Origin of the sequence: Burkholderia sp. MSMB1078WGS, assembly GCF_001528895.1 — a bacterium.
Taxonomy (GTDB): domain Bacteria; phylum Pseudomonadota; class Gammaproteobacteria; order Burkholderiales; family Burkholderiaceae; genus Burkholderia.
The window spans coordinates 1-57671 of record NZ_LPDI01000070.1; the positions used below are offsets into that span (position 1 = coordinate 1).

48 protein-coding genes and 3 pseudogenes (1 of these 51 running past the window's edge) are annotated in these 57671 nt (G+C 69.3%); 27 read left to right on the forward strand and 24 right to left on the reverse strand.

Annotation, left to right across the window (positions count from 1 at the left end; genetic code table 11):
- The 4 genes and pseudogenes from WT24_RS16675 to WT24_RS16685 form a co-directional block, all read left to right on the forward strand.
- Positions 1-351, forward strand: a pseudogene (locus WT24_RS16675) (amidohydrolase); the annotation flags it as partial.
- Between the two features lie 98 nt (positions 352-449).
- Positions 450-581 (forward strand): hypothetical protein, encoded by a 132-nt coding sequence (locus WT24_RS35360; RefSeq protein ID WP_257127311.1) that lies wholly within the window; start codon positions 450-452, stop codon positions 579-581.
- 208 nt (positions 582-789) lie between these two features.
- Positions 790-1743: a VOC family protein gene (locus tag WT24_RS16680; protein WP_060034959.1), complete on the forward strand. Its 954-nt coding sequence runs from the start codon at positions 790-792 to the stop codon at positions 1741-1743.
- Positions 1744-1757: 14 nt separating this feature from the next.
- The gene (locus WT24_RS16685; RefSeq protein ID WP_060035075.1) at positions 1758-3224 is read left to right on the forward strand and encodes an alginate export family protein; all 1467 of its coding nucleotides are present in this window, start codon (positions 1758-1760) and stop codon (positions 3222-3224) included.
- A 26-nt stretch (positions 3225-3250) separates the two neighbouring features.
- Here the strand turns inward: WT24_RS16685 and WT24_RS35630 are convergent.
- Positions 3251-3477, reverse strand: a pseudogene (locus WT24_RS35630) (LysR family transcriptional regulator); the annotation flags it as partial.
- A 144-nt stretch (positions 3478-3621) separates the two neighbouring features.
- Between WT24_RS35630 and WT24_RS16695 the strand changes: the two are divergent.
- The gene (locus WT24_RS16695; protein WP_060034966.1) at positions 3622-4668 is read left to right on the forward strand and encodes an MBL fold metallo-hydrolase; all 1047 of its coding nucleotides are present in this window, start codon (positions 3622-3624) and stop codon (positions 4666-4668) included.
- Between the two features lie 27 nt (positions 4669-4695).
- Here WT24_RS16695 and WT24_RS16700 read toward each other — a convergent pair whose 3' ends face one another.
- A complete protein-coding gene (locus tag WT24_RS16700; RefSeq protein ID WP_060034969.1) occupies positions 4696-5616 on the reverse strand; it encodes an AraC family transcriptional regulator in 921 nt (306 codons plus the stop codon).
- 400 nt (positions 5617-6016) lie between these two features.
- On the opposite strand from WT24_RS16700, the gene WT24_RS16705 reads away from it, so the two are divergent.
- From WT24_RS16705 to WT24_RS16715, 3 genes are all read left to right on the forward strand, one after another.
- Positions 6017-8911: a winged helix-turn-helix domain-containing protein gene (locus WT24_RS16705; protein WP_060034972.1), complete on the forward strand. Its 2895-nt coding sequence runs from the start codon at positions 6017-6019 to the stop codon at positions 8909-8911.
- A 144-nt stretch (positions 8912-9055) separates the two neighbouring features.
- On the forward strand, positions 9056-10954 hold the full coding sequence (locus WT24_RS16710; RefSeq protein ID WP_060035077.1) for an amidohydrolase: 1899 nt from the start codon (positions 9056-9058) through the stop codon (positions 10952-10954).
- Between the two features lie 81 nt (positions 10955-11035).
- A complete protein-coding gene (locus WT24_RS16715; protein WP_060034975.1) occupies positions 11036-11710 on the forward strand; it encodes a hypothetical protein in 675 nt (224 codons plus the stop codon).
- A gap of 202 nt (positions 11711-11912) precedes the next feature.
- Here WT24_RS16715 and WT24_RS16720 read toward each other — a convergent pair whose 3' ends face one another.
- The 6 genes from WT24_RS16720 to WT24_RS16745 form a co-directional block, all read right to left on the reverse strand.
- Complete coding sequence (locus WT24_RS16720; protein WP_060034978.1) at positions 11913-12830, reverse strand: LysR family transcriptional regulator; 918 nt, start codon at positions 12828-12830, stop codon at positions 11913-11915.
- Between the two features lie 96 nt (positions 12831-12926).
- Positions 12927-15188, reverse strand: coding sequence for a molybdopterin cofactor-binding domain-containing protein (locus WT24_RS16725; protein ID WP_060034982.1), 2262 nt, complete (start codon positions 15186-15188; stop codon positions 12927-12929).
- Positions 15188-15688 (reverse strand): (2Fe-2S)-binding protein, encoded by a 501-nt coding sequence (locus WT24_RS16730; protein WP_034209348.1) that lies wholly within the window; start codon positions 15686-15688, stop codon positions 15188-15190. The genes WT24_RS16725 and WT24_RS16730 overlap by 1 nt, the downstream gene beginning before the upstream one ends.
- On the reverse strand, positions 15685-16965 hold the full coding sequence (locus tag WT24_RS16735; protein WP_060034984.1) for a cytochrome c: 1281 nt from the start codon (positions 16963-16965) through the stop codon (positions 15685-15687). The genes WT24_RS16730 and WT24_RS16735 overlap by 4 nt, the downstream gene beginning before the upstream one ends.
- 217 nt (positions 16966-17182) lie before the next feature.
- Positions 17183-18640, reverse strand: a complete 1458-nt coding sequence (locus WT24_RS16740; protein ID WP_060034987.1) for an efflux transporter outer membrane subunit — start codon at positions 18638-18640, stop codon at positions 17183-17185.
- The gene (locus WT24_RS16745; protein ID WP_060035079.1) at positions 18637-19647 is read right to left on the reverse strand and encodes an HlyD family secretion protein; all 1011 of its coding nucleotides are present in this window, start codon (positions 19645-19647) and stop codon (positions 18637-18639) included. The genes WT24_RS16740 and WT24_RS16745 overlap by 4 nt, the downstream gene beginning before the upstream one ends.
- Before the next feature lie 83 nt (positions 19648-19730).
- On the opposite strand from WT24_RS16745, the gene WT24_RS16750 reads away from it, so the two are divergent.
- Positions 19731-21311: an MFS transporter gene (locus WT24_RS16750; RefSeq protein ID WP_060035081.1), complete on the forward strand. Its 1581-nt coding sequence runs from the start codon at positions 19731-19733 to the stop codon at positions 21309-21311.
- A gap of 90 nt (positions 21312-21401) precedes the next feature.
- Here the strand turns inward: WT24_RS16750 and WT24_RS16755 are convergent, their stop codons facing one another.
- Entirely contained in the window at positions 21402-22382 is a 981-nt protein-coding gene (locus tag WT24_RS16755) for an alpha/beta fold hydrolase (RefSeq protein WP_034209344.1), read from the reverse strand.
- Between the two features lie 368 nt (positions 22383-22750).
- On the opposite strand from WT24_RS16755, the gene WT24_RS16760 reads away from it, so the two are divergent.
- Entirely contained in the window at positions 22751-23182 is a 432-nt protein-coding gene (locus WT24_RS16760) for a DUF3331 domain-containing protein (RefSeq protein WP_060034990.1), read from the forward strand.
- 64 nt (positions 23183-23246) lie between these two features.
- Positions 23247-24068 (forward strand): alpha/beta fold hydrolase, encoded by an 822-nt coding sequence (locus WT24_RS16765; protein ID WP_060034993.1) that lies wholly within the window; start codon positions 23247-23249, stop codon positions 24066-24068.
- Here WT24_RS16765 and WT24_RS34435 read toward each other — a convergent pair.
- Positions 24011-24490, reverse strand: a complete 480-nt coding sequence (locus tag WT24_RS34435) for a hypothetical protein (RefSeq protein WP_156441824.1) — start codon at positions 24488-24490, stop codon at positions 24011-24013. The genes WT24_RS16765 and WT24_RS34435 overlap by 58 nt on opposite strands.
- An 11-nt stretch (positions 24491-24501) precedes the next feature.
- Here WT24_RS34435 and WT24_RS16770 point away from each other — a divergent pair, with 11 nt between their 5' ends.
- From WT24_RS16770 to WT24_RS16780, 3 genes are all read left to right on the forward strand, one after another.
- Positions 24502-26301, forward strand: a complete 1800-nt coding sequence (locus WT24_RS16770; RefSeq protein WP_060034996.1) for a winged helix-turn-helix domain-containing protein — start codon at positions 24502-24504, stop codon at positions 26299-26301.
- A 230-nt stretch (positions 26302-26531) separates the two neighbouring features.
- A complete protein-coding gene (locus tag WT24_RS16775) occupies positions 26532-26957 on the forward strand; it encodes a DoxX family protein (RefSeq protein WP_059503048.1) in 426 nt (141 codons plus the stop codon).
- Between the two features lie 111 nt (positions 26958-27068).
- Complete coding sequence (locus tag WT24_RS16780; RefSeq protein WP_060034999.1) at positions 27069-28550, forward strand: mechanosensitive ion channel family protein; 1482 nt, start codon at positions 27069-27071, stop codon at positions 28548-28550.
- Between the two features lie 64 nt (positions 28551-28614).
- On the opposite strand, the gene WT24_RS16785 is transcribed toward WT24_RS16780, so the two are convergent.
- Positions 28615-29523 carry a LysR family transcriptional regulator gene (locus WT24_RS16785; protein WP_059502990.1) on the reverse strand — a complete coding sequence of 303 codons (909 nt, stop codon included), beginning with the start codon at positions 29521-29523 and terminating at the stop codon, positions 28615-28617.
- Positions 29524-29614: 91 nt separating this feature from the next.
- Complete coding sequence (locus WT24_RS16790) at positions 29615-30292, reverse strand: hypothetical protein (RefSeq protein WP_060035002.1); 678 nt, start codon at positions 30290-30292, stop codon at positions 29615-29617.
- A 106-nt stretch (positions 30293-30398) separates the two neighbouring features.
- Between WT24_RS16790 and WT24_RS16795 the strand changes: the two genes are divergently transcribed.
- Positions 30399-31562 carry an aldose epimerase family protein gene (locus WT24_RS16795; RefSeq protein WP_060035083.1) on the forward strand — a complete coding sequence of 388 codons (1164 nt, stop codon included), beginning with the start codon at positions 30399-30401 and terminating at the stop codon, positions 31560-31562.
- A gap of 30 nt (positions 31563-31592) precedes the next feature.
- Here the strand turns inward: WT24_RS16795 and WT24_RS16800 are convergent, their stop codons facing one another.
- Positions 31593-32564, reverse strand: a complete 972-nt coding sequence (locus WT24_RS16800; protein WP_060035006.1) for an AraC family transcriptional regulator — start codon at positions 32562-32564, stop codon at positions 31593-31595.
- Positions 32565-32658: 94 nt separating this feature from the next.
- Between WT24_RS16800 and WT24_RS16805 the strand changes: the two genes are divergently transcribed.
- Entirely contained in the window at positions 32659-33492 is an 834-nt protein-coding gene (locus WT24_RS16805; protein ID WP_060035009.1) for an oxidoreductase, read from the forward strand.
- Between the two features lie 137 nt (positions 33493-33629).
- Positions 33630-34466, forward strand: coding sequence for an alpha/beta fold hydrolase (locus WT24_RS16810; protein ID WP_059502980.1), 837 nt, complete (start codon positions 33630-33632; stop codon positions 34464-34466).
- Positions 34467-34693: 227 nt separating this feature from the next.
- Here WT24_RS16810 and WT24_RS16815 read toward each other — a convergent pair whose 3' ends face one another.
- The 4 genes from WT24_RS16815 to WT24_RS16830 form a co-directional block, all read right to left on the reverse strand.
- Positions 34694-35401, reverse strand: coding sequence for a DUF3142 domain-containing protein (locus WT24_RS16815; protein ID WP_060035012.1), 708 nt, complete (start codon positions 35399-35401; stop codon positions 34694-34696).
- A gap of 7 nt (positions 35402-35408) precedes the next feature.
- The gene (locus WT24_RS16820) at positions 35409-37577 is read right to left on the reverse strand and encodes a hypothetical protein (RefSeq protein WP_060035013.1); all 2169 of its coding nucleotides are present in this window, start codon (positions 37575-37577) and stop codon (positions 35409-35411) included.
- A 175-nt stretch (positions 37578-37752) separates the two neighbouring features.
- On the reverse strand, positions 37753-39165 hold the full coding sequence (locus WT24_RS16825; RefSeq protein WP_060035016.1) for a hypothetical protein: 1413 nt from the start codon (positions 39163-39165) through the stop codon (positions 37753-37755).
- Positions 39166-39196: 31 nt separating this feature from the next.
- Complete coding sequence (locus WT24_RS16830) at positions 39197-39958, reverse strand: 2-keto-4-pentenoate hydratase (RefSeq protein WP_060035019.1); 762 nt, start codon at positions 39956-39958, stop codon at positions 39197-39199.
- A gap of 295 nt (positions 39959-40253) precedes the next feature.
- Between WT24_RS16830 and WT24_RS16835 the strand changes: the two genes are divergently transcribed.
- From WT24_RS16835 to WT24_RS16855, 6 genes and pseudogenes are all read left to right on the forward strand, one after another.
- On the forward strand, positions 40254-40733 hold the full coding sequence (locus WT24_RS16835; RefSeq protein ID WP_060035022.1) for a universal stress protein: 480 nt from the start codon (positions 40254-40256) through the stop codon (positions 40731-40733).
- A 13-nt stretch (positions 40734-40746) separates the two neighbouring features.
- Entirely contained in the window at positions 40747-40938 is a 192-nt protein-coding gene (locus WT24_RS16840) for a DUF2964 family protein (protein ID WP_059503043.1), read from the forward strand.
- 84 nt (positions 40939-41022) lie between these two features.
- Positions 41023-41145, forward strand: a pseudogene (locus tag WT24_RS34440) (MFS transporter); the annotation flags it as partial.
- Positions 41146-41294: 149 nt separating this feature from the next.
- Positions 41295-43031 (forward strand): site-specific integrase, encoded by a 1737-nt coding sequence (locus tag WT24_RS16845; RefSeq protein WP_060035024.1) that lies wholly within the window; start codon positions 41295-41297, stop codon positions 43029-43031.
- Between the two features lie 164 nt (positions 43032-43195).
- A complete protein-coding gene (locus WT24_RS16850) occupies positions 43196-43519 on the forward strand; it encodes a TfoX/Sxy family protein (RefSeq protein WP_059502966.1) in 324 nt (107 codons plus the stop codon).
- Between the two features lie 86 nt (positions 43520-43605).
- Positions 43606-44526: a hypothetical protein gene (locus tag WT24_RS16855; protein WP_059503041.1), complete on the forward strand. Its 921-nt coding sequence runs from the start codon at positions 43606-43608 to the stop codon at positions 44524-44526.
- Positions 44527-44540: 14 nt separating this feature from the next.
- Here the strand turns inward: WT24_RS16855 and WT24_RS16860 are convergent, their stop codons facing one another.
- Positions 44541-46718: a DUF4132 domain-containing protein gene (locus WT24_RS16860; protein ID WP_060035027.1), complete on the reverse strand. Its 2178-nt coding sequence runs from the start codon at positions 46716-46718 to the stop codon at positions 44541-44543.
- 556 nt (positions 46719-47274) lie between these two features.
- Between WT24_RS16860 and WT24_RS16865 the strand changes: the two genes are divergently transcribed.
- Complete coding sequence (locus WT24_RS16865; RefSeq protein ID WP_060035031.1) at positions 47275-48699, forward strand: PLP-dependent aminotransferase family protein; 1425 nt, start codon at positions 47275-47277, stop codon at positions 48697-48699.
- 57 nt (positions 48700-48756) lie between these two features.
- Here the strand turns inward: WT24_RS16865 and gcvA are convergent, their stop codons facing one another.
- A complete protein-coding gene (gene gcvA / locus WT24_RS16870) occupies positions 48757-49677 on the reverse strand; it encodes a transcriptional regulator GcvA (protein WP_059502961.1) in 921 nt (306 codons plus the stop codon).
- Between the two features lie 98 nt (positions 49678-49775).
- On the opposite strand from gcvA, the gene WT24_RS16875 reads away from it, so the two are divergent.
- Positions 49776-51149, forward strand: a complete 1374-nt coding sequence (locus tag WT24_RS16875; RefSeq protein ID WP_257127502.1) for an aminotransferase class III-fold pyridoxal phosphate-dependent enzyme — start codon at positions 49776-49778, stop codon at positions 51147-51149.
- A 96-nt stretch (positions 51150-51245) separates the two neighbouring features.
- On the opposite strand, the gene moaD is transcribed toward WT24_RS16875, so the two are convergent.
- The 5 genes from moaD to fdhD form a co-directional block, all read right to left on the reverse strand.
- The gene (gene moaD, locus WT24_RS16880) at positions 51246-51503 is read right to left on the reverse strand and encodes a molybdopterin converting factor subunit 1 (protein ID WP_059502959.1); all 258 of its coding nucleotides are present in this window, start codon (positions 51501-51503) and stop codon (positions 51246-51248) included.
- A 52-nt stretch (positions 51504-51555) separates the two neighbouring features.
- On the reverse strand, positions 51556-52125 hold the full coding sequence (locus WT24_RS16885; protein ID WP_060035037.1) for a molybdenum cofactor biosynthesis protein MoaE: 570 nt from the start codon (positions 52123-52125) through the stop codon (positions 51556-51558).
- 47 nt (positions 52126-52172) lie between these two features.
- On the reverse strand, positions 52173-53297 hold the full coding sequence (gene moaA, locus WT24_RS16890) for a GTP 3',8-cyclase MoaA (protein ID WP_060035040.1): 1125 nt from the start codon (positions 53295-53297) through the stop codon (positions 52173-52175).
- Positions 53298-53514: 217 nt separating this feature from the next.
- Positions 53515-54729, reverse strand: coding sequence for a gephyrin-like molybdotransferase Glp (glp, locus tag WT24_RS16895; protein WP_082742206.1), 1215 nt, complete (start codon positions 54727-54729; stop codon positions 53515-53517).
- Between the two features lie 2 nt (positions 54730-54731).
- Positions 54732-55583 carry a formate dehydrogenase accessory sulfurtransferase FdhD gene (gene fdhD / locus WT24_RS16900; protein WP_059789337.1) on the reverse strand — a complete coding sequence of 284 codons (852 nt, stop codon included), beginning with the start codon at positions 55581-55583 and terminating at the stop codon, positions 54732-54734.
- Between the two features lie 422 nt (positions 55584-56005).
- Between fdhD and WT24_RS16905 the strand changes: the two genes are divergently transcribed.
- On the forward strand, positions 56006-57406 hold the full coding sequence (locus WT24_RS16905; RefSeq protein WP_059502953.1) for a cytochrome ubiquinol oxidase subunit I: 1401 nt from the start codon (positions 56006-56008) through the stop codon (positions 57404-57406).
- A gap of 2 nt (positions 57407-57408) precedes the next feature.
- Positions 57409-57671 carry the 5' portion of a cytochrome d ubiquinol oxidase subunit II gene (gene cydB, locus WT24_RS16910; protein ID WP_059502951.1) on the forward strand. It continues 745 nt past the right edge of the window, so the window shows 263 of its 1008 coding nt (coding positions 1-263); its start codon is at positions 57409-57411; the stop codon falls past the right edge of the window.

The following is a 57671-nucleotide window of genomic DNA, read 5'->3' on the forward strand; positions in this document are numbered from 1 at the left end:
TTCTTCGCGTGCGCGGAGGACGATATCGCCGCCACGACCGCGTTGCTGACGGTGGTCGACGGGAAGATCGTGTGGGGTGCGGGGCCGTTCGCATCGCACGACGCGCCGATTCCGCCGGCGATGCCGGACTGGTCGCCGGTGCGCGAGTTTGGCGGCTATGGCGGCTGGGGCGCGACGCAGCGCAACGGCGCGCCGTTGCAGCGCGCGGCGGCGGCTGCCGTGGCGTGTGGCTGCGCGAATGCATGCACCGTTCACCAGCATGCGCACGCGAGCGCATGGGCAAGTGCGTTGCCGACGTCGGACGCGAAGGGCTTCTGGGGCGCGTTCGGCTGTTCGTGCTGGGCGGTCTGACATGGCGATGCATACCACCACGTGCGACTCCGCGGCATGGGTCCGCACGCGGGTGTCGCCGCCGTGGGTGCTGCCGGTGGGCCGCCGAGTTCTGGAACATGACACGCATCGCGCGCTTCATGGCCCTTGACGCATTTTTCGACGATCCGGGACCGATCGGCGGGCTCGTCCTCGTCACCGTGCTCGACGATGGACGAGACCCCGCTCGCAGCGGTCCCGCCATGCGGTGATGTCGCGACGACCGTGCCGAAGCGATGCGTCTGCTCCGTCTGCCGCCGCGCGGCAAGCCGCGCGTCCGCTTGCGTCGCACGCTGCCGCGCGCGATGCGCGTGTTTCCCGCCTGTCGTCCGGGCCGCCCGGACGAGCAGCCTGCATCCCGCTGAATCCGAATCCGCGCGCGGCGCCGGGCCGCGCGCGTCACCATCAAGGAGAAAATCGATGAGTTCACTGAATCTGCGCAACCTGCTGCGCATGACCGCCGCGTCGTCGGCCGTGCTCGCCGCGCTGCTGGCCGGCGTGCCGGCGTTCGCCGACGAAACCCACCTCGACGACATCGCGTCGCCGGCCGCCGCGGCGCGCTTCCCCGCGATTGCGGTCGGCCCGCAGTACGACACGACGCACGTGTGCGTCGCACCCGAAGACTTCGACCGCTTCACCGACAGCTTCGTCGCGACCTTCGGCGGCAAGAAGTCGAAGCAGGGCGTGTTCCAGGTCACGCCGACGCCGAGCCAGACGATGTCGCAGCTCGTGCTGACGCCGGTCGGCACGATCTCGGTATTCGGTTTCAAGACGCCGATCCCGTATCCGTTCTGCGAGGAACGCACCGGCTATCTCGTGACCGACATGGACGTCGCGGTGAAATCGGCGCGCGCGCATGGTGCGGACATCGTCGTGACGACGTTCCCGGATCCGATCGGCCGCGATGCGATCGTCCGCTGGCCGGGCGGCGTGAACATGCAACTGTACTGGCACACGCAGGCGCCGAACTACGACCCGCCGCAGACGGTGCCGGAGAACCGCGTGTACGTATCGCCGGAAAGCGCGAGCAAGCTCGCACGCAACTTCGCCGCGTTCTCGCATGGCAAGATCGTGTCCGACGTGCGCCATGCGCCGGGCATCGAGATCGGCCGGCCGAACGATACCTACCGCCGCATTCGCATCGAATCGGGCTTCGGCAAGATGACCGTGCTCGCGACCGACGGCCACCTGCCGTACCCGTTCGGGCGCGAGATGACGGGCTATGAAGTCGCCGATCTCGCCGCGACGCTGAAGCAGGCCGAAGCCGCGGGCGTGACGGTGCTCGTGCCGCCGTTCAAGTCGGACGGCCGCGACGCGGCGCTCGTGCAGTTCCCGGGCGGCTACGTCGCCGAAATCCACGCGCGGTCGAAATGACGGTGCGCCGGCCGATGAAGCGATCGTGGCGCGGCGCGTTGCCGTGCGTCGTGCTGGCGGGCGGCGCCGCGTTGCACGCGGGGTCGGCCGTCGGCGCCGAGGCCGACGCCAATGGAGCGGCGGCCGGCGCGGCCGCGTCGCCGGCCGCTGCCGCGGCGTCGTGCACCGCGAAACGTCCGACGGTGTCGTTCAACCGCTGGCAGGAGGACTGGTCGGCGCTCGCGAATCCGTGCGTGCCGCGCAAGCCGTTCGACGCGCTGAAATACATACGGCTCGGCGACGACCCGTCGACCTACCTGTCGCTCGGCGCGAACCTGCGCGAGCGCTTCGAGCTGAACAATGCACCGCTGTTCGGCCTCGGCGCCGCGCACGACGACAACTACGTGATCCAGCGCGCGAACGTACATGCGGACCTGCGCTATCGCGGGCATCTGCAGGCATTCGTGCAGTTCGTCGATGCACGGCCGTTCGGCAAGGACACGGTCGGCCCGGTCGACAAGGATCAGCTCGACCTCGAGCAGGCATTCGTCGCGTACGTCGACCAACTGGGGCCCGGCACGTTCAAGACGCGGATCGGCCGGCAGGAGATGGCGTTCGACTTGCAGCGTTTCGTGTCGGTGCGCGACGGCCCGAACGTGCGGCAGGCATACGATGGACTGTGGACCGATTACGAAATCGGCAAATGGCGCTTGATCGGCTATGTGACGCGCCCGGTGCAGTATCGCAATGCGGCCGTGTTCGACGACGTGTCGAACCGGCACCTGCGATTCGACGGCGTGCGCGTCGAGCGCAACGGAACCGGGCCCGGCGATCTGTCCGCGTACTGGTCGCGCTATACGCGCGACAACGCGCGCTATCCGGATGCATCCGGCACCGAGCGGCGCGACGTGTTCGACATGCGCTACGCAGGCAAGACCGATGGGGTCGACTGGGACGTCGAGGCGATGCTGCAGACCGGCCACGTCGGGCAGGACACGGTCGGCGCATGGGCGTTCGGCGCGCTGGGCGGCTACACGTTCGCGAAGACGGCCGGCACACCACGCATCGGCATCCAGGTCGACGGCGCATCGGGCGACGCGCATCCGGGCGACCGGCGCGTCGGCACGTTCAACCCGCTGTTTCCGAACGGCTATTACTTCACGCTCGCCGGCTACACCGGATACAGCAACCTGATCCACGTGAAGCCGTCGCTGACGTTCAAGCCGGCCAGCTCGGTGACGGTGCTCACCGCGGTCGGCTTCCAGTGGCGGCAGACGACCGCCGACGCGATCTACGGGCAGGGGATGTCGGCGGTGCCGGGCACGGCCGGCAAGGGCGGCGCGTGGACCGGGATGTACGCGCAGGCGCGCGTCGACTGGCTCGTGAACGCGAACGTCGCGCTCGCGCTCGAGGCCGTGCACTTCCAGCTCGGCTCGTCGATTCGCGCGCTCGGCGCGCGCAACGCCGACTATCTCGGGATGGAAGCGAAGTTCGGCTGGTGACGCGTCACGCCGCGCGGCGCGTGTCGGGGCCGCGCGCGGGCAAGCGATGCGACGAAATCGATGAACGCGGTCACAACGCGGTCACGCGCTTCGAGCCGCGCCGGTTCGGCAGGTACAGCGCGGTGATCGCCGCGCGTGCCGAGCGCGGCGTCACGTCGTACCGTTCGGACAGCCGCTGCGGGCGGCCTGCTTCGATATCCGTACCGACCAGCCAGTCGGATAGCAGCGCGATGCCGGCGCCGTCGAGCGCGGCCGCGCTCGCGCGCCGTGTCTTCAGGACGATTCAGGCGCCGCTCAGGATTTTCGCCGCGGCGCCCGGTAAGCTGCGCGGCATCGCGTGTCGTGCGGGTCGTTCCGTTCATGGCCGGGCGCGCGCACGGTTCGTCACGGAGATCGCATGAAGACCCTGTTCCGGCACGCGTGCGTTGCGCATGCGGCCCGTTTGCTGATCGTGGCCGGGTGCGCGGGCCTGTCGATGCCCGCGGTGCTTGCGCAGGCCGGCGTGCAGCCCGAAGCCCACGCCAACGCGCAACCCGAAGCGCAATCCACGGCGCCGGCCCCCGCCGCCGGCCGGCAGCCTCCCGGCTTCTATCGGCAGAAGATCGGCGACTTCACGGTGATCGCGCTGTCCGACGGCACCCATCCGTTTCCGATCGACACGGTGTTTCGCGACGTCTCGAAGGACGAGATCCGGCGCGACCTCGACCGCGCCTTCCTGAAGCCGCCCGTGCAGGGCTCGATCAACGCGTTCCTGGTCGATACAGGATCGAAGCGGATCCTCGTCGATGCGGGCGCCGGCACGCTGTACGGCGACTGCTGCGGCAAGCTGCTCGATGGCCTGCGCGCGGCCGGCTATGCGCCCGAACAGATCGACGAAGTGCTGCTCACACATCTGCACAAGGACCATGTCGGCGGCATTGTGTCGAACGGCGCGATGACGTTTCCGAATGCCGTCGTGCGGGTGAACGCCGTCGAGGCCGCGTATTGGCTTGACCCCGCCAACAAGGCGCAGGCGCCGGCGTTCCTCGCGTCGTTCTTCGATGCGGCCGCCGCGGCGGTCGCGCCTTACGTCGCGGCCGGCCGCTTCAGGACGTTTCGCGGCGAAGCGACGCTTGCGCCCGGCATTCGCGCGGTGCCGATGCCGGGCCATACGCCGGGCCATACGGCTTATCTGATCGAGAGCGGCCACGCGGGCATGCTCGCGTGGGGCGACATCGTGCACGTCGCGGCGATCCAGTTGCGCGACGTCGACGCGACGGTGCAGTACGACAGCGATGCCGGCGCCGCGCGCCGCACGCGGCGGGCCACGCTGAAGCGCGTCGCCGATCGACGCTATCTCGTCGGTGCCGCGCATATCGCGTTTCCCGGGCTCGGGCACTTGCGCCGGGACGGCGCGCAATACGACTGGGTGCCGGTCAACTACGACGCGACGCCGGTGCGGTAACGGCCCGGCGTGCGTCCATGCCGCCGGTCAGCGCGATCGGGCGCGCCGCCACGCGCCGGGCGGATGGCCGACGATCCGCGCGAATACGCGGTTCAGATGGCTCTGGTCGGCGAAGCCGCACGCGATCGCGATATCGGCCAGCGTCATGTCGGACGTCTCGATCAGCTCGCGCGCGCGCGTCACGCGTTGCTCCAGCAGCCACTGGTGCGGCGTGCGGCCCGTGGTGCGCGAGAACGCGCGGATGAAATAGCCGCGCGACAGGTCGCATTCGTTCGCCACTTCCTCGATCGACACGCCGAGGTCCGCCTTTTCCATCAACAGCTCCTGGGCGCGCGCCACCTTCGCGGGAGACAGCACGCCCTTGCGCTCGAGCTCGCGCGTGCGGGCGTTGCCGTAGCGCCGCACGAGATGCGTGCCCATCGCGAGCCCGACCTGCTCGATGAACAGCGCGTTCAGCGGGCCGGGTGCGTCGAGGCTGTCCGCCACCGCGTGCGCGAGATGGCCGAGTACCGGGTCGCGTACGTCGGGGCGGCACGCGAGGCCGCCGATCGGCTGGCCGCCGTGCTCGGGGCCGACGCGTTCGAGATACGCATGCGGCAGCTCGACCAGCACGAAGTCGAAGTTGCCGTACAGGTCCGCGTGGAAATGACGGGAAAAATCGCGAATGTAGATCGAGTGATGCTGGAACCGGCGTTCGCTCGCGCCGGTGCGCCCATAGAGCGTGCGGCGGTGGCCGCCGCCCAGCGACACGCCCACCAGGAAGCCTCGGTCGCACGGCGGCATCTCGATGCGCTCGACGTGCGCTTCGCGCATGCATTTGCGGTGGAGCTTCAGGCCGCCGGACGTCGTTTCGACATCCTTTGCCAGCAGGCTCGACACGCAGCCGAGCGTATCTTTCGGCCGCCGCGGAGACGATGCCACCGGCGCGGCGATGACGGAGTCTGACATGGAATTCCCCAGCGAGGGACTCGGAGCGTGAAATGACGAGTCCAGTTTAGATGCGCACGCGAACGTTCAAAATGAATTTGCATAAACGTCCGCTGGCAATCGTTACAAATTGCTTTCAACGCGTGTGCGCGGTGCGTGCGCAGCCCGGCTCGACGCCTGCGCGGGCGGCCCGGCAGAGTATAGCGCCCCACTTTTACACGCAAGCGATCGCGCCGGCCGCGCCCGACCGACAACCGCGGGCAGAGCGCATTTTCTTTCAAGATTTTCAGCGGCCACCCGTCTACACTCGGTCCGGAATTCGACATTTTCCGTCCGGCGCAAGGGTGCGCCGGACGCGGACTTCCCGCCGGGTGAACTGCCGCGTTCATCCGGCGGTCATCCCGAGGGACCGGAGGCGGCCATGATTCAGATCGGAACTTTGTCGGTGGATTTCGAACAACGCGACATTCGCCGTCACGGCGCGTCGCTGCGCATCGGCGGGCGCGCGCTCGACATTCTCGAAGTCCTGCACCGCGCGAGCGGTTCGGTCGTGTCGAAGGACGACATCATGGACGCGGTCTGGCCGGGCCTGATCGTCGAGGAAAACCGGCTCCAGGTGCATGTGGCGACGCTGCGCAAGGCGCTCGGCGCGAGCCGCGATCTGATCAAGACGGTGCCCGGGCGCGGCTACCTGCTGGTTGCGAGCGCGTCGCCCGGCCCGGACCCCGCGTCGGCCGCCGAAGCGCCGGCCGTCGCCGTCCCGCCCGATGCCGCCGTGTCGTCGCCGATCGCGCCGCTCGTCGGGCGCGACGCCGAACTCGCGCAGATCGTCGACATGCTCGAATGCACGCCGGTCGTCACGCTCGTCGGCGCGGGCGGGATCGGCAAGACGAGTCTTGCCGTGCGCGTCGCGCACCGCGTGCGTAGCCGCTCGCGCGAGCGCGTGCTGTTCGTGGAGCTGGCGCGCGCGTCGACGCGCGACGACATGCTGATCGCGCTCGCCGCCGAGCTCGGCCTCGATACGCCGGGCGTGCCCGCCATCGACCGCATCGCCGACGCGTTCGCGACGTCGCGCTGCCTGCTCGTGCTCGACAACGCGGAGCACATCGTCGATCTGGTGGCGAGCCTCGTCGAAACGCTGACGTCGAGCGCCGGCTCGCTGCGCGTGCTCGTGACGAGCCGCGAGCCGCTGCACATCTCGGCCGAAGCGGTGCTGCGCATGAGCCCGCTCGCGGTGCCCGACGGCGACGCGTCCGCCGACGAAATCGTCCGCTGTTCGGCCGTCGAGCTGTTCCTGGAGCGCGTGCGCGCGGCCGCGCCGGATTGCACGGTCGACGAAGCCGGCATGCGGCTGATCGGCGACATCTGCCGGCGCCTCGACGGGCTGCCGCTTGCCATCGAACTGGCCGCGGCGCGCGTGGCGACGCTCGGGCTCGCGGTCGTCGCGTCGCGTCTCGACGACCGGCTGAACCTGCTGACGGGCGGGCTGCGCTCGGCGCTGCCGCGTCATCAGACGCTGCGCGCGACGTTCGACTGGAGCTACGTGCTGCTCGATCGGGCCGCGCGCGCGCTGTTTCGCCGGATGGGGTGCTTCATCGGGCCGTTTTCGTTCGATGCCGCGTACGCGGTCGCCGCCGAGCCCGGCACGTCGGCCGCGGACATGATCGCGGTGCTCGGCGAGCTGGTGGCGAAATCGCTGGTGACGGTCGAGTTCCATGGCGCATCTGCGCGCTACCGGCTGACCGAATCGACGCGTGCGTACGCGCTGGAAAAACTGCACGACGAAGGCGAGTTCGAGCGCATCGTCGCGCGCCACGCGGAGTATGAGCGCGAGCGCGCGCCCGTGCGGCTCGTGGCGCCCGCCGACGTGCCGCCTGCCGATGCGCCCGCGTCGGCCGCGGACGAACCGGCGGACGCCGCCGAGGCCGCGGGCGTGCCCGAGCCCGACCGGCTGGCGCGCGCGCTGCTGGAGCCGGCGCGGATGCGCGCGTGCACGGCGCGCGCACGCCAGGTGCTCGACGAACTCGACACGCGCGCCGCGGGCCCCGTCGACGCCGCGCGCGAGATGCGGCTGCGGGCGGCCTGCGCGTCGGCACTGCTGCATACCGACGGCGACGCACCGGCCGCCGCTGCGATGTGGGATCGCACGCTCGGTCTCGCCACGCACATCGGCGACGATGCGTTCGACGCACGCGCGCTGGTCGGGCTGTGGAACACGATGCTGACGCTGTCGGACATTCACGAATCGCTGCGCTATGCGACGCGCTTCGAGCGGGCGGCCGAGCGGCGCGGCGACCGGTCGCAGCGGTTGCTGGCGAACGCGATGGTCGCGACGTCGCTGCATTACTTCGGCGAGCATGCGCAGGCGCGCGAGCGGCTGGAAGCGGCGACGGCCGAGCTCGCCGACGCAGGCGAATCGCCGTGCGCGCAGGCCGCGCTGGGCGTCGACATGGCGACGCTGGGCCGCACGATGTTGATCCGTCTTCTGTGGATGCAAGGCGAGCCCGAGCACGCGATGCGCGTCGCCGCGCAAGCGGTCGAGCATGGGCGCCGCGGCCAGTCGCCGCTCGCGCTGTGCATCGTGCTCGGTGCGGCCGCCGTGCCGATCGCGCTGCGCTACGGCGATCACGACATCACCTCCGACTATCTCGCGACGCTGCGCGCGACCGCCGACGCGCACGGTTTCGACATCTGGCGCAGTCACGCGGAATGCCTGACCGGCCAGTTCGACATCCAGGCCGGCCATCCCGGCGCCGGCCTCGCCCGGCTCGAACCCGCGCTGCGGCGCATCGAGGCGAGCGGATTCCGGCGCGTGCTCGCGCCATTGACCGTCGCGTATGCGGAGGGCCTCGTGCGGACCGGCCGCGCGGACGAGGCGCGCATCCGGCTCGATGCGACGCTCGCGCGCTGCCGCGCGCACGGCGAGCACCTGTTCGTCCCCGAGCTGCTGCGCGTGCGAGGCGTCGCGATGCTCGAGCAGGCGCGTACCGTCGGTGCGAATCTCGCGGTGGCGTACGAGGCCGACGGGCATCGTCATCTGCAGATGGCGATCCAGACCGCGAACGCGCAGGGCGCCGCGATGTGGGCGCTGCGCGGCTCGCTCGATCTCGCCGATCACCTGATCGAGCGCGGGCATACCGCGCAAGCGTCGGCGCTGGTCGCCGGGGTCGCGCGGCACTTCGATCCGCATTCGCGCGCACACGACGTGCGTCGCTTGCTGCGCGTGCAGAACTTCGTCCGTCAGGATGCGCCGCCCGCGCCATGCCTGACCCGCGCGCGGCGCGATGCCGCCGACGCGGCCCAGCAGGCGGCATGACGATGCGCGAATCCGGTACGGCAGTGCGGCCGCGCAATCGCAGCATGCGTGCCGACGCGTGCGCTGCGGGGGCTTGCCGGTGCGTGGCGGGAAGCCGCGCGTATCGTGCGGCTTCGCGTGCCGGCGCGCACGGGAGGCCCGACGGTGCTTAGAGCGACGGAACCCGCGCGTTCGGCGGACCTCGTCGTCTTCAACGGCAAGATCGCGACCCAGGACGAACAGCGCTCGTTCGTCCGCGCGCTCGCCGTGAAGGACGGGGCCATCGTCGCGACCGGCGACGATCGCGACGTGCTGCGCCATGCTCACGACGGCACGACCCGGATCGATCTGCACGGCCGTACCGTGATTCCGGGCCTGATCGACGCGCACCTGCAGGCGATCCGCGGCGGCATGAACTTCAACCTCGAGGTGCGCTGGGACGGCGTGTCGTCGCTTGCCGACGCGCTCGACCTGCTGAGCCGGCAGGTACGACGCACGCCCGCGCCGCAATGGGCGCGCGTGGCGGGCGGCTGGACCGCGCTGCAGTTCGCGGAGAAGCGCGGACCGACCGCGGCCGAGCTCAATGCGATTGCGCCCGACACGCCGGTATTCATCCAGCACCTGGGCGACTGCGCGTGGCTGAATGCGGCCGCGCTGCGTGCGCTCGGCTACGGACGCGACACGCCCGATCCGCCGGGCGGCGAACTGCGGCGCGACCGTCACGGGCGGCCGACCGGGCTGCTGCTCGCGCATGCGGACCCGGCGGTGCTGTTCGAGGCGCTCGCCCGCGCACCCATGCTCGATGCGGACGACCGGGTCAACTCGACGCGGCAGTTCATGCGCGCGCTGAACCGCGTCGGCGTGACGAGCGCGATCGACGCCGGCGGCGACGGCCTCGCGTACCCGGACGACTATGCGGCGGTCGCGACGCTCGCGCGGCGCGGCGAATTGACGACGCGCATCGCCTATGCGTTGGGCGCGCGGCATGCCGGCCGGGAACTCGACGACTTCGAGAAATGGATCGCGCTGACGGCGCCCGGCGACGGCGACGCGTTTCTGCGCGCGAACGGCGCGGGCGAGCGGCTGCTGTTCTCGGCAGTCGATCTCGGGAATTTTCTCGAGCCGCGGGTCGACCTGCCCGCGTCGATCGAGATGGAACTGGCGGCCATCGTCCGGCTGCTCGTGCACCACCGCTGGCCGTTCCGGCTGCATGCGACCTACGACGAATCGATCGGCCGCTTCCTCGATGTGTTCGAAGCGGTGGATCGCGACACGCCGTTCGACGGGCTGCGCTGGTGCTTCGATCGCTGCGAGACGATTTCGGATGCCAATATCGCGCGGGTCGCGGCGCTCGGCGGCGGCATCACTGTGCAGCCGCGCATGGCGTTCCTGGGTGAAGCGTTCATCGCGCGCCACGGTGCGGCGGCGGCCACGCGCGCGCCGCCGATCCGCGCGATGCTCGCGGCCGGGCTGCCGGTCGGCGCCGGCTCGGGTGCGACGGTCGCGGCGAGCTACAACCCGTTCGTCGCGCTGTACTGGATGGTGTCGGGGCGCTCCGTCGGCGGCACCGCGCTGTATCCGGCGCGCAACCGGCTCGGCCGGATGGAGGCGCTGCGCCGCTACACGGTCGGCAGCGCGTGGTTCTCCGCGGACGAGCATCGCAAGGGCGCGCTGGTGCCCGGCCGGTACGCCGACTTCGCGGTGCTGAGCGACGACTACTTCACGGTCGACGCGCGGCGTATCCCGGTGTTGTCGTCGGTGCTGACGGTCGTCGACGGCAAGGTCGTGCACGCGGAGCAGGAATTTTCGCCGCTCGCGCCGCCGCCGCCGCCCGTCAGCCCCGCATGGTCGCCGGTCGCCGCAGGCGGCGTCGCCGATGCGGCGGGTGCCGGAGGGCGCGACGCGCCGCACGCATCGGCGGCGGGCGACGCTTGCGCGGCTTCCGGCATCGACGCGTGCCGGGCGCACGGTCACGGACGCCGCTTCGCGCGGCCGCGCTATCCGACGGCAAGTGCGGCCGCCGAACGCTGCGAAGCCTTCGGCCGCTGCTGCGTCGCGTTTTGAGCGGCGCGTGCCGGTGCGCGCCGCACGCCGCCGTGCATTGAACGATTTTCCGCCCCGGGCACGGGGCATGAAGGAGACAGGATGAATGCTGCGCACCCGCGCGCATCGGCCACCGGCGACGAAGTGGCCGGCGTTCGCATTCCGCGCACGCCCGTTACGGTCGAGGCAACCGACGCGGCCCGCGCGTCGTTGCCCGCCGCGCTCGTCGATCACGCGGCGCGCGTGTTCGTGTTCGCGTCGCTCGCCGCGCGGCGCGCCGGCGACGCGTGCGACGCCGACGCACTGTACGTCGCCGCGATGTACGCGAACATGGGGCTGAGCCCCGCGTATTGCCGTTCGACCGGACGCTACGAGCTCGACGGCGCGGACGCCGCGCACGCGCTGCTGCTGCGGCATCGCCGGTCGCGGCGCATGCGCGACGACGTGTGGCAAGCGATCGCGCTGCATACGACGCCGGGCGTGGCCGTCCGCGCGTCGCCGCTCGCGCGTGCGTTGGCGTGCGCGGTGTCGACGGACCTGATGGCGACCGACTTCGACGCCTATACGCCGGACGAGCGCACGGCGCTGCTCGCGACTTACCCGCGCGGCAGCGGCTTTCGCGAAGCGTTCCTCGACATGGTCGCGCGCGGCGTCGAGCATCGGCCGCAGTCGACGTTCGGCACGTGGAGCGCGGACGTGCTCGAACGCGCGGATCCGGATTTTCATCGGCCGAATTTCTGCGGGCGCGTGCTGGGCGCGCGGTGGAGCGACACGTGACGGCGCCGGTCCGGCGTGCGGCGGCCGGCGTGCGACCGATTGCATCGCGCCACCGCGCGCGGACGAGATGCGCTCGACGAGATCCGGGTTCGCGATATATGCGCGCGTAGCGCATGGACCTCGCGCCGATCGATAAAGCCGGAAGCGAGACGCCGCGCAATCGAGCGTTGCGCGGCACGCAAAGGTGCCGCGCCGTGCGGGTTCAGCCGCGTTTGCCCTGCAGCGTCGGAATCTGCTCGAACAGGCCCGCGAGCCAGTCGACGAACACCTTCAGCTTGACCGGGGTGTGGCGATTGGGCGGATACAGCACCGAGATCGGTTTGGGCGGCGCGTTGAAATCGGTCAGGACCTCGCGCAGCCGGCCCGACTTCAGGTAAGGCTCGACGAGGTACAGCGACGTCTTGATCAGGCCGATGCCGGCCACGCCGCACTCGATGTAGTTGTCCGCGTCGTTCACGGCCACCGTGCCGCACATCTGCACGATGCGCGGCTCGCCGTCGACGACGTAATCCCACACGCGCGGCCGCCCGGTGTCGGCCGAGATGTGGCTGACCGCCACGTGCTGCGCGAGATCGTCGACGGTCTCGGGCTCGCCGCATCGCGCGAAATACGCGGGCGATCCGCAGGTGCAGGTGGTCAGGCTGCCGATGCGCCGCGCGATCATCCCCGAATCGTCGAGCGCGCCGATGCGCACCACGCAGTCGACCCCTTCGCCGACAAGGTCGATCTGCCGGTCGGTCACGCCGAGTTCGATCATGATGCCCGGATGGGCGTCGAGAAACGCCGGCAGCGCGGGCACGACGACCTGCTTGGCCATCGCGGGCGGCAGGTTCACCTTCAGCCGGCCGCGCGGCACGTTGCGCGCCTGCGAGACCGACGCCTCCATGTCGTCGATCTCGCGCAGCACCGCGACGGAGCGTTCGTAATAAGCCTGACCGTCCTCGGTCAGCGAGATGCGGCGCGTGGTGCGGTTCAGCAGCCGGCAGCCGAGATGCTGCTCGAGTGCGCTCAGCAGCGCGGACACGCGCGGCGTGGTGAGGCCGGTCGTATCGGACGCGCGCGTGAAGCTGCCGGTTTCGACGATGCGCGTGAACACGCGCATCGAAAGCAAGGTATCCATCGTCGGAAGTTCTCCAGCCTGTCGGCATGCGGCGCCGGTGCGTGCCGGCGCCGTCCGGTCGGGTATCGGGATCGCGTAGCGGGTGCGGCCGAACCGCTATGCGTCGATGCGCTTTCTCAGGGCGTCGCCGGCGAACGGCATTTCACGCATGCGCTGACCGGTCGCGTCGAAGATCGCGTTGGCGAGCGCGCCGGCGGTCGGCCCCATCGACGCCTCGGCCGCGCCCAGAAACGGCGCGCCGGGGCGATTGATCAGATGAACCGTCACGTTCCGCGGCACGGCCGAGAAGCGCAGGATCGGGTAGCTGCTCCAGTCGAAGCTGCGGATCCGCTCGGTGTCGTACTGCAGTGCCTCGTACAGCGTCCAGCTCGCGGCCTGCACGATGCCGCCCTCGATCTGGTTGCGGATCCCGTCCGGCGACACGATCTGGCCCGCGTCGACGGCGGCTTCCGCGTGTTCGAGCGTCACCTGGCCGGTTTCCGGCACGACCGACACCTCGACCGCGATCGCGACGTAGGCCATCAGGTTCTTGTACTTGCCGAACGCGAAGCCGACGCCGCGGTTGCGCGCGCGCGGCGGCCTCGGCCAGCCGAAGTGCTTCGCGGCGAGCCGGATCACCTGGCTCGCGCGATGGTCTTCCATGTGACGCAGCCGGAATTCGACCGGATCGACGCCGGCCGCGTGCGCGAGTTCGTCCATGAAGCTTTCGATCGCCCAGATGTTCGTGTGCGCGCCGAGCGAGCGCATCGCGGACGTCTGCAGCGGCATCGTCGGCGAGAAGTGGTTGACGATGTGCTGGTTCGGCAGCGCATACAGCGGAATCGCGTTGCGGTCGGCGCCGCCCTCGGGCTGCAGCATCGGCGTGGACGGCGCGGGCACGAACGGCGGCTCCAGCATGCGCGCGGGCAGCAGCCGGCCGGCGTTGACGATCCGCTCGTTGTGCGAGCTGCTCCACAACGCGTAGTTCCAGTCGACGATGCGGCCGCTCGCGTCGAGCGATGCGCTGACCTCGGTCACCATCGCCGGCGTGAAGTGATCCCACGTGTGTTCCTGTTCGCGCATCCATTGCACGCGGATCGGCTTGCCGGGCATCGCGGCGGCGATCAGCGCGGCATGCGCGGCCGCGTCGTCCGCCCCGTTGTGTCCGTAACAGCCCGACCCTTCGGTGTGAATGCAGCGGATGCTCGCCTTCGGCATCGACAGCATCTCCGCGAGCGCGTCGCGCAGCGGGTAGACACCCTGCGAGTGGGTCCAGACCGTCATCGTCCCGTTCTCGAGATGCGCGACCGAACACGACGGCCCGATCGACCCGTGCAGCAGGTAGTTCTTCAGGAACGTCGCGTTCAGCGTCTTCACGGCCGGCGCGGTGGCCGCGTGCGTGTTCGCGATCTCGATGCGCTGCGTCGCGATCCGCTTCAGATCCGCGTGCACGGTGCCGCGCTCGGGCAGCGCGCGGCCGGGCGACCAGCGGCAGCCGGCGGCGAGCGCGCGCTGCGCGACCACCGCTTGCCATTCGCCCTGCGCGACCACCGCGAGCATGCTGCCGTTGCGCACGATCCGTACGACGCCCGGCAGCTTCAGGATCGCGGCTTCATCGAACGACAGCAGCTTCGCGTCGTATACCGGCGGCATCACGACGCGCGCGTGCAGCATGCCGGGCAACTGCATGTCCTGCACGTAGCTGACGCCGCCCGTGACCTTGTTCGGGATGTCGACGCGCGGCAGCGACGTGCCGATCACGGCGAACGTCGCCGGGTTCTTCAGCGGCGACGTGGGCGCAGCATTGCGGTGCAGGTCGACGGTGCGAATCGCGTCGCCGTAGGTCATCGTGCGGCCGTCCGGCGCCTTGATCACCGCGTCGGCGGTCGTCAGCGTGCGCGGATCGACGCCGAAGCGTTTCGCCGCGCCCTCCACCAGCAGCGCGCGCACCTGCGCGGCCGCGTTCAGCAGCGCGGAGCCGCTGTCCGCCATCGTATGGCTGCCGGCGGTCAGGCCTTCGTCGGGCGACGCGCCGGTGTCGGCGGTCAGGAACGTGATCAGCGACGGCTGCATGTCGAGTTCCTCGGCGGCCACCTGCAGCAGCGCGGTACGTACGCCGGTGCCGAGTTCGACCTTGCCGGTGAACACCGTGACCTTGCCGTCCGGCGCGATCTTGATCCACGCGTCGAGCAGCGGATTGGTCTTCAGGCTGCCGGCGAGCGTCTGAGTGGCTTTCGCCACATGCACGGCCGCGCCTTCGTCGGCGATCACCAGTTGCGCAGCCGCGCGCGAGGCAGGCGCAAGACTGAACGCGACGAACAGCGCCCCGGAGACGATGAAGTGCCGGCGGCCTTCGTCGATGTCGTCGTGGGAATTCATCACAGCCCCTTGCTGATCGTGACGGGAGCGGAGGCGGGCTCGGGAGCCGGCAGCCCCGCGACCGAGCGCACCGCCGCGAGAATCCGCATGTGCGTGCCGCAGCGGCACAGGTTCGGTTCCATGTGCGTGCGCAGTTCCTGCTCGCTCGGCTTCGGATTGCGTTCGAGCAGCGCCTGCGCGCGCATGATCATCCCGGCGATGCAGTAGCCGCACTGCGCGGCCTGGTGCTCGATGAACGCGCGTTGCAGCGGGCCGGGATGCTCGGCGGTGCCGAGGCTCTCGATGGTGCGCACGCTGCGCGCGCCGAGCGCCGCCACCGGCATCAGGCACGAGAAGGTCGGCTTGCCGTCGACGATCACGGTGCAGGCGCCGCATTGGCCGAGGCCGCAGCCGAACTTCGCGCCGTGCAGGTGCAGGTCGTTGCGCAGCGCATACAGCAGCGGCGTGGACGGATCGATGTCCAGCGTGTGCCGCACGCCGTTGACGGTGAGGGTGATCATCGTACGGTGTCCTCTTTTCTGAGCTTCGCGGCCAGCGCGTCGACGCCCGACCATGCGGGACGATCGGTATAGGTCTCGCGCACGTATGCGGCGAGATCGGCGATCTGCGCGTCGTCGTACTGGTCGATGAACGACGGCATGTAGTTCAGCGTGTCCTCGCCGTGCCAGCCGATGCCGTTGAACATCATCTGGATCGCGTTGCGCGGCGTATCGGCGTTGACCGCCGTGCTGAACGCGAGCGTCGGCCGCTCGCCGATCGACTGCATCGGCGCGGCCGGCCCGTGGCACTGCGCGCACGACGCCTGGAACAGCGTCGCGCCGCGCCGCGCGGCCGGCGTCGTCGCGGCGCGCTCGACCGGATGCGCGTCCGCCCGCGCGTCCGCCGGTTTCTGGATCGACAGGATGTACGCGGCGATCGCCTCGACGTCCTCCACCGGCACCGTCGCGAGATCGCGCGTGACCGGCAGCATCGGCCCGGCCGCCGCGCCGTGCTCGCTCGCACGGCCGGTGCGCAGGTACGCGACGAGCTGCGCCTGTGTCCACGGCCGCACGGCTTGGCCGAGCGCATTGAGCGGCGGCGCTTCCCAGCCGTCGACGATGCCGCCGTCGAACGCGCGACCGCGTTGCTCGCCGCCGATCGCGTTCAGCGGCGAATGGCACGACGCGCAGTGGCCGAGTCCGTCGACGAGCATCCTGCCGCGGTTCCATTGCGCGGACTGCGCGGGGTCCGGTCGATACGCGCCTTCGCGCAGGAACAGCACGTTCCAGAACGCGACCAGCGGCCGGAAGTTCAGCGGGAATATCAGGTCGTTGGCGGGCGCCGTCGCGTGTACCGGCTCGCGCGTCATCAGGTACGCGTACGCGGCGGCGATGTCGTCGTCCGACATCCGCGTGAAATGAATGTACGGAAACGCCGGGTAAAGCGGCTGGCCGTTGCGTCCGATGCCGGTGCGCAGTGCACGCGTGAATGCATCGCGCGACCAGCGGCCGATCCCCGTTTCGGCGTCCGGCGTGATGTTGGTCGCGTAGATCGTACCGAACGGCGTCGCGAGCGGCAGCCCGCCCGCGAACGGCTTGCCGTCCTTCGCGGTGTGGCACACGACGCAGTCGCCGAGCGCGACGACGCGCGCGCCGGCGCGCACCAGTTGCGGATCGAACGAAGCGGGGGCGGGCGGATCGATCGGCGCGATCGACGGCCGCACTATGATGCCGATCGCGACCGCGACGCCCGCGATCGCGATGCCGGCCGCGCCGAACCAGAGTCGTTTGTGCTTCATGCGCGCTCCAGGCGACGCGGTGCGCGGCAAGTCATGCGATGCGCGGCGACACCAGACGATGCGGGTCGGCCGTGCGTGGCCGTCCGATGCAGCCGCGACCGTCTTGCCGCGCGGCGGTGATTGGCGACAGGGATCATGTTGTCACTCCAGGTCGATAACGGGCGCAAGCGCCGTCCTGCGCGGCAGCTCATGAACGCAGTCTACGCAGAGGCCGCGATCATTGCCTGAAGCGGCGCTGAAATGTTCTGAAAGGTGTCCTGCCCTCGACCGGCCCGGTTCGGCCGGAAGGCGCCGGCGGCGTCCACCCGCCGCCCAGCGCACGCACGAGGCTCACCGTCGCGACGGCCAGCGCCTGCCGGCTGTGAATCAGTTGGCGCCGCGCATTCAGCGCATCGCGATCGGCGTCGATCACTTCCAGGTAGCTGACGTAACCGTGCGCGTAACGGCTCAGCGACAGCCGCGCCGCGGCGTCCGTCGCGCGCGCCGCGTGGTCGTAGCGGACGATCCGCTCCTTTTGCGCGGCGATGTCGTTGAGCGCATCCTGCACGTCGCGCAGTGCACCGATCGCGGTCGCGCGATAGTTTGCGTCGGCGATCTCGGTGCCGGCCCGTGCGGCGGCCACCGCGGCATCGCGCTTGCCGCCGTCGAACAGCGTCAGCGCGACGTTCGCGCCGAGACCCCACAGCGAACTGTTGCGGTCGAGAAACGACCGCAGGTCGCGGGTGGCGAAACCGCCGTCGGCGGTCAGCGTCAGCGTCGGCAGCCACGCGGTGCGTGCGATGCCCAGTTCGAGCGATGCGGCATCGGCGCGCCGTGCCGCCGCGAATACGTCCGGGCGTTGCGCGAGCAGCGCGGACGGCAGCCCTGCCGGCACATCCGGCACCTGCACGGGCACGACGCCTGTGTCGACGTCGAACGCGGTCGGCGACACGCCGGTCAGCACCGCGATCGCGTCGACGAGGTTCTCGCGCAGCCGGCGGCTCTCCGCGAGATCGGCATGCGCGGTATCGAGATCGGCCGACGCCCGCAGCCCGTCGAGATCGCTCGCCGCGCCGGCCCGCACGCGTGCGGCGATCACGTCGAGCGCGGTACGCCGCAGCCCGATCGCGCGCGCGAGTGTCACGAGATCGTCGTCGACGTAGCGCAGCGTCAGGTAGTCGACGGCCACTTCGGTCGCTACGCGCAGACGCACCGCGTCGCGGTCGGCCGCCGCCTGCAGCACGTTCTGTTCGCCGACGTCGGCGTCGCCGCGCAAGCGCCCCCATAAATCGACTTCATAGCTCGCGGCGACCGGAACCGACCAGTTGTGCATCGTGCGCTTCGGCAGCGCGTTGTCGACCGTGCCGGAGACGCGCGTGCGGCTGAACGACGGATCGACGCGCACGGTCGGCGCCAGCGCGGCATCGCGCACGCCGAGCAGCGCTTGCGCCTGGTCGACCCGCGCGGCCGCCGCGCGTAGATCGAGGTTGTGCGCGAGCGCGGCGTCGACGAGGCGGCCGAGCTGCGGATCGCCGAACCAGGCGGGCCATGCCGCGAGCGACGGCGCACGCGCATCGGTCGACGGATCGGCATGGCGGAAACGGTCGGATCCGACCGGGACGGGCGCGAGCGGCTGCGGCGCGATCGAGCATGCGGCCAGCAGGCTCGCGGCGAGCACGGCGAAGGCGCGCTTCATCGCGCTGCGCCGCCGGGTTGCAGCGTGACGACGACCGACAGCCCGGGCCGGATGCGCGGCTCCGTCGCGGCCGGGCCGTCGAGCAGGATCTTCACGGGGACGCGCTGCGTGACCTTCGTGAAATTGCCGGTCGCGTTGTCGGGCGGCAGCAGCGCGAACTGCGCGCCCGTCGCGGGCGACAGGCTGTCGATGCGGCCGGTGAACGCGTGCTGCGGCAGCGCATCGAACCGCAGTTGCACGACGTCGCCGGCGCGCACGTGCCGCAGTTGCGTCTCGCGGAAATTGGCGACGATCCACGGATGCGGCTCGACCAGCGTGAGCAGCGCCTGGCCGGGCGCGACATGTTCGCCGGTCTCGACGGTCTTCTTGCCGACGTAGCCGTCCGACGGCGCGACGACCGCCGTGTAGCCGAGTTGCAGCAGTGCGTCGTGCAATTCGGCATCGTTCTGGCTCGACGCGGCGTCGGCGGCCTGGGCGGCGGCGATCGCGCTGCGCCGTTGCGCGTCGGCCGCCGCGACGCGCGCGCGGGCGGACTTGCGGGCGGCATCGGCCGCATCGAATTCCTGCTTCGACAGGCCGCGCGGCGTCTCGCGGGTCAGTTCGCGTGCACGCGCGTAATCGAGTTCGGCCTTTTCGGCATCGGCGTGCGCCGACACGAGCGCTGCGTCCGCCTGTTCGATCTGCGCGCGGGCGCGGCTCGCGTCGGCATGCGCCTGCGCGACGCGTGCGCGCTGCGCCGCGACGCGCACGTCGAAGTCGCGCCGGTCGATCTGCACGAGTGCGTCGCCCGCGTGCACGAACTGGTTGTCGTCGACGAGCACGCGCTCGACCGTGCCGGCGACGCGCGGCGAGATCACGTGCAGGTGGCCGGTCACGTATGCGTCGTCGGTGCCGCGATCGCGTGCGTCGAACGCGTACACGAGCAGCGCGACGAGCAGCAGCGCGATCGCGGCGATCGCGACGATGGCCGGCTTGCGGGAAGACGGCGCGGGGGAAGGTGGGGTCATGATCGGCAAACTCCATCGTACGGGCAGGATTCGACGCACCGCGTTATGCTTGCGCCAGCTTGACAGGCGGGAGCCGCTCGACGATGAACACGACGTTCGCCACCGGCAGTGCCGTGCCGGCGCCGGCCGCAGGCCCGGCCTCCGACATCCCGACGTTTCGGTCGATCGCCGCGATCGCGGCCGTGCTGCTCGGCGCGATCGTCGCGACGCTGACGTCGCGCATCACGTCGCTCGGGCTGGCCGACGTGCGCGGCGCGCTCGGCGTCGGCGTCGACGAGGGCGCGTGGATCAACACCGCGTTTACCGCGTCGCAGATGTTCGTCGGGCCGCTCGCGATCGCGGCGGCCTTCATGTTCGGCACGCGCCGCGTGCTGGTGGCGGGCGCCGTGGTGTTTCTCGGCGCGGAAAGCGTGCTGCCGCTCTGCACGCAATTCGGCGCGTTCATCGTGTGCCAGGCGATCGCGGGGCTCGCCTCCGGCGTGTTCGTGCCGTTGACGGTCGGCTTCGTCGTGCGCACGCTGCCCCCGCGGCTGATTCCGTTCGGCATCGCCGCGTATGCGATGAATCTGGAGATGTCGCTGAACCTGTCGGCCACGCTCGAAGGCTGGTACAGCGAACACCTGAGCTGGCGCTGGCTGTTCTGGCAGAACGCGGTGCTGACCGTGCCGTTCATCGCGTGCCTGATGCTGTCGCTCGCCGACGAGCCGGTCAAGCGCTTCGCGTCCGGCATCGACGCGCGTGGGATGCTGCTCGGCGCGAGCGGGTTCGCGTGCCTGTGCATCGCGCTCGACCAGGGCGAGCGGCTGTTCTGGCTGCAATCGCCGCTGATCGTCGCGTTGCTGGCCGCCGGCATCCTGATGATCGCCGCGTTCCTGATCCACGAACTCGCGTCGCCGCGCGCGGGCCTCGATCTCGGCTACCTCGTGCGGCCCAACGTCGCGCTGCTGATCGTGCTCGTCGGCCTCGTGCGCTTCACCGTGCTCAACACGAGCTTCATCCCGTCGCTGTTTCTCGCCAGCACGTACGGCCTTCGGCCGTTGCAGATCGGCGATACGCTGCGCTGGATCGCAATGCCGCAACTGCTGTTCGCGCCGTGCGTCGCGCTGTTGCTGCAGCGTGTCGACCCGCGCCGGCTGATCGTCGCCGGCTTCGCGATGGTGGCGATCGCGTTCGCGCTCGGGGCGCGGCTCACGCCGGTCTGGGCCGAGCCCGACTTCATTCCGTCGCAGTTGCTGCAGGCGCTCGGTCAGACGATGGCGCTCACGTCGGTCATATTCTTCTTCGGCAAGCACGTGACGGCCGAGCATGCGTTGACGTTCGGCGCGGTCGTGCAGACGACGCGCCTGCTGAGCGGACAGCTCGGCACGACGTCGATCGCGGTGATTCAGCGCATCAGGGAAGCTACCCATTCGAATCTCGTCGGTCTGCATGTGTCGCTGTCGGATCCCGAGACGCTCGAGCGGCTGCGGGGCAGCGCGGCGTCGCTGGTCGCGCACGGCGCCACGTTCGCGACGGGCAACCAGGCGGCCTATGCGCTCGTCGATCGCGCGGTGCGCGTGCAGGCGACCACGCTCGCGCTGGCCGACAACTACCGCGTGGCGATGGCGTTCGCGCTCGCCGGCGCGCTGCTCGGCATCCTGCTGCGCCCGGTGCGGGCGCCGTAAGCGCCGTATCGCGCGGCTGAAATAATCTGAAAAGTCCTGAACGACGCATCTGCCGCGACGACATGTGCGCCGCCGCGGCAGACGGCACGCTTACGCCTGCAGGAACGCGAGCAGTTCGGCGTTGATGCGATCGGCGTTCACGACGCACATTCCGTGCGAGCCACCCTCGATCACCTTCAGCACCGCGTGCTTCACGATCTTCGACGACAGCCGGGCCGAATCGTCGATCGGCACGATCTGGTCGTCGTCGCCGTGCAGCACGAGCGTCGGCACGTCGATTTTCTTCAGGTCGTCGGTGTAGTCGACTTCGGAAAATTCCTTCACGCACAGGTATTGACCGTGAATGCCGCCCATCATCCCCTGCGACCAGAAGGCGTCGATCGTGCCCTGCGACGGCTTCGCGTTCGGGCGATTGAAGCCGAAGAACGGCACGGCGAGATCCTTGTAGAACTGCGAACGGTTCTCCGCGACGTTCTTGCGGATGCCGTCGAATACGTCCATCGGCAAGCCGCCCGGATTGGTCGGCGACTTCACCATCTGCGGCGGCACCGCGCCGATCAGCACCGCCTTCGACACGCGCTTCGTGCCATGGCGGCCGATGTAGCGCGCGACTTCGCCGCCGCCGGTGGAGTGGCCGACGAGGGTGGCGTCGCGCACGTCGAGCGCGTCGAGCAGCGCGGCGAGATCGTCCGCGTACGTGTTCATGTCGTTGCCGTGCGACGGCTGGCTCGAACGGCCGTGGCCGCGGCGGTCGTGCGCGATCACGCGATAGCCGTGCTGCACGAGGAACAGCATCTGCGCATCCCAGGCGTCCGCGCACAGCGGCCAGCCGTGCGAGAACACGACCGGCCGGCCGCTGCCCCAGTCCTTGAAGTAGATCTGCGTGCCGTCCTTGGTGGTGATCGTGTTCATCGTGTGCGCTCCTGGGTGGGCTGAAGAGGTGCTGCGGGAAGGCGTGCCGGCCGCGGCCGCCATCGCGGGCAGCGCGGCTGCGGCGACGGCCGTCGCGCCGGCGAGCAGCATGTCGCGGCGGCGGGCCGACGCGACGGCATCGGTCTGTTCGGAATGCATCTGGACTCCTGAGGTATGCGGCGGCGATGCCGCACGGGATGGTGGATCGGTGGCGGCCGGCCGCGGCCATCCCGCCCGGCAGCCGTTCGGCATGCGACGCCGCGCGGCGAGGGGCGCGCGCGGACGAACGAATGCCGTCGGGAGCGTATCGCGGCGCGGGGCGCGCCGTACTGAAATCCGGCTGAATTTTCTTGAACGCCGCGGCGCCGCGAGCGGATTTTGTCGCGCTGCAGAAAAATTAAGCGCGCGACCGGGACTCTTCAGCGAACGGCGACTATCGTCAGCATCGGGTCATCGGCACACGTTGCGCACCATGCGAACGGCGCCGCCCGGCCCGCGCCGCCCGTCACCTGCCTGGATATGCCGCCATGGACGCCTTCAATCGTTGGGAGCACATGATCACGTCGCTCAGGCCGTCGCCCGCCGCGAGCCTCCGGATGATGCCGCTCGAGCGGGGGGCCGACGGCTCGCGTCGCCCGCATCGGGACGACGCGCCGACGCCCTCGAGCGGCGACGTGCGTCGCCGCTGCGCGATCGTCGCGGTCGAGCGGCAGACCGATTCGTCGATGCTGGTGTCGTGGAGCGACCCGACGCGCTGCCGCTACGACGAACAACGCTGGATCAGCGCGAAGGCGCGCGGCCGCGGGCTCGGCCGTTGCGCGCTCACCGGGCAGCCGATCCGGGCCGGCGACGCGATCTACAAACCGCAGTGGCGCGGCGAGAAACGCCCCGCGAACTGCCGCGAAATGATTCTCGCGGCGGCGCTCGAGCAATTCGTCGCCCGGCAGTCCCGCGCATGACGTGCGGCGCCGCACGCTTCGGCCGCGTCCGTGTACGCGGCTTCCCTACTCGAAAGGAACCCTCATGAGCACGTTCACCACCCGCGACGGCGTATCGATTCACTACAAGGACTGGGGCAGCGGCCGCCCGGTGGTGTTCATTCACGGCTGGCCGCTGAATGCCGACATGTGGGACGTGCAGATGCATCATCTCGCGTCGCACGGCCTGCGCTGCATCGCGTACGACCGGCGTGGCTTCGGGCGATCCGGTCAACCCTGGAGCGGATACGACTACGACACGCTGGCCGACGATCTCGCGACGCTGCTCGACGCGCTCGACCTGCACGACGTGACGCTCGTCGGCTTTTCGATGGGCGGCGGCGAGGTGGCGCGCTACATCGGCCGGCACGGTACGCGCCGCATCGCGAAGGCGGTGCTGATCGGCTCGGTGACGCCGCTCGTGGCGCGGCGCGACGATCATCCCGACGGCGTGGACGTCGCGGTATTCGACGGCATTCGCGCCGGCATCGTGGCCGATCGCGCGGCGTTTTTCGACGCCTTCTGGCCGCTGTTTACCGGATCGAACCGCGACGGCTCGACGGTTTCGCGCGCGGCGCTCGACTGGACGTCGTTCATGGCGCTGCAGGGCGGGATGAAGGGCACGCTCGATTGCGTCCGCGCGTTTTCCGAGACCGATTTCCGTGCCGACCTGCAACGGTTCGACGTGCCGACGCTCGTGATTCACGGCGACGACGACCAGACGGCGCCGCTCGCGCTGACGGGCGCCGCCACGGCGAAACGCGTCCCGCATGCGACGCTGAGCGTCTACGAAGGCGGCCCGCACGCGCTCTACCTGACGCACGCGGCCGGGCTGAACGACGAGCTGCTGGCGTTCGCGCAGGCCTGATCGCGCGATGCATGCCGGCGGCGGAACGGGCGTGCGCCCGTTGCGCGCGTCGAATCGCGCCGCGAAGGCAGGCAAATAAGCCGACGGATATTCGGCCGCCGCAATAGCGGGGCCGAAAATAAACCGGCCGGTCGAATCAAAACGAAAATGCGCCGTATTGCTCCGACCGAAAAACGATTCGCCTGATATATCGGAATCGTATTCATGGACGCATGCACGATTTGCACATGAAACGTGCGCGGCCCCGCCGTATTTCGGTGCATGCGAAAGGCTGCGCCGCGCCTCGCGGCGGGGTTTTTCGTCATTTCAAAAAATTCGAGTCGTTCATTCTGATAATTTGAATCATTCGACCATGCAAATACCGTAGCATTGATGCCGAACCGGCGCGCGATTTCGGTCGAGCGTCGTTGAATGTCACTCACAAGAAATTCCCATGATCCGGATTGGAACACTTCACGTTTTTCTCGACAGACGTGAAATTCGTTCGAACGGCAAGCTGCTGCGCATCGGCAGCCGCGCATTCGAAATTCTCGAGCTGTTGATTCGGGCGAACGGTGCGCTGGTATCGAAAGACGACATCATGCAGCGCGTATGGCCGCACACCGTGGTGGAGGAAAACAACCTGCAGGTGCACATCGCTTCGCTGCGCAAGGCGCTGGCCGGCGACCGGAACCTGATCGTGACGGTGCCCGGCCGCGGCTATCGGCTGGTCGTCGGGCAGGACGACGGCGACGCGCCCGTGCGGGCCTCGACGTGGCGGCCGTCCGCGGCGCCGAGCGCGTTGTTCGGCCGCGAACAGACGGTCGCCGACGTGCTGGCCGCCCTGCAGGGCGCGCGCGTCGTGACGCTGGTCGGCGCGGGCGGCATCGGCAAGACACGGGTCGCGATCGAAGCGGCGGCGCGCGCCGCCGAGCACTTTCCGGAAGGCACCGTATTCGTTTCGCTCGCCACCGTCGCGTGTCCGCGCTTCGTGCCGGACGCGCTCGCCGGCGCGTTCGGCATCACGCAGCCGACCGGGTCGCTGACGCTCGAGGCGGTGCTCGCCAGCGTCGCGCGTCGCCGGATGCTGCTCGTGCTCGACAATTGCGAGCACCTGCTCGACGCCGCCGCGCAGATTGCGAGCGCGCTCACCGACGCGGACGACGGGCTGTGCGTGCTCGCGACGAGCCGGGAATCGCTGCGCATCCACGGCGAGCGCGTGTGCCCGGTGCCGCCGCTCGACGTACTCGACGAAGGCGCCGACGATCGCGAGGCGATGCGCGCGAGCGCGGTGCAATTGTTCGCAGCGCGTGCACGGGCGGCCGATCCGCGGTTTCCGCTCGATGCGCGCAGCCTGTCGTTGATGGCATCGGTCTGCCGTCGCCTTGACGGCCTGCCGCTCGCGATCGAGCTGGCCGCGGCCCGTGCCGCCGTGCTCGGCATCGACGTGCTGGCCGCCCATCTCGACGATCACTTTCGGCTGCTGACCGGCGGTTTTCGCACGGCGTTGCCGCGCCATCAGACGCTGCAGGCGATGTACGACTGGAGCTATCGGTTGCTCGGCGATGCCGAGCGCCTGCTGCTGCGATGGCTCGGCGTGTTTCGCGACGGCTTCTCGATCGAGGCCGTGCGCGAGGTCGTCGGCGCCAACGGGCCGGCCGGCGCCGACCTGCTCGATACGATCGCCGGCCTCGTGTCGAAGTCGCTGCTGATCCTCGAGACCGCGCACGGCGCACCGCGCTACCGGCTGTTGACGACCACGCGAGCCTACGCGCAACAGCAGCTCGACAGTCACGGCGAGGGGCCGGCTGCCGCGCGCGCGCATGCGACCTACTTCCTCGCGTTGTTCCGGCGTGCGACCCACGGCGGCGACGAGCCGGGCGGCACGGCCCGGCTCGATGTGGTCCGGCGCGAGCTCGGCAATCTACGCGCCGCGCTCGACTGGGCGTTTTCGGCGCAGGGCGACGCGGCGCTCGGCATCGCGCTCGCGGCCGTCGCGGTGCCTTGCCTGTTCGATCTGTCGCTCGTCGACGAATGTCGCGAACGGGCGCGCGTCGCGCTCGATGCGATGCGCGACGCGGACGCGAACGCGAACGCGATGTCCGGCGATGCACGCGTGCGATTGCTGGCCGCGTATGCGGCTGCGCTCGCGCATACGGCAGGGTCGACCGAGGTCGCGCACGATGCGTGGTCGGAAGTGCACGCACTCGGACTCGACGCGGCCGAGTCCGAACTGCCGTCGCGCGAGTCGTGACGCCGGGTTCGTGCGCGTCGGTCACGTTTCAGAACGATTCAGCCCGGTTACAGGACAGCGGCAGGCGGCACGCGTAGATTGCCTGAACGGAGGGCGCCGGCACCTCGTCGGCACGCGTGCGCGCCGGCGCCGAGCGCCCATCGACCTCGCGCGACCCCACTGAACGCCGGCGCGGCGCAATGCCCGGCGTACGCGTCGCCGCGCCTCCCGCTCAACCGACGAACCGCCGCATGAAACCTGACCAATCCGACCTTTCCCGTCACGCGACCGACCTCGGCCTGCTGTTCCTGCGCGTCGCCGCCAGCGTGCTGCTGCTCGTGGTGCACGGCTTGCCGAAGGTCGTCCACTACACGGCCGAAGCCGCGGCGATCGAAGACCCGTTCCATCTTGGCCGCACGCTGTCGATCCTGTTCGCGATCTTCGCGGAGGTCGTGTGCCCGATCTTCATGATCGTCGGTCTGTACGCGAGGCTGGCGGCGCTGCCGGTGATGATCGTCACGCTCGTCGCGCTGGTGTTCGTCCACCCGGATTGGCCGCTGCGCGATGCGCAATTCGCGTGGATGCTGCTGATCCTGTTCGGCACGATCGCGATCGCGGGCGCCGGCCGCTATGTGTTGCGGCTGCCGCTGCGAGGCGTCGTGCAGCGGCGCGGCTGATCGCAGCCGGCGCATCGGCGGCCCGCACGCGATGTGCCCGACGATGCCGTCCGCGCGGCGGCCTGCGTGCCGCCGTCACCACTCTTTCGCGCGCCGCGCTTGCGTTCCGCTATGTTGAATTTCTCCGATACGGCGCTCTACGGCGCGCCGATCGTGCTGGCCGACCTCGCTGCGTGGCGGCTGCTCGGGCACGATCGCCCCGTGGCTCGCGCCATCCGTCGCTGTGCGGCGTTCGCCGCGCTGAGCGCCGTGCTGTTCGCGACCGGCGTCAGCCCGCTCGCCGTTCCCGCGTCGCTCGGCGGGCTCGACCGGATCGTGGTGCAGGCCATCTGCATCGCATGGTGGCTCCAGTGCGCGATCGTGTTCAGCCTGCTGATCAATCATCTGCTGCTGCCGCGTGCGTGGCGCAGCCAGCGGCTCTTTCACGACATCGCGGAAGGCATCGTGTTCGGTGCGGCCGCGGTGGCCGCGCTGGGCTACGTGCTCGGCCTGCCGTTGAGCGGCCTCGTCGCGACGTCCGGCGCCGTCGCGGTGATCCTCGGGCTTGCGCTCCAGAACACGCTGAACGACGTGTTCTCCGGGCTCGTGCTGAATACCACGCAACCGTTCCGGCTCGACGATACGGTCTCGATCGGCGAGCTCGAAGGGCGGATCGTCGAGAGCAACTGGCGCGCGACGAAGCTGATCGACAGTCTCGGCAATCTGGTCGTCGTGCCGAACAGCACCGCGGCGCGCGCCACCATCGTGAACATCAGCGAGCCGGCCGGCCTGCACGGCGTCACGCTCGCGCTCGACCTCGATCCTGCGGTGCGGCCGGCCGTCGCCGTCGGCGCGCTGGAGCGGGCCGCGGCGAGTTCGCTCGACGTGCTCGCACGCCCTGCGCCGATCGCCGTCGTGAAGGCTTTCCGCGCGAACGCGATCCAGTACGAACTCGTCTGTTACGTCGACGCGCTGCAGAAGAAGACGGCCGTGCGCAACGCGCTCTACGATCTCGCGCATCGGCATCTGGCCGCGGCAGGCGTCGCGTGGCGGCCGCTCGCGAGCGGTGCGGCGGCATCGACATCGACATCGTCAGGGCATCCGGTATCGCGTCGGCTGTTGCTGTTGCGTGCGGTCGAATTGTTCGCGTGCGTCGACGACGACGATCTGGCCGTGCTGGCCAATGCGCTTGTCGCGCGTTCGTTCGGCAAGGGCGACGTGATCTATGCGTCGGATTCGGAGTCGCGCGTGCTGACCATCGTCGAATCGGGCGTCGCGGCGGTGTTCGTGCCGGGCGCGTCGGGCGACGTCGAAGTCCGGCGGATGGCGCCGGGCGATGCGATCGGGCAGTCGGTCGTGCTCGCCGGCACGCGGCTTCACGCGACCGTCCGCGCGATGACGGCCATGACCGTGCGTCAGCTTCGCAGCGAGGATCTGTCGGCGCTGATCGGCAGGAAGCCGGCGCTCGGCAGGCTGATGTGCGAGTCGCTCACCGACCATATCGCGACCGAGGAACGGATGATGATTCCGCCGGTCGAGAAGGCGCACGCGGGGTTCAGCCTGATCGGCTGGCTCGAGAAGGAAATGAAGCGGCTGCACGATTCGCTCGGCTGACGCCGGGCCGGATCGCGAGCGACCGCCGGCAGCCCGGCAGCCCGGCGGCCCGTGAACGGGCGCGTCAGTCCGGCGTCGTGAAGCGCTCGACGAGATCGGGCCGGTCGAGCTGCTCGACCCACCAGTGCAGCGCGCGGCCCGCTTCGTCGCCGCGCCACGCGAGATAGCAGTGCGTGGTGTCGCGCATGCCCGTCACCTGGCGCGCGACGAGCTTGCCGTCGGCGATCGCGCGCGCCGCGATGCATTCCGGCAGCGTGCCGACCGCGAGCCCTTCGCATTGCGCTTCCAGTTTCGCGGCCAGCGTCGGGACCGCGAGGGTCGGCTGGCCCGCATCGATCGCGACCGACTGCGGCTGCAATTCGCGCGACGTATCGCTGATCACCGCGCCGCGATACTGGACGACCGACGTCATCGCCAGCGGTTCGGGCAGCGACGCGAGCGGATGGGACGGCGCGACCGCGAACACGTGTTTGAGCGAACCGATCGGCCGCGCGACGATGCCCGGCAATTCCGGCGGTTCGCCCGCCGCGCCGACGACGAGATCCGCCCGACGCGAAATCAGCGCATCCCACGCGCCGCCGAGCACTTCGGTGGACAGCCGCAGCCGCGTATCCATCCCGAGCGCGTAGAACCGGTGCACGTACGGCCAAAGCGCGTCGAACGGCAGGATTTCGTCGATGCAGACGCGGACTTCCGTTTCCCAGCCCTGTTGTGCCCGCAGCGCCTTCATTTCGAGTTGCTCGGCCGCGCGCAGCAGGCGCCGGCCTTCCTCGACGACGATGCGCCCTGCATGCGTGAGCTTCGCGCGCCGTCCGCTGCGGTCGAACAGCGCCACGCCGAGATCGCTTTCGAGTTTCTGCACCAGGTAGGTCAGCGCCGAGGGGACGCGATGCAGCAGTTCCGCTGCTTCGGCAAAGGTTCCGGTGCGGTCGATCGCGTCCAGGGCTTCGAGCGCTTCGAATGACAGCTTCATCGCGAATTCCGGTAGAGGTGGCTGGCGCATCATACCAGTGCCGGTACGGCGCGGGCTCCAGCGTGCAAGTCGGTCGCGATGTGTACGGCGTTCAAGCGTAGAAGTCGATCAGCGTGTCGAGATTGCGTTGCGCGCGCTGCTCGAGCGGCGCGAATTCCGCCGATCGAAACAGCGGGGCCTGCCCGCGCAGATGTTCGAGCGCCTGCCTGCGACCGGCTCGGAAGCTTGCCGACGGCGCATCGGGATCCTGCGCCCACTCGCGTGCAATCGCGCGGTCGTACTCGCGAAGCCGCTCGGGTGCGGCCGCGAGGATCGCGAGATCGGCGTCGAGAAAAATCCGCCCCGCGCGCTGCAATGCCGGATCGGCGGCGAACGTTTCAGGCAGCCGGTGCGACTGCGTCGCGAGGACGAGATCGGATGCAACGGACACGTGCGATGCGTGCGCATGCAACCACGACGCGGTACAGTGCGTGTTGGTGACCTGCGCGAGCCATTGCGCGCTGCGCGATTCGTTGTTCGCGTAGTCCGGCAGCGTCGTCGCGTAGACGACATCGTGGGCCCAGACCGCAAGCTCGATGGCCGGCCATAGGGGTTGCGCGCGATACGGCGCGAGGTGCGCGAACAGTTCCGCCAGATGCGCGAGCGTGTGATAGAAGCGCTGCGGCTGGCCATAGGCGCGTGCGACGAGCGGCCACACGGTCGCAGTGCCGAAGCAGGCGTCGCAGGCGGCGCGCAGCGTGCGCTCGATATCGGGGGCGATGGCATTCATGGCGGCGCTCGGCTCGGGCGGACGATGCGCGCAGCATAGCAAACGCGGCGGCGTGCAGGCACGCAACTTGCGCGCGGGCACGGACCGCACCCCTTCGGAGGCTTCCATGAAACGAATCTGGCCGCGACGATCGATGCTCGCGATAGGTGTGCTCGCAACAGTCGGGCTGCATGCAGCCGTCGCATCGGCGGCGCCCGACGTCTCGATCGGCCATGCGAATTACGGGACGACCGCGTCCGGGCAGGCGGTGAGCCAGTACACGCTCGCGAACCGGCACGGCGTGACGCTGAAAATCATCACGTACGGCGGCATCGTGACCGCACTCGAGGTGCCGGACCGCACCGGCCGCGTGGCCGACATCGTGCTCGGCTTCGATTCGCTGCACGATTACGAAGCGCGCAACGGCAACATCCATTTCGGCGCGCTGATCGGCCGGTATGCGAATCGCATCGCGGGCGGGCGTTTCACGCTCGACGGCAAAACCTGGAAGCTGCCGGTCAACGACGGGCCGAACACGCTGCACGGCGGCCCCGACAGTTTCGACGCGAAGGTATGGACGGTCGCCGGCACGCACAGCGACGCGACCGGTGCGAGCGTCACGCTGCGCTACGTGAGCCCCGACGGCGAGAACGGCTTCCCCGGCACGTTGACGACGGACGTGACCTACACGCTGACCCGCGACGATCAGGTGCGCATCGACTACCGCGCAACGACCGACCGGGACACGGTCGTCAACCTGACGAACCACAGCTACTTCAACCTGGCGGGGCAGGCCGGCGGCAGCGTCGAGCGGCAATTGATCGAGATCGCCGCATCGCGCTTCACGCCGACCGACGACACGTCGATTCCGACCGGGCAACTGGCGAGCGTCGCGGGCACGCCGATGGATCTGCGCCAGTTGACGCCGATCGGCGCGCATCTGCGCGATGCGTATCCGCAGCTCGCGCTCGCGCATGGCTACGACCAGAACTGGGTGCTGGACCAGGGCGGCCAGTCGACGCCGGCGTTTGCCGCGCGCGCTTACGACCCGGCGTCGGGGCGTTTTCTCGAGTTGTACACGACGCAGCCGGGGCTGCAGTTCTACACGGCCAACGGGTTGAACGGCAGCGTCGCGGGCAAGGGCGGAACGGTCTACCGGCAAACCGATGCATTCGCGCTGGAAGCCGAGCATTTTCCCGATTCGCCGAATCGTCCGGCCTTCCCGTCGACGGTGCTCAAGCCGGGCGAGACGCTGCACGAAGTGACGGTGTGGCGGGTGGGTGCGCGATGAGCGTGTGGGTCGCGGCCGCGTTCCGGCGCGTCAATGCGACGACACGAACACCGCATCGTCGAACGCTTCGGGAATCGCGAAGCTCGCGCGCATGCGCTGCGTCTCCTTCGCCGGCGTCAAGCCGAACAGGCGCTTGAATTCGCGGCTGAACTGCGACGGGCTCGTGTAGCCGACCGCGTAGCCGGCCGCCTCCGCCGTCAGGTCCTGGCGCACCATCAATAATCGCGCCTGATGCAGGCGCGTCGACTTCAGGTACTGCATCGGCGACACCTGCGTGATCGCCTTGAAATGGCTGTGAAAGCTCGGCACGCTCATGCCGGCCGCGTCGGCCAGTTGCGACACGTCGAGCGGCCGCGCGTAGTCGGTGTGGATCACGCGCAATGCGCGCCCGATCCGGCCGAACTGCCCGCGCATCGCCAGTGCGCTGCGCATCGCATCGCCCTGCGCGCCGGTCAGCACGCGGAAATACAGCTCGCGAAGCAGCGCCGGGCCGAGCACCGCGGCGTCGAGCGGCCGCTGCATCGCCTCGACGAAACGCAGCACGGACGCGTGCATCGCTTCATCCATCGGCGTCGACATCATGCTCTTCGGTGCCTGCACGGGTCGTGCGAGGCCGGCGCGATCGATCTGCGCGGCGAGTTCGGCGGCCAGCGTGAAATCGAGGTGCAGGTACAGCGCGAGCAGCGGGCGCTCGGGCGTGGCGTCGGTTTCCATGCTGAACGGGACGGGTACGGAGACGGCCAGGTAATGGTGCTCGTCGTACAGATAGCGCTCGCCGCCGAAGTAGCCGCGCTTCGATCCCTGGCACACGATCACGATGCCCGGGTCGTACAGCACCGGCGTGCGCGACAGCGCGCGGTTCGAGCGCAGGATGCGCACGCTCGGCAGCGCCGTCAGGTTGTAGCCTTCGTCGGGCGCGAGCGCGCGCAGCAGCGTCACCAGGCGCTTCCGGTCGCGCGGGGACAGCGCCGGAGATCGGGCGGAGATGGGCGAGGTGCTCATAGTTTTGTGCAAGAAAATCAGCGGAATCGGGCTTATTCGGCGCAGTTCGTCAGACTAGTATGCATGCTTCGATCGACATTCGGGAGAAGCTCACATGGCATCCGGCAACATCATGCTCATTACCGGCGTCAGCAGCGGTTTCGGTCGCGCGCTCGCGCGGGAGGCGCTGGCCGCCGGCCACACGGTGGTCGGTACGGTGCGCAGCGCGCAGGCGGCGCGCGATTTCGAGGCGTTGTCCGCGCAGGCGGCCGTCGCGCGCGTGCTCGACGTGACCGACTTCGACCGCATCGACGGCGTCGTCGCGGACATCGAGGCGAACGTCGGGCCCATCGACGCGCTGGTGAACAACGCGGGTTACGGGCACGAAGGGATCATGGAGGAGGCGCCGCTCGACGAGATGCGCCGGCAGTTCGACGTGAACGTGTTCGGCGCGGTCGCGATGATGAAGGCCGTCGTGCCGTTCATGCGCGCGCGCCGGCGCGGCCGCATCCTGAACATCACGTCGATGGGCGGGCACATCACGATGCCGGGCATCGCGTACTACTGCGGCAGCAAGTTCGCGCTGGAAGGCATTTCCGAAACCCTCGGCAAGGAGCTCGAGCCGTTCGGCATCGCGGTGACGGCCGTGGCGCCGGGTTCGTTCCGCACCGACTGGGCCGGCCGCTCGATGGTGCGCACGCCGCGCTCGATTGCCGACTACGATGCGCTGTTCGATCCGATCCGCCGCGCGCGCGAGGACAAAAGCGGCAAGCAGCCGGGCGACCCCGCGAAGGCCGCGCGGGCGATGCTCGCCGTGATCGCGGCGGACCGTCCGCCCGCGCATCTGCTGCTCGGCAGCGATGCGCTGCGGCTCGTGCGGAGCAAACTGTCGGCGCTGGACGACGAAATCCGCGCGTGGGAAGCCGTGACGGTGTCGACGGACGGCTGACGCGCGCGGCATCGTTCATTTCCTGCCGGTGGATGATCGGCCGTCGCTGCGCGCGATGGCGTCGAGGTTTCACAATAATGGCCGATAATGGCAACCGGCCCGCTCGCCACGTTCATCCACCTCACCGGAGCATCGCGATGCCATACGTCACCACGAAGGACAACGTCGATATTTTCTACAAGGATTGGGGTCCGAAAGATGCACAGCCCGTCATGTTCCACCACGGCTGGCCGCTGTCCAGCGACGACTGGGATGCGCAGCTGCTGTTCTTCGTCCAGAACGGCTATCGCGTGATCGCGCACGACCGGCGCGGCCATGGCCGCTCGGCGCAGGTCTGGGATGGTCACGACATGGATCATTACGCGGCGGATGCGTTCGCGGTGGTCGAAGCGCTCGACCTGCGCAATGCGGTGCATATCGGGCACTCGACGGGCGGCGGCGAAGTGGCGCGCTACGTCGCGAAGCACGGCGAGCCGGCCGGCCGCGTCGCGAAGGCGGTGCTGGTCAGCGCGGTGCCGCCGCTGATGCTCAAGACCGACTCGAACCCCGAGGGCTTGCCGCTCGACGTGTTCGACGGCTTCCGCAAAGCGCTCGCCGACAATCGCGCGCAGTTCTTCCTCGACGTGCCGAGCGGCCCGTTCTACGGGTTCAACCGCGAGGGCGCGACCGTGCACCAGGGCGTGATCCGCAACTGGTGGCGGCAGGGGATGGCAGGCAGCGCGAAGGCGCATTACGACGGCATCAAGGCGTTTTCGGAAACGGACCAGACCGACGACCTGAAGTCGATCTCCGTCCCGACGCTCGTGCTGCATGGCGAAGACGACCAGATCGTGCCGATCGCGGACTCCGCGCTGAAGTCGGTCAAGCTGCTGAAGAACGGCACGCTGAAGACCTATCCGGGCTATTCGCACGGGATGCTGACGGTCAACGCGGACGTGCTCAACGCCGATCTGCTCGCGTTCGTGCGGGCATGACGGTGTCGGCGCCAGCCCGCTGCGGCGGGCGGCGCCGCGATCGAAGGGAGGCGATCCGGCCGCGTGGGAAAGGGCGGATCGCCCGCCGGGTGCTTCACCCCAAATCGACGAAGCGCACGCCCGGATGCGCGAGGCGCGGCAGCCGGCTGCTCGGCAGCACGATCGCGAGCGCCGCGTAGCGCATCGTCGATCGGCGTGACGCTTCGTTTGCGTCGCGCTGGCGCCCGCTAGCCATTGCGCAGGAACACGACGTAGCCGCGGAACCACGGATTCGACGCGAGATACGGCGGCGCGTCCCACTCGCCGCCCTGGATCACGCCGATGCGAAACGGCAGTTGCAGCCGCGCGACGCGCGGCAGATAGGCTGCATAGTCGGGAATCGTGCTGCGGCCCTGGTAGGTCTGCACGACCACTTCGTCGACGATCCCCTTGAGCTGGTTGACCTGGTCGGTATCGATGCGGCTGCTCCAGTCGAGCAGCCCCGTGATGCTCAGCCGGCAATCGGCGGGCAAGGTCTCGCGCAGCGTGCGCAGGAACGCGAGGTAATCCTGCAGGTGGCGCGTACCGGCATCGAAGTCGATCTGGATGCCGGCGATCGTGCGGCCCGACGCACGCCAGCGTGCGAGCTGCGCGAGCATGATCTGCGTGACGCGCGGTGTCCAGCGCAGCGTATGCGCGCGATAGACGAGCCACACGCGTGCGTCGGGCGCGGGCGGCAGCGCGACGCCCTGCGCGATCACGCGCACCTGCGACTCGTCCCGCGGCGACGCCTCGATCTGACCTTGAAGCACGTAGACGGCGCGCGCGCCGCGCACGACCGTCTGCGGCTTCACGCCCGCCCACAGCCAGAACGCGTCGTACCGTGCGGCGTCGACGGTGCCGGCCAGCGCACCGCGCGCGGCCAGCAGCAGCGCGATGCACGCGATGCGTTTCATGTGGCGCTTACCAGTAGTAGCGAAGCTTCCGCGCCCACGGGCTGCCCGCATAGGCGGTCTTCAGCGTGTCGAACCAGCGCTTGCGCGTACTCTTCGACACTTCCTTGCCGCCGCACTCGTTGGAGCCGCTCGGCTCGTAGCACTTGATCGCGCGATAGAACGCGTACGCGCGGTCGTTCGGGTCCGCCTGCGTATCCGCCATCACCGTCACGTAGCTCGACATCCGCTCGTACGGCTTGCCCGCGAACTGCGACGGCGCGTCGCCGAGCGTCGGCGGCACGCGCGTGGCGGCCGTGCTCGACGCATTGCGGACCCACGACGGCACCGGATCGATTTCGAGGCCGGGCACCGGCGGATGAAGCCGCACGAAATCGGCCAGGCAGTTCAGCCCTTTCGGATCGGCGGGATTCTGCTGCAGCGTCGCGGCGATGTCGCGCGCCGAGGGGCACGTGTAGCCGTCTGCGTTTTTCGCACCGGCCGCGACGAACGGCTTCAACGGATCGGCGGACGTGCCGGACACCAGCGCCGTGTCGGCGATGAAATCCGCGTAGTGCGAACGCGTGAGCTCCTTGTACAGCAGCGTGTACAGCGCGGTGTCGCGCAGCGCGCTGCCGGTCGCGCGATTCCGCGCCTGCGCGCGCAGCAGGTCGGCATTGGCCGCGCGCTGCAGCAGCACCGCGCGGATCGCGGCGTTCTGCACGGGCGAATCGTCGGCGAACGCGTCGTTGACGAGCCCGGCCTGCTCCAGGTTGATCGCGAGCGCGAGTTCCAGCATTTCGCGCTGGAAGCGGAATGTCGCGAGCGGGATCAGGTCGCGCCACAACTGGCGGGCCTTGTCGTTCTGGCCGCTATCCTCCAGCGCGAACCCGCGCAGCGCCTGCTGGCTCAGACCGAAGTAGTCGAGCGGCGCGGCGGGCGTTTGCGGCAGCAGGTTAAGGGCGGCATCCGGCTTGTGCCCGATCTGCACGTACCACGTTGCGAGCAGGTAGTCGTACAGCGCGGGCGCGTTCGCGAAGCGCGGCTTCTGCGCTTGCAGCTCGTCGAGCGTCATCGGCTTACGGCTTGGATCGCTGCTGTCCGACGCACGCATGCGCAGCAGGTCGACGGTAGCGAGCACGGTCGGCGACTGGATCTGGCTCGCGTCGAATGCCGAGCCGAACAGCAGCTTGCTGTCGAATTCGTTCGCCAACTGCATCAGCGGCACGTTCGACGTCGCCGGCGACCAGCGCGCGAGCGCATGGCCGTACAGGTCGGCCTGCTGCGTGACGTTGCCGTCGAGCCACGCGACACGCCGCAACAGCCCGCTCGCGGACACCGCGTAGCGCCCCTTCGGATACACCTTCAGGTAGGTCCGGAACACCGTGTTCGCCGCGTCGAGCGACACCTTCGACACGCGCGCGCGCGTCGGCGTCGGGCTGTCGTTGTCGAATACGTTGGCTTGCGCCGCGTTCAACTGCGCGCGCCCGGCCATGTAGAGGCCGGTTTCCTTCAGCCACGGGTCCGCGCTGTGCGACGCGTTCGCGAAGGCGCGGGTCGCGGTGAGGAAGTCGGCGCGGTAGAACGCGTTTGTGCCGTCGAGGTACGCGGCGAACTGCTGGCCGAGCGGCGACTTGACCGGCGGCTTCGTCCACGCGGCGCTCGCGCCGCCCGCGGCACAGGTCTTCTGCGCGATGTCGGCGCGTGCCGCGCGCAGGCGCGCAGCTTCGTCGGCGGGCAGGCCGCCGGCGCCGGCCAGTGCGTCGTTGAACGCTTCCGCGCCCGCGCTCATGCTGCGGCAGATGCTGCCTTCGCCGTCCGCGTACCGGTTCGACGACGCACCTGCATCTGCTGCGCCGCCGGTCTGGTCGGGCTCCTTCTGGCCGATATAGATCCATCCGGAGAAATCCATCGGGAACGGCACGACGATCCGGTCGACCCGCTCTTTCGCCGGGATGGTCTTTGGGTCCGGGAACACCTGCGCGACCTTGCCGCTGTCGACCATCATCAGCATCGCGTTGATGCGCGTGTCGTTGGCGGGCGTCAGCATCGGCACGTTGCCGCATGAGTATGAAGTTTGCCGGAGCGTGTTCGGCACGTAGCAGCCATCGTCTCCACTGGCATGGGCGGCCGGCATCCAGAGCAGGCCGGCCGCCAGCGCGGCGAACAGGTTTCGGTGCAGCATCGGGTTTCTTCGCATTTTTCTTGTGTCGGGTAGGGGCCGCGACGGCCGGTTCTCTCAGGGGGCGCGGTCGGCCCCGGCGCGTATCGTACCTGACGAGGCGTGATGGCTCACGCGATGAATGCTGCCGTTCGAGGTGCTCGCCAACTGGGCCGGCCGTGCGTGAGCGTCGCGCGGCGACCGCGCTCGCGCATCACGCGCACACGCTGGTGGCGATGCCTCCGTCGTCCATCTCGTCGAGCGCGGCCCGCAAGTCGTCGATGGCCACCATCAGTTCGCGGACCTGCCGCAACGACGGATATTGATGCAGCACGGCTTGCCACTGCGGCAGGGTCAGCAGCGCGTGCCAGATGACGCCGAGGCCGTCCGGATCGGCATCCGGTTGCCGCGCGAGCGCGCTCGCGTATTCGAGGCTGGCCTGTGCCGACAGCAACTGCATCCGGCTCGCGGCGCCCAGCAGGCGCAGTGTCGCGTCCGCGGACGCGTCGCAGCAATACAGCACCTCGCGTGGCAGCGCCGTTTCGTCGGTCGTCAACGCGTGCAGCGATGCGCCATGCACGCGCACCGTGCCCTGGTGCGTCTCGAATGCATAGACCGTGTCGGGCGCTGCCTGCGCGAGCAGGTTCAGGCCGCGCAGCAGCCGCGGCAGGTCGGTGGTCGCGGCATCCGCGGATGCCTTCGCTTCGACGAGAAAGCGCACGTTCCACGCGAGCGCCGGGTCGCCGCCGCGCGCGCGTTCGAGCAGGATCGCGTCCCATTCGGTTTTCGCGCGGTCGTGCCGGCCCGGGATCGACGACGGCACGCGCATCGACGTGACCACGCGGTAGGTGCGCTGCTCGTCCACCGCGTCGAGCCTGCGCGCCAGCGCGTCGAGCGCCAGCGCGGCCAGCGCTTCGACGGCCGCGCCGCGCTGCTGGGACGCCGCGCCTTGCGCGACGGCGGCCGTGCTGCCGACGAGCGGGCCTTGACGGACCCACAGCGCGCGGTAGCGACGCACGTCTTCGTCCGCGGCCAGCGCATCGAGTCGCAGCGTGCGTTCGAGCGCGGGGCTGTCCTTGAGTTTGACGATGTCCTGCTCGAATGCCGCGTCGGTCGCCATCTCGGGCAGCGCGAGCAATTGCGCGAGTGCGGCACGCAGCTCGACCCACGCCGCCGAGGTCGCGGCCGCATGCAGGCGCGCGAGGCCGTCGCGTTGCCAGGCCTGCGCGCTGCGCTCGAGCTTGGCCGGGTGCGCGATCGCATTGACGGCCGCGTGGAGCGCGCGCCGGTCCTGCTCGGCGTGCGCGGACAACGACGCGTATTCGCGTACGTTCGGCGCATCGTGGCGCAGCACCGATGCCTGAAACGACGGATCGCCGGATGACGGATCCATCGCATCGCGGATCATCCGCGCGAGCGCATCGATGAAGCGCTGCCGCAGGTCCGCGCCGGGCGCGTGGCCGTCCGCCTGCATCCTGCGCGCTTCCTCGATCACGACCGCCAGCGCGGTGGCCGGGTTCGTCGCGTCGGTCAGCGACGACGCGCGGTCGAGCGGCGGCAGCCGATAACGGCGCGCGACGGTGCGCAGGGTGGCATCGAGCAGGGCGGGCAGCGGTGTCAGCGACATGGCGGATCGGGCGTGAAAGCGACGTGACCCGTCACGCGGTCAACGTCACCGACAGGCTGCCGAGCTCGCCGAAGCGGACCGTCAGCGCATCGCCGAGCGGCACCTCGATCGCACCCGCGTACGAGCCGGTCGTCACGATCTGGCCGGCGCGCACCGCATCGCCGCGCGACGCGAGGAAGTTGACGAGCCACACCAGCGGCTTCAGCGGATCGCCGTCCGGATGGAGGCCGTCGATCGTCCGGTTCAGCGCGCCTTCGAACGACAGCGCCAGCGTCGCGAGCGGCGCGTTCAAGCCGTCGGGCACGGCCGGGCCGACGCACAGTCCCTGGTTGAATTGCCCGTCGGCCAGCAGCTCGAACTTCGACGCGCGCATCGGCTCCGCATAGCGGCAGCCGAGTATCTCGAGCACGACGCGCACTTCCCGGATCGCCGCCCGCACGTCGCCTTCGGCGTACGGTTGCTCGCGCGCGGGCAGGTCGCGGTCGAGCACGAACGCGATTTCCGGTTCGATCCGCACGATCGGCCCGCCGACGACGCGGTACGGTGCATCGGCTTCGCGGATCGTCGAGGCGAAGATCGGCGCGAGGATCACGCGATCGGGCGGCGGCAGCGCACATTTCCATCCGCCGACGGGTTCGCCGAGCAGAACGGCCACGCGCTGCTGGATCGCGAGCGCGGTGTCGATGTCGTCGGGGCGCAGTGCATCGGGCAACAGCGGGCCGGGCGCGCCGGCATGGCGGGCGGCGACGAGATGCTGGGCGGCGCCGTCCACGCGTTCGGTAGTCGTTGTCATGTCGGTTGAGCGAGTCGAAAGTGGGGCCGGAAAAAAGGGCCGGACGAAAGTCGCACATCCGATGATAGCGCCTTCGGCGCGATGGCCGCTCGATAGCGTGCGGCGCACGCATGGCCGGCCCGGTTCGCGGCCTGGCCGGCAACGCAAGCTTCTCCCTTCCCGTCGCGCCGTTTCGCCGCATGCGCGGTCGCCGCCGGACTTGATCGCCGTCAATATTCGAACCCGCCGTCGGCCGATGATGGAGACATGGCCGGGCGCGACGGCGCGCGCGGCAACTCACCCCAGCGAGGTTCGCATGTACGAGAAGATCATGGTGGCCGTCGACGGCAGCGCTTCGTCGAAGCGGGCGCTGGCCGAGGCCGTGAAGGTGGCGCTGGCGGGCGATACGCACGTCAGCGTCGTGTACGTGGTCGACAAGTCGGCGCTGTTCACGTATGCCGGCCGTCTCGATCCGCACGCGCTCGTCGAGGAAATTCGCGACGACGGGCGCAAGGTGCTGCGCGAAGCCGAACGGATCGTCGCGCTGGCCGGCGCGAAAGGCGAAGCCGAACTCGTCGAGACCGAGAGCATCGGCGAGGACGTCGCGGAACGCCTGCAACGTTACGTGAAGGAGCGCGGGATCGATCTCGCGGTGGTCGGCACGCACGGGCGGCGCGGCATCCGGCGCGTGCTGCTCGGCAGCGTCGCCGAGCGTTTCATGCGCGGCTCGAAGTGCCCGGTGCTGTTGATTCGTGGCGACGACGCCGACGAGCCGGCGGCCGCGGCCGCGGCATGACGCGGCGCGCACGATGATACGCCGCCAGTACCGGATCGTCGTCGCGGCGATCGCCGTGTTCGTGTCGCTCGCCGGCATGATGGCCGTCGTGACGGGCCTGCTGTTCGATGCGACGACGGCGCTGCGCGGCGGCGCCGTTGCGTTGATCGTCGGCGTGGCCGGCTTCGTCGTGATGCTGAACCCGGGGCCGAAAGACGAGGCGTGACCCGCATGGAGGAGGGGGGCGCACGTCCGGCCTCGGTTTTGCGACGACCGGCGACAGCCGTTGCTCCGCCCCGGGTTCGCCCGATTCGAGGGCTTCACCGCGCTGTCGCCGTGGATTACGCAGTACCTGAAGAGCGAATACGGGATGTCGCTTGTGATGGCGTCCGCGTCCGCGGCCGGCCTCTCGCTGCCGGGCTCCGTGTGGCGCACACCCGTCGTCACGGGCTGACGTTTTTCGACCGATCCGATGTGCTGGCGCGCTGCCCGCAGGGTTCGCGGCCGCGCACGCGCATCTTCCCGTTCGGGAGGGGGCGGGCGGCGTATCCGGCCGCGCGCGCTTCTGTCAAACTGGCGCCCATGAAACCGCGCCTCGCCTCACCGCTTTCCCCCGATTCCGCGCCTGCGCCCGCAGGTTTTCCCGACGCCGACGAACTGGCCGCACTGCGCGCGTGGTACGCGGGCATGACCGTGCGCCAGGCCGTCGAGCGCTACCTGCCCGACCGGCTCGGCGACGGACGGTCGGCGCGCGGCGTGATCGGCGCCATTCGCCGGCGCCTCGTGCGCGTCGCGCGGCAGGTTGGCCGCCCCGATCTCGCGGAACGGCTCGGCCATCCGGACGGTGAGCGTTTGCGGGAGGCGAAGGCGGCAACCGACGCGATCGGCCTGCTGCGTCATGCGCGCGCGCCGGTCCCGCAGATCGGCGACGACGTCGGCCTGTGGTTGCCGGCGCGCGCGGTCGCGGCGTTGCGTGCGCACGGGATCGCGACGCTCGCCGACCTGACCGTGCGGATTCCGCGCCGGCGTCAGTGGTGGCGTGCGATCGCGGGGCTCGGCATGGCCAGCGCGCGGCGCATCGAGGCGTTCTTCGCCGCGCATCCGGAGCTGACCGAACGCGCGCGTGCGCTGATCGCCGCGACGCCGCGCGGCAGCATCGTGCCGTGGGAGCAATTGAAGCTGCCGCACGAAGTCGACGGCTCGGCCGGCACGTTCCGCGCGCCGCGCGCGAGCAGCACGCTCGATGCGGACAACGATTACGCGGCCGTGCATGCGTGGCTATCGCTGCACGAATCGGCCGCGACGCGGCGTGCATACCGGAAGGAGGCCGAGCGGCTGATCCTGTGGGCGATCGTCGAGCGCGGCCGCGCGCTGTCGTCGCTGACGACCGAGGATGCGCTCGCGTATCGCGCGTTCATCCGGCGGCCGACGCCGCACGAACGCTGGGTCGGGCCCGTACGGCCGCGCGGCGCGCCCGACTGGCGACCGTTCTCGGGCGCGTTGTCCGCGCGGTCCGCGGCGTACACGCTGTCGGTGCTCGGCGCGCTGTTCCGCTGGCTGATCGAGCAGCGCTACCTGCTCGCGAATCCGTTCGCCGGCGTGAAGGTGCGCGACACGCGCGGCGCGACCGCACTCGATACGTCGCACGCGTTTACCGAAGGCGAGTGGCTGCTGGTTCGCACGATCGCCGACGGGCTCGAATTCCGCAAGCGCACGGGCGACGCTGCGCCGCAGTCGGGCTGGACGCCGGCCGCCGCGCAACGGCTGCGCTTCATTCTCGATTTCGGCTATGCGACCGGGCTGCGCGCGAGCGAACTGGTCGGCGCGACGCTCGGCGACATCGGGACGGACGCGCACGGCGACGCGTGGCTGAAGGTGATCGGCAAGGGCCGCAAGGCCGCCCGCGTCGCGCTGCCGCCGCTGGCGCGCACGGCGCTCGATCGCTATCTGGTCGCGCGCCGGTTGCCGGTCACGCCGGCGCGCTGGCGGCCCGATACGCCGCTGATTCCGAGCCTCGCGGAAGACGACGCGGCCGCGATCACGAGCGTGCGGCTGTGGAAGGTGATGCAGCGTTTCTTCGTGCAGACGGCCGATAGCATCGAGGCCGACCACCCGGCGCTCGCGCACAAGCTGCGCCAGGCGAGCCCGCACTGGATGCGGCATACGCATGCGACGCACGCGCTGGCGCGCGGCGCGGAGCTGACGACGGTGCGCGACAACCTGCGGCATGCGTCGATCTCGACGACGTCGATCTATCTGCATGGTGACGACGTGAAGCGGGCGCGGCAGATGTCGAGTGCGTTCGGCGTGGACAAGTAGGCGAGTCGGAAGCTGCCGGCCGGCACCGCGCACACGACGGCAGCGGTCGATGCCTGGGCGCGTTTCGCGTCTGCGAATGGATGACGCACCGCAGCGTATCGGCAGATAAGGTGGAACGGCCCGGCGCGCACGACGGTCATAAACTTTTTCATCGGGAGCGGCGGATGGCATCGAGCCAGCGCACGGTCGATTTCATCGTCGAGCAGATCGCGGCGGCCGGTACGGTATCGGCGCGCAAGATGTTCGGCGAATACGGCATCTATTGCGACGGCAGGATGGTCGCGCTCGTCTGCGACGACCGGCTGTTCGTCAAGCCGACGCCCGAAGGCCGCGCGTATCTCGGCGCGTGCGACGAAGCCCCGCCGTATCCGGCCGCGAAGCCGCATCTCGTCATCGCCGGCGATCGCTGGGACGATCGCGAATGGCTGTCGACGCTGATCCGGATCACCGCCGCGCAATTGCCGCTGCCGGTGAAGCGCGGCCGATGACGATCGAGTCGGATGCCGCGCCGCGCAGCCGGCAGGCGTATTCTGTGACACATGCGCGCGACCATCGTGCGCCAGGGAGTACCAACATGGAGACATCCGGACCGTCGCGCGGCACGCGGCTGGCGCGCCGCGCCTGGCGCGCGCTCGTCGTGACCCTGTGCGTAGGCTGGAGCGCGCTGTCGTTCGGCGCGGAGGGCGCGAACGGCGCGGCCGCGCTGCTCGACCGCTACCGCAGCCTCGGCCCGCAACTGAAGGACAATGCGTTTCACCGGCCCCTGGTGCTCGAATCGTCGGAAGCGTCGTCGTCGCTGAAGGGCGACATCTATGCGGTCGTCGATTATCCGTTCGCGGTGGTGAACGGCCAGCTCAACGATCCCGCGCGAGGCCCCGAGAACTGGTGCGCGGTGCTGATCCTGCACCTGAACACGAAGTACTGTCACGCATCGAGCGGCGCCAACGGCGCGGTGCTCGACGTGAACCTCGGCCGCAAGATCGAGCAAAAGCTGTCGGACACCTATCGCGTGCAGTTCCGCTACCGCGTGGCGGCCGCGACGCCCGATTATTTCCAGGTCGACCTGACCGCCGACAGCGGCCCGATGGGCACGAAGGATTACCGGATCGCGCTCGAGGCCGTGCCGGTCGGCGCGTCGCGCACGTTTCTGCACCTCACGTATTCGTATGGCTTCGGCACGGTCGGCCGGATGGCGATGAAGACCTATCTCGCGACCGTCGGCAGCGACAAGGTCGGGTTCACGACCGTCGGCGCCGCGTCGGCCGCGCAGCCGCGGTACGTCGGCGGCGTGCGCGGGCTGCTGGAGCGCAACACGATGCGCTACTACCTCGCGATCGACACGTATCTCGCGACGCTCGACAAGCCGCTCGATGCGCGCCTCGCGCGCTGGTTCGACGCGACCGAGCAGTACCCGCAGCAACTGCACGAAGTGGAGCGCGGCGCGTATCTGCAGATGAAAGCGCAGGAGGTGCAGCGGCAGCAGACGGCGAAGTAGACGCCGCCCGCCGCTCAATCGAGCAACCCCGCGACGACGTCGACGATCCGCTGCAGCAGCGCTTCGTCGTAAGGCAGCCAAGGCACCGCGCGCAGTGGCGACGGCGGCGGGGCGGTCGTCGCATCGACGGGTTCGCCGTCGCGCGTCACGCGGCCCGTCGCGCAATGCACCGACCATGCGCCGACGCGCACATGACGTTCGTCGATCGTCATTCTCCCTTGCGCGAGCGCATCGGCGAACACGAGCGACAGCACGTGCTTGCGATGCCGCGCCATCACGCCCAGCGGTAGATCCGACAATCGGTTCAGGCGGTCCCGGCGTTCCGTCTCGATATCGCGCTGGCGGACCGGGTCCGTCGTGCGTGCGGCGACTGCCGCATGCGTCGCGTCGTCGTCGAGCGCGAACGCGGACACGCTCACGAGCAGGTCGACCGCACGCGCCACTTCGGAGAACACCACACGATCGATTTCGCCGATCGACACCGGCAGCCAGCGTGCGCCGTGTCGGCGTTCGAAGTGCAGCCGGCGCGACGTACCGTGGCTTTCCGAGCCGGGATAAAGCCGCGCATCGACGACGAAGGTCGCGCGCACGTCGCCGAATTCGCGGACGAGCGCGTCGTCGTACGCGCGGATCGACCAGCCTTCGCGGCGCGCGACGCCGAGCAGCGGCCGGCTCGACAGCACGTGGCCTTCGAACATTGCGGAATCGCTGGCCGATGCGTCGCCATCGCTCGCCACGTAGTACTCGCGGAACGCCTGCCTGACCGGTTGTCGCAGCGAACGGCCGACGAACGTACGCTGCCACGCGAGCCGCTCGTCCGCGTCGGCCAGCAACGGGTGCCATAGCCGGATCTCGCAGTCGTCGGCGATCTCGCACGCCTGGCCGGCCGCATCGCGCAGCACGACCTTGCCTTTGGCGATATCGGGGATGAACGATTGCGTCGAACCGTCGCCGTTGTTTTGTGCCAGCCAGATCATCCGCGCCGAGAACGCGGCGCCGGCCGGCGCGTCGACGAGCCGCTCGCGCCATTCGGCGTGGCCGAGCGTCATCGGCTGCCAGAAGCCGGCCTCCATGCACGCGGCGAGCATCGCCGATTGTTTCTTCTCGGGCTTCGCGTCGAGCGTCATCCGCAGCGCGGTGCGCGGCCGCTCGCCCAGTGCGCGTTCGGCCGGCTTCAGGTTGCGCGCGAGTTTCTTCTGCACGCCCGCGTGACGGACGACGGCCAGCGCGTCGCGCAGCGCGCGCACGCTCTCGGGTGTCGGGATCGTCTCGATCGCATGGCCAAGCGCGATGGCGAGCGATTGCGACGGCGCGGTTTTCGCGGCCGTCGGCGCGACGCATACGCCCGTCAGCAGCGGCCCGATCAGCGGCCGCAACCATGCCTCGTCGCGATAGGCGGCCACGCGCGCGGCGCGTGACAGAACTTGCGCGTCCTCGGTCGTGAACGCGCGATCGGCTTCGTAAGGCACGGTGCCGGCATGCAGCGCGGCGACCTGTCGCGCGGCTTCGGTCAGCGCGTCGCGCGCGAACGCGACGTACGCGGCCTCTTCCGCGAGCGTCACGGCTGGATCGCTGAGGTCGAGCCACAGCCGCTTCGGCGCGAAATAGCCGTCGTTCGTCGCAGCCAGTGCGAGCAGCGCGGCCGGGCCGAGTTCGGGCAACACGTCGAGTTCGCGCACGCGAAACGGCGAATCGGCCAGCGCCTGCGCATAGGCTTCGTGCCGTGCCGAGAAGTCGCGGCGGCCGGCGAACCGGTCGAGCGCATACGCGGCATAGGCGGATGCCGCGCGCAATCGACCTTCTTCCGGTTCGCCGGCGATCCGCGCGAGTTCGGCCTGCAGCGCCGCCGACGGCAGCGCGTCGAGACTCGGCAGATCCTCCAGCGCGCGTTTCCATCCGCCGGCCGGAATGGCGCGGAACAGTTCGAGCGCCGCGTCGGCGTCGATGAGCGGCACGAGGCCGAGCGCGTCGATCTGCCGACGCAGCCAGCACGCGAATACAGCACGCGGATCGTCGAACGCTTGGTCGCGCACGAGGAGCTCGTGCTCGACGCGCCGGAAAGCCGGCCACACGGCGCCGAGCGCAGGCGCGTCGAGCGTCGACAGGTCGATCGGCTCGTCGACGGAGCCCGAGGGGGCGGCCGGGTCGGTCAGGCGCGCGACCAGCAGTGCAACGAGGGCGTGGTCAGTCATGCACGCGCTCCCGGCCGGCTGCGGCGTTCCGGCACGATTTCTTCCATACCGGTCGCGCGACGCGTATCGCGCCGCCGAAGCGGGCTACGTGTTCGATCGTGTACTGCATGGTCTCGCTCTCGCCGTGAAAAACCCTGGGGGCGCACAGTATTGCACCCTGATTGATCCGATTGCGCGGAGGCCCATGCGCCGTCCCGCCCGGGCCGGTTCGGCCGCTCCGAGCCGGCCGACCGACCGTCCGGCCATTTCATAAGACGTACAGTTTTCCCGCGATACGCGACTCGCGCCGAACTGTACTCTTGTCCGCGCGTTCGATGTGTGTACTCGCCGCCAACTGTTCTTCTCTTAAGATTCGCTCATCAAGTGCACAGTGCCGCGGATCCAGCTGATTCGGAACCCTGCCGGCGCATCTTCAAGAGAGAGCCAGTGCGATGGAAAAGGCAAAACCGGAGGGAAAGATCAGGAATCACGACGGCCCGGTCGGCGGGCAAAACGCGTGCGTGTCGGATGCACATGGCGTGGCGGCGCGGCTGCGCCCGCCCGCGGGAGACGCACGATGAAACTCTATGAAAAACTCGCGGACGACATCGAGCGCCTGATTCGCCAGGGCGTGTACCGGCACGGCGACCGGATCCCGTCGGTGCGGCAGGCGAGCCAGCAGCACCGGATCAGCATCACGACCGTGCTGCATGCGTATCTGTTGCTGGAGAGCCGCGGGCTGCTCGAAAGCCGGCCGCAGTCGGGCTATTTCGTGAATCTGCGTCGCGACGACGGTCACGCGCCGGTGCGCGAGCTGAGGCCGTCGAAGCCGATCGCGATCTCGTCGTCGGTCGACGTGAGTCGGCTCGTGCTGTCGACGCTGCGCTCGATCGGCACGGACGACGCGGTGCCGCTCGGCTCGCCGTATCCGGACCCGAGCCTGTTTCCGTTCGAGAAGCTCAATCGCTACGCATACGCGGCGGGCCGCGACAAATCGCTGTGGGGCGTGACCGACGGGTTGCCGCCGGGCCACCCGCGGCTGATCCGGCAGATCGCGCGCCGCTACCTGGAAAACGGGATGTCGGTGGATCCGAACGAGATCATCGTGACGGTCGGCGCGACGGAGGCGATCAACCTGTGCCTGCAGGCGGTGGCGAAGCCGGGCGACACGATCGCGGTGGAATCGCCGACGTTCTACGCGATGCTGCACGCGATCGAGCGGATGGGGATGAAGGCGATCGAGGTTGCCACGCATCCGGAATACGGGATCGACATCGCGGCGCTGGCTGCGATCGCGAAGTCGCAGCCGATCGCCGCATGCATGGTGATGCCGAACTTCCAGAACCCGCTGGGCTTCCAGATGCCGGACGAGCGCAAGCGCGAACTGGTTGAGTTTGCAACCAAGGCCGGGATGCCGATCATCGAGAACGGCGTGTACAACGAACTGTATTTCGGCGACACGCACCCGAGCTCGCTGAAGTCGTACGACCGTAGCGGGATCGTGCTGCATTGTTCGTCGTTCTCGAAGAGCCTGACGGCCGCGTACCGGATCGGCTGGGCGCTGCCAGGCCGCTATCGCGATCAGGTCGAGAAGCTGAAATTCCTGAATACGCTCGCGACGCCGTCGTTGCCGCAACTGGCGATCGCGGAGTTTCTGGAACGGGACGGCTACGAGCATCACCTGCGGCGCTTGCGCAAGGCGTATGCGCAGCAGGCGAACCTGATGCGCGCGATGGTGTCGCGGTTCTTTCCGGAAGGCACGCGCATGTCGAGCCCGGCAGGCGGTTACGTGCTGTGGGTCGAGTTGCCCGCGCAGGTCGACGCGATGCGGTTGTATCAGCTCGCGCTGGAGCAGGGAATCACGATCGGGCCGGGCTACATGTTCTCGATCACCGACAACTACCGGAACTTCATCCGCCTGAACTACAGCAGCCCGTGGTCGCCGGAGATCGAGCAGGCGGTGATCGCGGTCGGGAAGCTGGCTGCGGCGTGCATGCGGTGAACGGGCGGGCGACGTGGATCGCGGGCGTCGGGACATGCCGCGTGCGATTCATGTCGTTCAACCCCAACCGGCTGCCGAAAACGACCGTGCGGCCGATCGCAGCCAACTGCAGAAGGCGTCGATTGGCGGCCGCGCGGTGGCCGCACGTGTCGTCAGCAGGTGGTAGCTGTAGGGCCCCCGCACCGGGTTGCCCGGCGCAATGGCCAACAGCCCCTGCCTGACCGCATCGGCGGCGAGGACGTCCGACGCCACGGCCACGCCCTGGCCCGCGATCGCGGCATCGAGCGTCAGATAGGTATGCGAAAAGCTCGGCCCCTGTCGCAAACGCGCCGTGCTCGCGTGCACGTCCTGCATCCGGCACCAGCGCACCCAGTCCACCTGCTCCGGAATGCGGGCCTCGTATTCGTCGTGCAGCAGGGTTGCACGCAGCACGTCGTCCACGGTGCGCAACGGCTTGCATAGCGACGGTTGGCCGACCGCGAGGAACGTCTCCGACATCAGCGTATCCGCGACGAGCCCCGGATAGGGGCCCAGACCCAGGCGGATCGCCACGTCCACGCGCTCGCGGCTGAAGTCGACGGCGGGTACCGAAGCCAGCAGGCGCACCTCGATATCGGGATGCAGCCGCCGGAACTCGCCCAGGCGCGGCATCAGCCAACGCGTGACGAACGACGGCATCGCGGTGACCGTGACCTCCGGCGAATCCGCGGCTTGCCGGATGCCGAGCGACGCGCGCTCGAGCTCGTCCATCAAGCGCTCGATTTCGACGAAGTACCGCCGTCCGATCTCCGTCAACTGGACGGACCGGGCGCCACGCATGAACAGCGGCGTGCCCAGCCACTCCTCCAGCAGCCGCACCTGATGTCCCACTGCACCGGAAGTGACGCATAGCTCGTCACCCGCACGGGCGAAGCCGCCATGGCGCGCAGCGGCCTCGAATGCACGCACGGAGAGCAGGGGCGGAAGTTGTCGTGGCATGGCTCAATCAAATTGCGGCTCAGTGTGGAAACGTTTGATTTGTTGCGCGGGAAATGCGTGCTTAATCTGGAAGCCTTCTGTCACGAGGCTCAGAAATAGTGGGCCATGCCATTTCCGGAGTCAACATGGATCTCAGCATTCACGGCGAGTCGAATCCCGCGCTCGCGTCGTCGTTTCGAAAGGTGCTCGTGCCCTGGGCGGTCCAGGGCGGGCTCAATCCGCCGGTCATCACGCATGCGCACGGATGCTACTTCTACGATACGAACGGCAAGCGTTACCTGGACCTCACCAGCGGCTATGTCGCGGTGTCGTTGGGTCATGGCCATCCGAAGGTGGTGCAGGCGATCCAGGCGCAGGCCGCGCGCATGTGCTCGGTCGCGCCCAGCTACTTCAACGACGTGCGTGCCGAATATGCGGAACTTCTGAACAGCGTTTCGCCGTGGCCGGAGGGGCTGCGCGTGCACTTCACCAGCGGCGGCGCCGAAGCGAACGACGACGCGGTGAAGATCGCGCGGCTGGTGACACGCCGGCCCAAGGTGCTGACCGCCTATCGGTCGTATCACGGCGGCACCCTCGGCGCGAGCGCGATGACGGGCGTGGACCGCTGGCGCGATCCGTTCCCGGCGCTGCCGGGCATGGTGAAATTCTTTGCGCCGTACCCGTACCGCAGCCCGTTCCATACGTCGGAGCCGGCCGAGGAGACCCGCCGCGCCCTCGATCATCTGGCGCGCATCCTTTCGCATGAAGGCGCGCAAAACGTGGCCGCGATCCTGATGGAGCCGATGACCGGATCCAGCGGTGTCGTCGTCTACCCGCCGGGCTATCTCGAAGGCGTTCGCGACCTGTGCGACCGGCACGGCATCCTGCTGATCTTCGACGAGATCATGACGGGCTTCGGGCGCACGGGGGCATCGTTCTGCGCCGAGCGCGTCGGCGTATTGCCGGACCTGATTTCGTTCGCCAAGGGGGCCAGCGCTTCGTACACGCCGCTCGGCGGTGTCCTGGTGCGCGAGCGCGTGGCCCGCCACTTCGATACGGAACTCTTCGACGTGGGCCACACGCATGCGGGCCACGTGCTGGCCGTCGCCGGCGGCCTCGCGGCGCTGAAGGTCTATCTTGAGGAGGGCTTGTTCGAGCGGGCGCGCGAGATCGAGGGCTGGCTGCGCGACGGTCTCGGCGAGCTGGCGGAGCGCCATCCGTCGGTCGGCGACGTGCGGGGCATGGGCGCCCAGTTCGGCATCGAGCTGGTGCGCGATCGCGAAACCCGGGAGCCGCTCGTCGAGTGGCACCACCCGGCGGGAGCGGCGCCGATGCGCGCGTTCTATGGCGAGTTGCTGAAGCGTGGCGTCCACGCGTACGGGCGCTACAACGTGGTGATCGTGACGCCGCCGTTCGTCATCTCGCGCACGGAGCTGGACGAGGGGCTCGACGCGCTCGATGCGGCGCTGACGGTGTTGGAGGCTGCGCGATGACCTGCGAGGACATTCCGTATCGCGAAGCGGATGGCGTGGTGGCGCGTGGTGAGGCATGAAGGACCGACATCGAAGCCGGCGTCGCGCGGGGTGACGTCATCCCCCCGTCACCGGCGGAAAGAACGCGACCTCGCTGTCCTCCCGCACGACGAATTCCCCGGTCACCATTTCGAGGTTCACGGCCGCGCGCACGGGGCGGTCCATCCGCAGCGCGTCGGCGCTGCGCGCGTCGCGCGCGGCCAGCGTGCCGCGCAGCGCGTCGACGGTGAGTTCGCGCGCATCGATCTCGACGGTTTCCTCGTCGAGATCGAGTCGTTCGCGAATGCTTGCGAAATATTTGATCGTCAGTTTCATTGCGATGTCTCTATCAGGAGCGGCGGAATCGGAAAACGCGAAGCGACCGCGATCAGCCCCAGCGCCGCATCGCCTGGTCGTCGTGCGCCTTCGCCTCGACCCAGCCGGATTCGCCGTCGTGCCGGATCTCCTTCTTCCAGAACGGCGCATGGGTCTTCAGGAAATCCATCAGGAATTCGCACGCATCGAACGCGGATGCGCGATGCGCGGCGGCGACCACGACGAGCACGACGGGCTGGCCGAGCGGAATGCGGCCGACGCGGTGCACGATCCTGACCGCTTCGAGCCGCCAGCGCGCAGTCGCTTCCTCGACGATGCTCCACAGTGCCTGTTCTGTCATCGTCGGGTAGTGCTCGACTTCCAGTGCGACGACGTCGTCGACGTCGCCTTCCTTGCGCACGACCCCAAGAAAATTCACGACCGCACCGACATTCGGATTGCGAACGATCGGCGCAAGCTCCGCGCCCGCGTCGATCGGCGCATGCTGCACGCGCACTTCGAATCCGGCGGCAATGGCGGGCGCCGATTCGGGATGCGGCGCGGCTGCATCGACGGGCGGCGCGCTGCCGGCACGCAGCGGATCGTCCGGCAGCCCGGCGCGGGATTCGGTGAAGGTCGTCATGACAGGTTCTCCAGTGGACGGCGCATCCTGTGTCGCGCGGCGGCCCGTCAGCCGCCGACGAGCGACATGCGCACGGTCGGATAGGTCTTGCCCGGCGCGCGGGCCGGCCGTGCGGCCCGGCGCTCGGAATAGCGGTCGTCGCGCTGCGTCCAGCATGTGCGCACGGCGGCGGCGAGATCGCCGGCCGACACCGCATCGCCGAGCCACGGCCGCAGGTCGGTGCCTTGCATTGCGAACAGGCACGTATACAACTGGCCGTCGGCCGACACGCGGGCGCGCGAGCAGGTACCGCAAAACGGATGCGACACGCTCGCGATGAAGCCGACTTCGCCTGCGCCGTCGATGTGCGCGCAACGGATCGCGGTGGCGTCGTGCCCCGGTTCGCCGACCAGCACGAGCGGGTAGTGTGCGTCGATCAGCTCGCGCATCCGCGCGGCCGGCACGACTTTGTCGCCGGACCAGAAGCTTGCGCCGCCGACATCCATGTATTCGATGAAACGCACGGCCACGCCCGTGTGCCGGAAGTGCCGCACGAGCGGCAGGATCTGATCGTCGTTGACGCCGCGCTCGATCACCGCGTTGACCTTCACCGGCGCGAGCCCGGCCGCATGCGCGGCCTCGATGCCGGCCAGCACGCGCGACACCGGCACGTCGGCGTCGCTCATCCGGCGGAACACCGCGTCGTCGAGCGCATCGAGGCTCACGGTCACGCGCGACAGACCCGCATCGCGCAACGCGCGTGCCTTCGCGGCGAGCAGCGAGCCGTTGGTCGTCAGCGCGATTTCGACGGGCTTGCCGTCGACGGTCGTCAGCGCGGCAAGCCGTTCGATCAGCGCTTCGAGATGGCGGCGCAGCAGCGGCTCGCCGCCCGTGATGCGGATCTTCTCGACGCCGAGCGACGTGAAGGCGCGCGCGATCTTTTCCAGTTGCGCGAACGACAATCGTTCGGACGACGGCATGAACGCGTAGTCCGCGCCGAAACTTTCGCGCGGCATGCAGTAGCCGCAGCGGAAATTGCACTGGTCGATGACGGACAGGCGCAGGTCGCGCAACGGACGGCCGAGCGTGTCGGACGGCCGGGAGAAAGCGCCGGGCGATGCGCCGCCGGACGAAGCGGCGACGGCCGGCGCGGCGGAAACGATGGCATTCACGATCGGGTCGTCGGCCTGCATGAAGTAAGCGGAGGGGCATCGCCACCCGGCCGTGCGGGTGCCGACGTGTCGGCGCACAGGTCGTGACGAGCCTCATCGTGAGCATAGTCCGGCGGGTTTTTCCGGCAGAGACACAATCGTGCCCGAATTGCAGGAATACAGTTCGCCGCGCGGGACGCGCGACGAGCGCGGCGAATGGCGCGAATGCGTTGCGCCGGGCGGGTAGTCGGCGTCGTGCTCATGCGAGCCAGTGCGTGAATTCGTAGTACGGAACCGTGTCGCCGCGCGCGATGGCGCGCCCGGCCGGCAGCCGCGCGAGCCCGCTGGCCAGCACGAGCGACTGCAGCGTGCCGGCGCCTTGCTGGCGCAACGTATCGAGTACGGGCGCGCCATCGGCACCCACCGTACGGCGCACGCGCACGAAGCGCTCGCGCTGCGCATCCGGCTCGAAACCGGTGTCGATCGGCAGCGACGGCACGATCGGCACGCACGCGTCGCGCCCCTGCAGGCGGCGGATCAGCGGCGCGACGAACAGCGCGAACGTCGTCATCGCGGCGCCCGGATTGCCGGGCAGCAGCACCACTGGCCGCGTATCGAGCCGCGCGAGCGCGACCGGCTTGCCGGGCTTCATGCGCACGCCGGCGACGATGAACGACGCGCCGAGCGCGGCCAGCGCGGGGCGCAGCAGGTCCTTGTCGCCGACCGACGCGCCGCCGACGCAGATCACGAGGTCGCAGTGCGCGTGCAGGTCGCGCAGTGCCCGATCGACGGCGGCCGCCGTATCGGCCGAATGCATGCACATCGCGACGTCGGCGCCGGTACTCGCGACCAGCGCAGCGAGCATTGGTGCGTTGCTGTTGTAGATCTGCTGTGGCGCACGCGACTGGCCGCATGCGACCAGTTCATCGCCGGTCGTCAGGATGCCGACGCGCAGTGCCGCGCGTACGTCGATCCGCGCCAACCCTTGCGCGGCGGCCACGCCGACGTGCATCGCGCCCATCCGCACGCCGGCCGGCACGAGCCGATCGCCGGCGCGCACTTCCTCGCCACGGCGGCGGATGTGCGACCCGCTGCGTTCGGGCGTGTCGAACGTGACGCCGCCGTCCCGTTCGTGCGCATGCTCCTGCATCACGACGGTGTCGGCGCCGGGCGGAATCAGGCTGCCGGTGAAGATGCGTGCGGCCGTGCGCGGCGCCAGCGGCGCCGGCATGTCGCCGGCATAGCAGCGCTGCGCGACGCGCAGCGGCTCGCCGTGTGCGAGGTCGGCGTACCGCACGGCGTAGCCGTCCATCGCGCTCTGGTCGGCCGGCGGCTGGTCGAGCACCGCGGTCAGCGGCGCGGCCAGCACGTGGCCGGCCGCTTGCGCGACGGGCACGGACGCGGCGGCCTCGAGCGGCGCGAATGCGCAGGCGAATTGCTGCTGCGCGGCATCGAAATCGAACAGGTGTTTCAGTTTCATGACGAGTGGGCCGGGTGCGCCGGTGGGTCGAGGTGAACGGCGGCGGGCGACACGTATTCGACGAAGCCGTCGTTGCGGCAGAAACCGAGTAATCGCACGCCGGCTTCGCGGGCGACGTCGATCGCGAGCGACGTCGGCGCCGAGATCGTCGCGAGCATCGGGATGCCGACCCGCGCGGCCTTGCGCACCAATTCGTAGCTCGCGCGGCTCGACAGGAACACGAAACCGGCGCGCAGGTCGGCGCGGCGGCGCGCGAGCCGCCCGATCAGCTTGTCGAGCGCGTTGTGGCGGCCGACGTCCTCGAACACGTCGAGTACGGCGCCGTCGCGGTCGCACCACGCGGCCGCGTGGATGCCGCCCGTCTCGCGCATCAGCGTCTGCCGGGCCGGCAACGCACGCGCGGCGCGCGCGATCGCGTCGGCGCCGATGCCCGCGGCCGTGCCGGCGGCCGCGATCCGCGGCGGCTGCAGGTCGAGCTGCGCGATGCTTTCGATGCCGCACACGCCGCAGCCCGTGCGGCCGGCCAGCGCGCGGCGGTGCGCCTTCAGCGCCATGAACGCCTGCTGCGACACGGTGAGCCGCACTTCGGCGCTGCCGGGCCGGCATTCGCTTTCGACGTCGAAGACGTCCGACGCGCGCTCGACGATGCCTTCGCTCAACGCGAAGCCGAGGCCGAACGCGTCGAGGTCGATCGGCGTCGCCATCATGACAGTGTGCGCGATGCCGTTGAACACGAGTGCAACCGGGGTTTCGTCGACGACGCGATCGACGGTGTCGCACGCGTCGCCGGCGCGATGGCGCGTCACCTGACACGCGGTGCTGCCGGTCGGATCGTCGCGGTGGGTCATGCAGGTTTCTCCAGGCGGGGCGGCCGGCGGGCCGGCCGGGTACGGCGCATGCGCCGAACGACGGGAATCGATGCCGCCGGGCGGGCGCCGAAGGGCGCGCGACCGCCGTGGGCGGGCGTTGCATGACATGTTAAGCGGGGTGAACAGTGCGCCGCAGGCACAGCGCCGCCACGCGGAAAGCAGTACAGCTGACCGTCCCGTGGGCACGGAATATGTTTTCCGTGCACACATCTTCGGCGGCGCCAGCAGCACAGTTTCAGCGCACGTTCGAGTGATTGCGAGTATCGTTGCAAACGCGATATCGTCATTCACGCTTCGATGCCATGCGAGTGACAGCTTGTGTTCGCATGTGTTGTCGCCAAGTCGTCGCGCGATTTCCTGCTTCGGGCGTACGTCCTCACAACCACGAGCAAATTACGGTCATGGAAATCTTCGATGCGTTCCATCTCGCCCGATTGCAATTCGCATTCACGGTGTCGTTCCACATCGTGTTCCCCGCGATCAGCATCGGCATGGCGAGCTTCCTGGCGGTGCTGGAATGGCGCTATCTCGTCACCGGCGACGCCGCCTACAAATCCATGTTCCAGTTCTGGTCGAAGATCTTCGCGATCGGCTTCGGCATGGGGGTGGTCTCCGGCGTCGTGATGGCGTACGAGTTCGGCACCAACTGGGCCGGCTTCTCGCGCGTCGCGGGCAACATCACGGGGCCGCTGCTCACGTACGAAGTCCTGACGGCGTTCTTCCTCGAAGCCGGCTTCCTCGGTGTGATGCTGTTCGGCTGGCAGCGCGTCAGCCCCCGCGCGCACTTCTTCGCGACGCTGATGGTCGCGGTCGGCACGCTGATCTCGACGTTCTGGATTCTCGCGTCGAACAGCTTCATGCAGACGCCGCAAGGCTACAAGATCGAGAACGGCCTCGTCGTGCCGGTCGACTGGTTCAAGATCATCTTCAACCCGTCGTTCCCTTACCGTCTCGTGCACATGACGATCGCGGCGTTCATCGTGGCGGGCTTCATCGTCGCCGCGTGCGGCGCGTGGCACCTGTTGAAGGGGCGCCGCGACGAGCCGGTGAAGCGCAGTTTCTCGATGGCGCTGTGGATGCTGCTGGTGCTCGCGCCGATCCAGATCGTCGTCGGCGACGCGCACGGGCTGAACACGCGCGAATACCAGCCGGCGAAGATCGCGGCGATCGAGGGGCTGTGGGAAACCGAGAAGGGCGGCACCGCGCTGAACCTCGTCGGGCTGCCCGACATGCAGGCTGAAACCACGCGCTATGCGATCCAGGTGCCGCACCTCGGCAGCCTGATCCTCACGCACAGCTGGGACGGCGAGATTCGCGGGCTGAAGGAATTCCCGCCCCAGGACCGCCCGTATTCGCCGATCGTCTTCTGGACGTTCCGGATCATGGCCGGCCTCGGGATGCTGATGCTGCTGACCGCGCTGCTCGGGCTACTGCTGAGAAAGGGCGGGCGCCTGTACGAGACACGCTGGTTCCAGTGGTTCGTGGTGGCGATGGGGCCGTCGGGCATCGTCGCGTTGCTCGCCGGCTGGATCACGACCGAGGTCGGGCGCCAGCCGTGGACCGTCTACGGCGTGCTGCGCACCGTCGATTCGGTCGCGCCGCTCAGTGCGCAACAGGTCGGCGTGTCGCTGCTGATCTTCGTGGTCGTGTACTTCCTGGTATTCGGAACGGGGATTTACTACATGATGAAACTGATGAAGCGCGGGCCGGCTGCCCAGGCCGGTTACATCGAGCTGCACCGGCATCCGGGGCTGCGCAAGAGCGCGCTGTCCACGCCGCTGAACGTCACCGAGGCGGAGTAACCATGCACATCGATCTTCCTGTCGTCTGGGCCGCGATCATCGGCCTCGGCGTATTCATCTACGTGATGCTGGACGGCTTCGATCTCGGCATCGGGCTCATGTTTCCGTTCTTCGACGCGAAGGCCGAGCGCCAGGTGATGCTCGACACCGTCGCGCCGGTGTGGGACGGCAACGAGACGTTCCTCGTGCTCGGCGGCGCGGGCCTCTACGGTGCGTTCCCGGTCGTGTATTCGACGCTGCTGCCGGCCAACTACCTGCCGCTGGT

Bases quoted from the DNA above. Each gene is read 5' to 3' on its own strand.
- WT24_RS16885 (WP_060035037.1), bottom strand. From the start codon at position 52,125: ATGACGACCTTCACCGAATCCCGCGCCGGGCTGCCGGACGATCCGCTG.
- WT24_RS16905 (WP_059502953.1), top strand. From the start codon at position 56,006: ATGGAAATCTTCGATGCGTTCCATCTCGCCCGATTGCAATTCGCATTC.
- WT24_RS16805 (WP_060035009.1), top strand. From the start codon at position 32,659: ATGGCATCCGGCAACATCATGCTCATTACCGGCGTCAGCAGCGGTTTC.
- WT24_RS16850 (WP_059502966.1), top strand. From the start codon at position 43,196: ATGGCATCGAGCCAGCGCACGGTCGATTTCATCGTCGAGCAGATCGCG.
- WT24_RS16705 (WP_060034972.1), top strand. From the start codon at position 6,017: ATGATTCAGATCGGAACTTTGTCGGTGGATTTCGAACAACGCGACATT.
- WT24_RS16725 (WP_060034982.1), bottom strand. From the start codon at position 15,188: ATGAATTCCCACGACGACATCGACGAAGGCCGCCGGCACTTCATCGTC.
- WT24_RS35360 (WP_257127311.1), top strand. From the start codon at position 450: ATGACACGCATCGCGCGCTTCATGGCCCTTGACGCATTTTTCGACGAT.
- WT24_RS16685 (WP_060035075.1), top strand. From the start codon at position 1,758: ATGAAGCGATCGTGGCGCGGCGCGTTGCCGTGCGTCGTGCTGGCGGGC.
- WT24_RS16845 (WP_060035024.1), top strand. From the start codon at position 41,295: ATGAAACCGCGCCTCGCCTCACCGCTTTCCCCCGATTCCGCGCCTGCG.
- WT24_RS16730 (WP_034209348.1), bottom strand. From the start codon at position 15,688: ATGATCACCCTCACCGTCAACGGCGTGCGGCACACGCTGGACATCGAT.
- moaA (WP_060035040.1), bottom strand. From the start codon at position 53,297: ATGCAGGCCGACGACCCGATCGTGAATGCCATCGTTTCCGCCGCGCCG.
- moaD (WP_059502959.1), bottom strand. From the start codon at position 51,503: ATGAAACTGACGATCAAATATTTCGCAAGCATTCGCGAACGACTCGAT.
- WT24_RS16715 (WP_060034975.1), top strand. From the start codon at position 11,036: ATGAATGCTGCGCACCCGCGCGCATCGGCCACCGGCGACGAAGTGGCC.
- WT24_RS16825 (WP_060035016.1), bottom strand. From the start codon at position 39,165: ATGTCGCTGACACCGCTGCCCGCCCTGCTCGATGCCACCCTGCGCACC.
- WT24_RS16740 (WP_060034987.1), bottom strand. From the start codon at position 18,640: ATGAAGCGCGCCTTCGCCGTGCTCGCCGCGAGCCTGCTGGCCGCATGC.
- fdhD (WP_059789337.1), bottom strand. From the start codon at position 55,583: ATGACCCACCGCGACGATCCGACCGGCAGCACCGCGTGTCAGGTGACG.
- WT24_RS16860 (WP_060035027.1), bottom strand. From the start codon at position 46,718: ATGACTGACCACGCCCTCGTTGCACTGCTGGTCGCGCGCCTGACCGAC.
- WT24_RS16790 (WP_060035002.1), bottom strand. From the start codon at position 30,292: ATGAATGCCATCGCCCCCGATATCGAGCGCACGCTGCGCGCCGCCTGC.
- WT24_RS16750 (WP_060035081.1), top strand. From the start codon at position 19,731: ATGAACACGACGTTCGCCACCGGCAGTGCCGTGCCGGCGCCGGCCGCA.
- WT24_RS16770 (WP_060034996.1), top strand. From the start codon at position 24,502: ATGATCCGGATTGGAACACTTCACGTTTTTCTCGACAGACGTGAAATT.
- WT24_RS16780 (WP_060034999.1), top strand. From the start codon at position 27,069: ATGTTGAATTTCTCCGATACGGCGCTCTACGGCGCGCCGATCGTGCTG.
- WT24_RS16855 (WP_059503041.1), top strand. From the start codon at position 43,606: ATGGAGACATCCGGACCGTCGCGCGGCACGCGGCTGGCGCGCCGCGCC.
- WT24_RS16680 (WP_060034959.1), top strand. From the start codon at position 790: ATGAGTTCACTGAATCTGCGCAACCTGCTGCGCATGACCGCCGCGTCG.
- WT24_RS16700 (WP_060034969.1), bottom strand. From the start codon at position 5,616: ATGTCAGACTCCGTCATCGCCGCGCCGGTGGCATCGTCTCCGCGGCGG.
- WT24_RS16815 (WP_060035012.1), bottom strand. From the start codon at position 35,401: ATGAAACGCATCGCGTGCATCGCGCTGCTGCTGGCCGCGCGCGGTGCG.
- WT24_RS16695 (WP_060034966.1), top strand. From the start codon at position 3,622: ATGAAGACCCTGTTCCGGCACGCGTGCGTTGCGCATGCGGCCCGTTTG.
- WT24_RS16835 (WP_060035022.1), top strand. From the start codon at position 40,254: ATGTACGAGAAGATCATGGTGGCCGTCGACGGCAGCGCTTCGTCGAAG.
- WT24_RS16720 (WP_060034978.1), bottom strand. From the start codon at position 12,830: ATGGATACCTTGCTTTCGATGCGCGTGTTCACGCGCATCGTCGAAACC.
- gcvA (WP_059502961.1), bottom strand. From the start codon at position 49,677: ATGCCACGACAACTTCCGCCCCTGCTCTCCGTGCGTGCATTCGAGGCC.
- WT24_RS16820 (WP_060035013.1), bottom strand. From the start codon at position 37,577: ATGCGAAGAAACCCGATGCTGCACCGAAACCTGTTCGCCGCGCTGGCG.
- WT24_RS16810 (WP_059502980.1), top strand. From the start codon at position 33,630: ATGCCATACGTCACCACGAAGGACAACGTCGATATTTTCTACAAGGAT.
- WT24_RS16800 (WP_060035006.1), bottom strand. From the start codon at position 32,564: ATGAGCACCTCGCCCATCTCCGCCCGATCTCCGGCGCTGTCCCCGCGC.
- WT24_RS16735 (WP_060034984.1), bottom strand. From the start codon at position 16,965: ATGAAGCACAAACGACTCTGGTTCGGCGCGGCCGGCATCGCGATCGCG.
- WT24_RS16755 (WP_034209344.1), bottom strand. From the start codon at position 22,382: ATGCATTCCGAACAGACCGATGCCGTCGCGTCGGCCCGCCGCCGCGAC.
- WT24_RS16760 (WP_060034990.1), top strand. From the start codon at position 22,751: ATGGACGCCTTCAATCGTTGGGAGCACATGATCACGTCGCTCAGGCCG.
- WT24_RS16830 (WP_060035019.1), bottom strand. From the start codon at position 39,958: ATGACAACGACTACCGAACGCGTGGACGGCGCCGCCCAGCATCTCGTC.
- WT24_RS16765 (WP_060034993.1), top strand. From the start codon at position 23,247: ATGAGCACGTTCACCACCCGCGACGGCGTATCGATTCACTACAAGGAC.
- WT24_RS16840 (WP_059503043.1), top strand. From the start codon at position 40,747: ATGATACGCCGCCAGTACCGGATCGTCGTCGCGGCGATCGCCGTGTTC.
- WT24_RS16865 (WP_060035031.1), top strand. From the start codon at position 47,275: ATGAAACTCTATGAAAAACTCGCGGACGACATCGAGCGCCTGATTCGC.
- WT24_RS16745 (WP_060035079.1), bottom strand. From the start codon at position 19,647: ATGACCCCACCTTCCCCCGCGCCGTCTTCCCGCAAGCCGGCCATCGTC.
- WT24_RS16795 (WP_060035083.1), top strand. From the start codon at position 30,399: ATGAAACGAATCTGGCCGCGACGATCGATGCTCGCGATAGGTGTGCTC.
- WT24_RS16785 (WP_059502990.1), bottom strand. From the start codon at position 29,523: ATGAAGCTGTCATTCGAAGCGCTCGAAGCCCTGGACGCGATCGACCGC.
- WT24_RS16775 (WP_059503048.1), top strand. From the start codon at position 26,532: ATGAAACCTGACCAATCCGACCTTTCCCGTCACGCGACCGACCTCGGC.